Consider the following 54873-nt stretch of genomic DNA (forward strand, 5'->3'; position numbering starts at 1 on the left):
CCGCCCGGGACGCCGCGTTGCGCACGGCGTACGAGGGAATGCTGCAGATCCGCCGGTTGGTGAACGGTTCGGGCGACGCGTCGGTTCCCGCCCCTTGGGAGGTGCGCCGCATGCCGCGGGCGGTGGCTCTGGCCCTGGAGGCGGCGGGCATCGCGGCGTCGGCGGTGGACGAGCGGGGGCGTCGGATCCGCACGGGCTACCGGGTGGCGGCCGGCGCCGAGGCCGGGCGGGTGGAGGTGACCTGGCCGGGCCCGGCCGGCGGCGGGGCGGCGGAGGAGGAGCAGGAGCGGCTGGCGGCGTGCGCGGCGGTGCTGGAGGCGCTCGGGTGGGTGTGCCTGCTGTACCGGGGGCCTCGCCGGCGCCGCTTCCTGGAGGTGGAGCCGCCGCGCCGGACCTGACGGAGCGGTTCGGTCGCGGTCGGAACGGGCCGGGTCGGGTCGGGTCGGGTCGGGTCGGGTCGAAGCGGGCCCGGTCGGAACGGGCACGGCAGGAACGGGCCCGGCCGGACGGGAGTGCGCGCCGGCGCGGGTTCACCCGTACATGTTCGCCAGCGCGGCGGCCGTCTCGGCGAGGGCACGGCGCAGTTCGGGCGGGCCGAGGACCTCGACCTCGGTCCCGAGGCCCAGCAGGTCGCCGGCCGCGACGGAGGTGGTCTCGACGGTCAGGTCCACCCGGATCCAGCCGTCCGCGTCGGCTTCCTCCCCCGCCGCCTCGGCGGCGGCGAGGGCCCGCGTCCCCGCCGCCCCGAACCGCATGGTCAACAGGGACCGGCCGCGCGGCGAGACGCGCAGCCGGGCGATCCGCGGGTTCAGCGCCGCCTGGAGGCGGCCGGAGGACTCGGCCCAGTGGGCGGCGAGCACGAAGTCGTCGGGCCGCTCGAAGGTGTCGGCGAGGACGTCCACGGCGAGGAACCGGCCCACGCGGTAGGTCCGCAGGGCTTCACCGGACCGTGCGACGAGGTACCAGATGCCGCCCTTGAGGACGAGGCCGAGCGGATGCAGTTCCCGCCGGACCGGGCCGGCCGGTCGGCGGTAGTGGGCGTGCAGGACGTTCTGGTCCCACACGGCCCGGGCGATGCGCCCGAGGTGCGGGACGGGGTCCGCGTCGCGGAACCAGGCCGGGGCGTCGAGGTGGAATCGGGCCCGGATCCGCTCGGCGCGGGCGGCGAGTTCGACGGGCAGCGCGGCCCGCAGCTTGAGCTGCGCGGCGGCCAGGTCGGCGCCGAGGCCCAGTTCCTCGGCGGGTCCCGGGGCGCCGGCGAGGAAGAGCGAGCCGGCCTGGGCATCGGTGAGCCCGGTCAACCGGGTGCGGTAGCCGTCCATCAGCCGGTATCCGCCCGCCGGCCCCCGGTCGGCGTGCACGGGCACTCCGGAGGCGCCGAGGGCCTCGACGTCCCGGTAGACGGTGCGGACCGAGACCTCCAGTTCCGCGGCGAGTTCGGGCGCGGTCATCCGACCGCGGTTCTGGAGCAGGAGCAGCAGTGACAGCAGGCGATCGGCGCGCATGGCCCCATTGTCTCGGCATACCTGACAGAGGGTGTCAGGTATGCCGTCGATGCTGCTCACATGTCGGGCGGAGGCCCCGCCCGACCACAGAGAGCAGGGAGCACCCGCATGCCCACGTCCACGACCGGCACCTTCACCTTCACCGACTGGAAGGAACTCCCGATCGGCGCGGCCGACGCGACGCCGCGCCTGGCCCACGCCACCGTCACCAACGCCTTCTCGGGTGGGGTCGAGGCCGCCGCGACGACCTGCGACTACACGGTGGCGTACATGTCGGCGACGACGGGGGGCTTCGCCGGCATGGAGCTGGTGGAGGGCAGGGTGGACGGGCGCGCGGGCACGTTCGTACTGGAGGAGCGCGGCACCTTCGATGCCGACGGCACCACGCGCTGCTCGTTCTCGGTGGTCCCGGGCAGTGCCACGGGAGAGTTGGCGGGCCTCTCGGGTTCGGGTTCCTTCACCGCCCGCCACGGCGAGCCCTCCGTCGCGTACGCGTTCACGTACGACCTGGGCTAGGCCGTCTCGGCTCGGGGCCGCCACGCGAAGGGGCGCGGACCGATCGGTCCGCGCCCCTCCTCGGGTCCGTTAGCGGATCACGGGGCGCCGAAGGTCAGCGTCAGGCGCGGTGTCCCTTCGCCCGCGGCGGCCTCCGAGGACCACAGCCACAACGCGTCCGTGCCCGCGCTCGTCAGGGCCAGGCCGTAGGAGCCGCCCAGGGCTCCCGCGACGCCGGTCGTGTCCAACGCGGTGCTGTGCACCGCCGAGCCGTCCGGGATGCCCGCGAAGCTGCCGAGCGCCGGGGTGCCGAGGGCGGGGCGGTTGGTGTACGTGGTCCCGGCCTCGGTCCACGCGCCGGTGATCGGGACCACCGAGACGGTGTCGGTGGTGCCGGCTCCGCTCATGGTGCTGGTCTTGATGCCGAGCGTGGCCGACTTGAGCACGGTGCCCGCGGGTGCGGCGGGCAGGTTGAAGCGCAGGTAGCTCGCGTAGAGGGCGGTGCCGCGCACGGCGAGGGAGCCGGAGGTGCCGTAGTTGGTGCCCGGGGCGCCCGCGTTGGCGTAGGTGTCCTCGGCTGCCGTGACCTCGACGACGGAATCGGCGGGCGCGGTGGCGAGGGTGTGGTGGTTCTGTACCTGCGCCGCGCTGAGCACGGTCGGGTAGACGGCGCTCTCGTCGAGTTGACCGGCCCAGAAGTCGCTCGTGGGGCGGTCCGGCCAACCGTTGAGGTTGTCCGCGCCGACGTGCCAGAAGCCGGTGTAGTTCTCGTGGGTGGTGACGTTGAGGGTTCCCCTCTGGACGCCGTCCACGTACAGGGTCATGCCGCCGGGGCCCTGGGTGGCGACGACGTGGTGCCACTGGTTGTCGTTGTAGCCGCCCGGGGTCGTGATGGTGCGGGTGGCCCCGGTGTAGACGCCGTAGACGAGCCGGCCGTCATTGGTCATGTAGATGTGCTTGTCGTACTGACTGCTGTTGCGGTCCTGGTTGTTCCCGAAGCCGAGGAGCTTGCCGCCGCGGGTGGTGTTCGTCTTGAACCAGGTTTCGATCGAGTAGCTGCCGCCGATGCTCTGCCGCTTGTCGCCGTACACCTGTTGGTTGGTTCCGTTGAATCCGATGGCCGTGCTCGCGCCGGTGACCGCGCCGGGCGTCTGGCGCAGGGCGGGGCCGTTCAGGTGATTGCCGCTCTGGTTCCCTCCGTCGGAGGAGTCCGCGACGAACGGCGCGGCCGATTCGTCGTAGCGCCAGTACTGCTGGGCGCCGTCGGTGCGGACCGCGTTCGGGTACGCGTCGACGGACGTCGGCACCGTCACGGTCGAGGTCCCCGACAGGGCGCTGGTGTTGCCCGCGGCGTCGGTCGCCGTCACCCGGTAGGTGTACGTCTGGCCGGGCGAGACCGTGGTGTCCGTCCAGGAGGCCTGCGGGCGCCGGAAGAACAGCGAGTCCGCGGTGACGGTGCCGATCGGACCGGCCGCGCCGTTCCGGTAGATCTTGTAGGTCAGGGCGCTGTCGTCGAGGTCGAGGCTGGTGCGCCAGCGCACCTGGACCTCGCCCGGCTTGAAACTGACGGCGCTCGCGACGGGGACGGTGGGCGCCCCGGTGTCCCCGGTGGAGGAGAACCGTGTCAGGCTCTGCTGCGCGGCCCCGTTGACGGTGGTGAACTCACCGCCGACCCACAGGTACGGGGAACCGCCCTTCGAGCCGATCGTCATCACCCGTGGGCCGATGCCCTCGCCGATGCCGTCGTTGGTGTCGGGGGCCCAGCCCAGCTTGCCCACGCTCGCCGTCGGTTGGGCGAGGAGGTGGTGCCGCTGGCCGTCGGGGAACTCCCCGACGCTGGAGCAGTCGTGCGCGTGGGAGGCGCTGTACAGGACGCTCTGGTAGGGCAGCACGGCCTGCGTGGCGCCGAGGCAGGTGTCGCGCCACCGCTGGTTCAGATTGCTCAGGTCGAGGGCGATGCGACCGTCGAAGACGCCGCCGCCCGTGCCCTCGTTGGCGGTGTAGAAGCCGGTGGCGTCGGTGGCGATGTCCTTGACGACCGAGTTGTTCTCGATGAAGCCCGGGTAGGACTTGGTGAGCGCGCCGCTCGTGGCGTCGACGACCGCGAGGGCGTGGCTGTTCGTGCCGTTGACGGTGAAGAAGTCCCCGCCGAGGAGCACGTTCTCCCCGTCGGGGGTCACCTCGACGGCGCGGCCCGGATCGTCCGCGTTCGCGGTGAAGGGGCGCAGTGCGCCGTCGGCCGCGGCCACGGCGGCGAACCGTTGGCGCGGCTGTCCCGCGACGGTGAGGAAGTCGCCGCCGGCGTAGACGGTGTCGCCGGTGACGGCGAGGGCGCGCACGGTGGCGGCGAAGGCCGGACGGAAGGAGGTCTTGACCGTGCAGGTGGCCACGTCGATGGCGGCGACGCTGGAGACCGGTGTGCCGTTGACGGCTCCGAAGTAGCCGCCCGCGTAGAGGGTCTTCTTGTCCGGGGAGAGGGTGAGCGCGCGGACGGTCGCGGTGCCGCCGCCGACGGTGAAGTCCAGCTCACAGGAGGTCGGGGCGCCGGTCGCGGCGTCGAGCGCCACGAAGTTCACCGCCGACTGCTCGCTGCCGCCGCCGCCCGAGGGGGGACGTACGGTCGAGAAGGTGCCGCCGACGAAGACCTGACCGCCGGTCTCGGCGAGGGCCCAGACGACGCCGTTGGGCTGCCAGGTCGACAGCGCGTCGGCGGTGAAGGCCACGGGTGGGGTGACGGCCGCGGCCTGTGGGACGAGGCCGAGGCCGATGGCCGTGCCGGTGCCGGCCAGGGACAAGGCGAGAGCGATCGCCGTCCCGCTGGATCTACGCATGAACCCCCCAGTTCGGTGTGCGGTGTGGCCGAAAACAGCCTTTGAGTCGTCCTCGGCCGGGCGTATGGGCGCACCCTAGGGCGATTCACCGGGCCGGTCATCACACTTGACTTATTTGATGCCACATTGGCCCGAGGAGCCCTCGGACGGCGGCCGGCCGGATTCCGCGCCCCGGAGGAATCCGGTGTGCGGGTCGGCGGCCCGCCGTGCGACCGTCCCCGCAGGTCACAGGTGTGCCTTCGGCGAGCTCACTGCGCTCTCCCCATCTCGAACGGGGGCACGCCCGGCTCGGAGCCGAGACCGTGGAGCACCATGGGCGCATGAACAGACGTACGGGCAAACGCCTCTCCCGGCTGCTGGTCGAGGCCGCCGGGTACGGCTCGACGGCTCGGGTGGAGGCGCTGATCGACGCGGGGGCAGATCCCGACGGCAGGGACACGGACGGCACCACCGCCCTGTACGTCGCCTCGGTCCAAGGGAACCCGGACAGCGTCCGGGCGCTGCTCGACGCCGGCGCCGACCCGAACGCGCACAGCGGTGGCCCCACGGACGGCACGCCCCTGTGCGCGGCGGCGTGCTGGGGACATGTGGAGACGGTGCGCGCACTGCTCGCCGGCGGCGCCGATCCGGGACTGCGCGAGGACGACGGAGCGGGGCTCTCCCCACTGGAGTGGGCGGTGCGCGAGGAGCACGAGGACGTCACCCGTCTGCTGCGGGAGGCGCTGCCGACGGCGGTCGACGGCACGTGATCGACACGGGCGGCCCGTCGCCGGAGCGCCGTGACGGATCGGCGGCCGACGCGGCCGGGCCCCGGCCGCGTCGGACCTATCCGGCCAGGGGGCGGCAGAGCAGGGCCGCAGGGCCCTGGCGGGCGGCGGCGCGGGTGGTGAAGGCGATGCCCGCCGCGTACTCGGTCGACAGGCACTGGCCCTTGAGGTGACCGAGGGCGTAGTCGCCACCCGGGTCGCCCGGAGGCCGGGCGTCGCCCCGGTCGAACCAGAGCGTACGGCCGGCCCCGGCCGGGAGGGCCGTACGGGCGGGGGCGCACAGGCCGGCCGAGACCCGGGATCCGCGCAGCGCGTACCCGATGAGGAACTGCCCGTTCGGGCACTGGAGCTTCGTGTACCCGGAAGCCCAGTCACCGCCGGGCGGGACGTACCGTTCGTCCCGGACGACGGTGTGGCCGCCCGTCGCGGCCCGCAGGTCGGACGTGGCGCACAGGCCCCGGCCCCCGGTGTGGCTCAGGCCGGCGATCCGGGAACCGTCGGGGCACACGCCCTTGCGCGCCCCGACGTCCCAGTCACCGGCGGCCCGGGTGAGCAGCGAGGCGTTGTGGTCCCTGTGGTCGGTGGTGAGTTGGTACCAGGCGGGGGTGGCGGGAACCGGTCCCGTGCGCCCCGGGGCGCCGAGGAGTGCGGACCAGGGGCCGGTGCGCCAGTCGCCCGCGTCGAGCACTCCGCCGCGTCGGCCCGTGTGGTCGTAGCGGAGCACCGCCCAACTGTCACCGCCCGGGGCGCCTTGGGCCGTGGTGCTCCAGCCGACCAACGGCCAGTACGCGAAGTCCGCGTCGGTGGCGGTCAGGTGGGAGGTGAGGTTCTCGAACCAGGCGCGCGGTGCGGCGCCGCTCTCGTCGGCGCCGATGCCGAACTCGCTGATCCAGACGGGGGCGGTGAAGTGCTTCCCCGTTTCGGCGGAGACGAAGAACGCCTGGTCGTACAGGGTCCGTTCCAGCTCGGCGCGGGTCATGTCCTGGTAGCGGGGGTCGTGGGTCTCCCCCATTCCGGTGGCGCCGCTGTGGTGTGGGCCGGTGTATCCGTAGAAGTGGGCGGAGTAGACCAGCTTCCCGGACACGGCGAGGGTGTGCGAGAGGGTACGGGCGGGGGTCAGGGTCGGACGGCCGTGCGGGAGGCCGTCGAGGGGGATGCCGGTCCAGTTGATGCCCTCGATGACGATGAGCAGGTCCGGGTTGGCCTCGGTGAGGATGCGGTCGGCGGCCTCCTGGGCGGCTGCGTGCCAGTCGTGGCCGTCCCCCAGGCCCCAGTTGGGGTCGTCGAGGACGTCGCGGCGCACCTCGTTGTAGAGGTCGGCGCCGACCACGCGCGGGTTGTCGCGGTAGCGGCGGGCGATGAACACCCAGTCGTCGGCCCACCGGGCGGTGGAGCGGCCGCTGTTCCAGCGTTCGTTGCCGTCGAGACCACAGCACCAACGCGTCGAGCCGGTGTGGTTGTTGAGGATGACGGCGAAGCCGGCGTCGGTGAGCGCGGCCACCACGGCGTCGTACACCTGGAGCGGGGTGCGGCCGCGCAGGGCCGGATTGGCGGCGACGGCGGTGTCCGGGACGGGGGCGGTCTCGTGGAGCATCTCGTTGGAGAAGGGGAGCCGGATGCTGTTGAGGCCGAGGGCCCGGAAGTCGGCGGTGAGGGTGGTCAGGGGCACCCGGTCGAGCCCGAGCGGGATGCCGTGGGAGTCCTGGCCGCTGTGGTGGGTGGCGGGATCGTCGCGATCCCCGGAGCCGGTCCAGGAGCCCTGGGCTCCGTCCCAGTTCCCGGAGCGCAGGCGGAAGCGGTTGCCTTCGGCGTCGACGATGTACCGGCCGCGCGTGGAGAGCGGCGCGGTCCACGTGCCAGCCTCCGCCGCCGCGCCGGCCGCCGGTGCGGGTCGGGTGGCGTGCGCCGGTGCGGGTCGGGTGGCGTGCGCCGGCGGGGCGGCGACCGCGAGCAGGAGCAAGCCGGGGACCAGGTGACGAGCCACCCGTAAAAGGCTGTTCATGTCGCTCCCGCCGGATCGGCCGCCCGGGACCGGGCGGTTGACGCGGTCAAGTTACCCGTGGGTCGCGACGGGGGGAAGTCGTTCGGCGGGAGCGGCCGCGCCGTGCCGGTCCGCCGCGCCGGCGGGTGGGTGCGCAGGCGCCCGGAGGGCGGGCGGGAGGCAGTACGCTCGGTCGCCGGTTCGTTTCGTTCGGTCATGTCCGGTTCCTGTCAACCGACGGCACCCGGCGCCACTCGTTTACGCACCCACACCCCCGCGAAACCGCCCCGCGTCGGGCCCGGCGCCTCTACCGTGCCCTCAGGGGTTGGGCACGACACCGAAGGGTGGGGCGCGGATGGACGACGAAGAAGACATGCGACTGGCGAGGATGACCCCGGAGATCTCCCGCCGCACCCTCGCGATGCTGCGCGGGCTCGCCGGGCTGGAGCCACCGGAACAGGTGCCGGAGGACGCCATGCTCGTCGCGGACGCGATCCTCGCCGAGCACGGCACGGACGGCTTACGGGTGCTGGTGATGACCCTCGCCGCCTGGGCGACGGCGCAGATCGAGAACGTCGCGGAGCTGAGCGAGCGCAGCCACGAGGCGGTGCTGGACGCGATGGAGCTGGCCTGCCTGGAAGCCAATGCCGAGGAGTGAGTCGCGGCCGGGCACGGCGATCGGCACGGCGACGAGAGCCGCCGGAATGGTTTCTTCCGCCACGGATCGGCCGAGGCTGTGAACAGCGCGCCGATCCCGGCGGCGCACGACGAGAGGAGATCGCGGTCACCCTCGGTGATCGTCCTGCGACGGATCGCCCGCCGGGCCCCGGCCGGGCTCACCGGGCCCCGATCCGCCGCGCGTGACGGTCACACCCTGGATCGGCGGAAGTCGGCGACACTGGGGGGAGCAGGAGCCTAGTGGGGGGTCGTGATCGGAGGCCGTCGTGAGCACACCTTCCCCCATCCGGATCGCCGCCGTCCTGTCCACCGAGCACCGTGGGCGGCTGATGTCGCACGCCCGCGAGGTCAATTTCCCCGAGAACGCGCGGATCTTCGACGAGGGCACCCGGGCGGACTCCTTCTGGATCGTGCGCTCCGGCACGGTGACGCTGGAGATCCCCGTACCCGGCCGCAGGCCCACACCCGTCCAGAGCCTCGGTCCCGGTGAGTTGGTCGGTTGGTCCTGGCTGTTCCCCCCGTACACATGGCAGCTCAGCGCCGAGGCGATGACCCCGGTAAGGGCGTACGAGTTCGACGGGACGACCATCCGCATGCTGATGGACGCCGATCCCGCGTTCGGGTCCTCGGTCGGGCACTGGGTCGGGCGGGTCCTCGCCATCCGGTTGCAACAGACCCGCACCCGGCTCATCGACCTGTACGCCCCGCGCACGGGCGCCACGCGCTGAGGTGACGGGACCGGGCGGCCGGGGGCGGGTGATACACCTGGCCGACCTCGTGTTCGAGGACGGTCACCCGGTCGTGCACGGCAACCGGGTGCGGTGACGGGCGGCCCGAACCCCTCGCACGGGCGTCAGCCCGTGTCGGCGCCGGCGCTCGACGGCGGGGCAGGGGCGGGTCCGAGGGTGGCGCCGGCCTTCCTTCAGGCCTCGTTCCGCGTGTTTCAGGGTTGTTTCAGGGGTGTCTTCGGCCGATTCGGCGGTTCGCTCCCCCACAGGTCAACACCTCGACATCGCTGCGGACTGCACTCATGCGATCACGATCAGTGACGTGAAACAGCGGTACGAACGGGCGTTCATGTTCGACATGGGCAAGACTCACGTCCGCTATCCGAAGCAACCACCCGAGGAGTGTTCGAAATGCGGTCCATCACCAGGAATCTGGGACTGGCCACCGGCGCCATGGCGCTCACCGCCCTCACCGCGCTGGTCGGCTCAGGAGCCGCCGACGCCGCACCCGCCGGCACGCAGAGCATGTACGCGCCCTCCGCGCTCGTGGTCAGCGTGACGGCCGGCGCGGACGCCGACCGGGGTACGGTGCTGCGCGCGGTGACGCTGGTGTGCGCGCCGCGGCCGAGCGGTACGCACCCGGACCCGGTCGCCGCCTGCGCCGAGTTACGCGCGAACGGGCGGGCGCTGGACGCACTCGCCAAACCCCGCGCGGACGCCGCGTGCACCAGGGAGTGGAACCCGATGACGGTCACCGCCGACGGGGTCTGGGAGGGGCGCCGGCTCAGTTACACGTACACGTTCGGCAATCCGTGCGGTCTGCGCAACAGCACGGGCGTCCTGTTCGGCATCTGAGCCCCGGTGCCCGGTCCGGGCGGCGTCGTGCGACCGCCGCCCGGGCTCACAGGGGGCTCCGGCCGTCCATGTTGAAGGCGTGTCCGGGACGGAACAGCCGCTTCGCGAAGAAGTGGCCGTGCTCGGCGGCCGTCCTGAACCACGGTTCGGCCTCGGGGAGTCCGTCCCGGAGGCTCTGCGGACCCGCGCGGACCAGGCGAACTCCCCTTCGCCGTCAGCCGAGTTCGAGACTCGCGACACCGTACAGTCCCGGCAGGTCGACCGTGGGCGCCGACCCCGTGTACATCCGGGCGGCCTCGAAGGTCGGGACCAGTCCCAGTGCGGCCACCAGGGCGGTGGCCGTCGGGTTCGCGTCGGGCACGTCCACGGCGATCTCCCCGCCGGGGGCGTGCTCGGCGAGCCGCCGCAGCAGGGCGGCGGCCACTTCGGGCGTGGCCGCGTAGAGGGGTCCCACGCGGGAGGCCCCGCTGCACGGCCGGACCACGCCGAGCCCCTCGATCCGACCGTCCCGGACGGCGGCGAGGGCCGTGCGGCCCGGCAGCCCCGTCCACGCGGACAGGAAGGCGTCGCGCGGTTCGGGGAAGAACCTCCGGTCGTAGGCGGCGAGTCGGGAGAAGGGAAGGGTGGCGGCGTCCACGACGCGCACCCCGCCGTCGTCCCCGGCCCGCGGCGCGCCCTCGTGGCGGACGTTGTTCCAGGCCGGACGGAAGCCGGACCTGCGGTAGTTGTCCTGCTGCTCGACGACTCCGTCCAACCCGACGAGGCGGCCGTCGAGTCGGCTCATCGCGGCGTTCCACAGCCGGATGCCGTAGCCCCGGCCGCGTAGGTGTGGGCGGGCGATGTAGAAGCCGATGAAGCCGAAGCCCGTGCCGTAGCGCACGGCGGAGACGCAGGCCACCGGTTCGCCGTCGAGCCGGCCGACGAGGAAGCCGTCGGGATCGGCGACCGCGAAGGCGAAGCGGTCGGTGTCACCCGGATTCCAGCCCTCCTCGTCGGCCCAGGCGCGGATCATTTCCATGTCGGCGGCGCTCGCGCCGCCGATCTCGAATCCCGTCATGCCCGGTGTTGTACCAGACGCGCGTACGGGGGTCAGCCCGCGCAGATCACGTCGTCGACCCGGATCGGCTGGGAGTCGAGTCGTACGTACGCGGTGAAGGTGTCGGTGTGCTCGGAGCCCCAGCCGGTGGTGACGGTCGCCCAGCCGACCCCGGCGGAAGCGGCGACCGTGACCGGTCCGACACCGATGTTGCGGGGCTGCCCCTGCGCGCAGAGCAGCACGTCGCTCTCGGGGTTGTCCCGCTGCTTGTCCTTCAGCACCTGCGAGACGCGATGCTCCCGGCCGTACCGGGAGGGGCCGTGCTTGCCGTAGAAGACGGTGAGGAAGCGGCTGATCTCGGCGGCCGAGTGCCGGTGCGGACCGGCGACGGCGGGGCCGGGGGCCGGGGCCGACGCGGGGACGGGGGCGGGGGCGGCGAGGGCCGGGGCCGGCAGCGCGAGCAGGGAGAGCAGGAGGGCGCCGGCGAGGCGGGGGGTGAGCGTCATGTCCGGCTTTGTAGCCGCCCGTCCGTACCCATGCGGAGGGACGCGGCCGGGCCTCACCCCAGTGGGGGCCGGATTCGGCCGAGAACCGCCCCTTTCGGCCGCAGGCGGGCCGACGCCCCGGTCGGGTGTGGAGGGTGGCCGGGCGGAATCCGGTCGCGTCGGGCGGTGGGCCGTACGTAGGGTCGCGGCATGGGGAAATCACTCGTCGCCGTGTTCAGCGGGGCAGGAATGTCCACCGATTCCGGGATTCCGGACTACCGGGGACCGCAGGGTCTGTGGCGGCGGGAGCCCGACGCGGAGAAGCTCGTGACCTACTCGTCCTACATGACCGATCCGGAGATCCGACGTCGCTCCTGGCTGATGCGCGCCGAGATCGGGGCGCTCGACGCGCGCCCCAACGCCGCGCACCTGGCCGTGGCGGCCTTGGAGCGCGGTGGTACGCCGGTGCGGGTCGTCACCCAGAACGTGGACGGACTGCACCAGCTCGCCGGGATGCCGGAGCGCAAGGTGTTCGAGCTGCACGGAACGGCACGGTCGGTGGTGTGCACCGGGTGCCGGGCCCGTTCCTCCATGGAGGAGGCGCTGGCCCGGGTCGCCGCGGGAGACCCGGATCCCGCCTGTCCGCTCTGCGGCGGGATCCTGAAGTCGGCCACGGTGATGTTCGGCCAGCGGCTGGACCCCGAGGTGTTGGGGCAGGCGATGGCCGTGGCGAAGGGGTGCGACGTGTTCATCGCGGTCGGCTCGACGCTTCAGGTGCAGCCCGCCGCCTCGCTGGCCGGGATGGCCGCGGAGGCGGGGGCCCGCCTGATCATCGTGAACGCGCAGGAGACGCCGTACGACTCGCTCGCCGACGAGGTGATCCGCGAACCGATCGGGACCGCCCTGCCGGCGCTCCTGGCGCGGATCGCCACGTAGTCCGCTTGCTCCCGCTACCCGGCGTCGGCCGCCCGCCGCATCTCCGCGACGTCGAGCTTCTTCATCCCGAGCATGGCGGCGACGGCCCGGGCGGCGCGGCCCGGGTCCGGGTCGCTGATCAGGTCGATGGCCTCGGTGGGGGTGACCTGCCAGGACACGCCGAACTTGTCCTTGACCCACCCGCAGGCCGACTCCTGTCCGCCGTCCCTGGTCAGGGCCTCGTAGTAGTAGTCCGCCTCCGCCTCGTCGGCGCAGGGGATCTGGAAGGAGATGGCCTCGGTGAAGGGGAACTGGGGGCCGCCGTTGAGGCCGATGAACCGCTGGCCGTTGATTTCGAACTCGACCACCATCACCTCGCCGGCCGGCCCGGGGCCGGCCTCGGTGTAGCGGCCGATCCGACCGATCCGGCCGTCCTTGAAGACGGACAGGTAGAAGTCGGCGGCCTCTTCGGCCCGGCCGTCGAACCACAGGCACGTGGTGAACGGGTTGCTGGTCATGACTGCCTCCAGAGTCGTGCGGTGAGGGACACGGTCCCGCACATACAGACCGACCTCGCGCCCGAAACTCATCGGTGGGCGCAGGACGGGTTCGCATCGCTCCGGATCTCACCCCTGCGGACCAGGCGCCGCCGGGGCGGACAGCAGCACATGGCGCCGTCCGCCGCCGCGCCGTCGCGGTCTGCCCGAGGACCGTCAGATCTCCAGATCGGCTTCGATCTTCTTCAGTTGGTGCCGAGCCATGGCGAGGTTCGCCCGCCCCCTGTCGAGCGCGAGATAGAGGAAGAATCCGCTGGACCCCCTCGCCTTCATGAGTCGGATCAGGTGGTACTGCCCGCCGAGGGTGATGAGGATGTCCTCGATCTCGTCCTGGAGTCCGAGCATCTCCATCGTGCGCACCTTGGCGCGCACCACGTCGGTGTTGCCCGCCGCGGCGACGGCCAGGTCGAGGTCCTTGCCCCCGCCGATGGTGCCGAGCGCCATGCCGCTGCCGTAGTCGACCAGCGCCGCTCCGATCGCGCCGTCGATGACGGTGGTGGCTTCCTTGAGGGCGGTTTCCACAGTGGCCATGAGAGGTTCCTCTTTCTTCGGTGACTGTCCGGGGTTCTGCTGTTCGTGTCAGTGGTCGGTGGGGGTGTGCGGCTCAGGTCGACGGAGCCTGGGTGGGCATCGGCGGCGCCACCGGGCCTCGTCGACCGAGGCTGTGCTCGATGAGCTCGGTGATGCGCAGGCTGGAGCGGCGGGCCTCCAGGTGGAGCCGGCCGACGTTGACGCGCGGTTCGGCGATCAGCGTGAGGACGGCCGCCTCGCCCGCCGCGTAGGTGGCGATGTAGCCGGACTCGCCGCGCACCAGCAGTTCACGGAAGCCGCCCTGGCCGGTGCTGTCGCTCAGTCGCCGGGCGACACCGAGTGCGGCCGCGGTCAGGGCCGCGACGGACTCGGCCTCGGTGGCGGCGCTGTCGTGGGCGAGCACAAGACCGTCCACGCTCGCCGCGAGGGCACCGGTGAGTTGGGGGAGGCGGGCCCTCAGCCGCCGGAGTTCGGCGAGTATCTCGGCCTCGGCCTCGGCGTTCACCATCGCCGTGCTCATGTCGGCCTTCCTCCTTTCGGGCTGTCTCCGCTCGGAGCGGTCGGTGCGCAGAACCGGTCGCAGCGGGAGCCTCACAGGCTTGCCTCCAGTGCGTCGCGTAACCGGCGGAGCAGGGCCACGTCCGGGGATTGGGCCTGGGTCATCCAGTCGGGCAGGGGTGTCTCGGCCATGGGTATCGGGGCCGGTGCGTGCGGGGTCTCCACGAGGCCGGCCGCCGCGAGTCTGCGAACGTCGAGCAGGGTGTGGAAGGCCGGTCGGCCGAGCACCCACGCGAGGTCGGCGGGGGTCCGTCTGCCGTCCGCCTGGTGGAGCAGGAGGCGTTGCCTGGCGGTGATCGTCTGTCCGGGCGCGGCCTGACGGGGTATCACGGGTGCGGTGTCCAGCAGCGGGTAGGGCCAGACGGCGTCCAGCAGTTCTCGGCGGCGGCGGGTCTCCCGCTCGACGGCGGCCGCGGGTACCGAGCGCACGGAACCGATCCAGTGGGTGGCGCCGCGGCGGAACCGGGACGGGCCGCTGCCCGGCGACAGTGCGAAGAACGCGGCGTCGAAGATCGCGGCGAGGTGGCATATCTCCAGCTCGCCGCCCGCCAGGCCGCCGCTGTCCACGAGGTAGCGGGCGACCTGGCGGCGGGCTCCGGCCTGGTTCACGGCGTCGTTCCAGCGCTCGGGGGCGAGGCCGCCACCGGTGGTGAGCAGTACGTCGAGTCCGGGGGTGGAGGGGCTCTCGGCGTGCACGACGCGGCCGTCCTCCAGGAACAGGGTGCCCCGGTCGCGGAGCAGGGCGCCGGTCGCGCGTTCGGCGGCGAGGCGGGTCAACAGGGGAGACACTTCCACAGGGTTGGCGGGCAGGGTCGGGGCGTTCATCTGAGCACCAGCCCTTCGGCCAGTGCGCGGAGTCTGTGTCGGGCGAGGGCGAGGTTGCCGTCGGCGCGGTCGAGCCAGAGGTGCAGGAACACGCTGCTGTCGAAGCTCGTCTCGACGAAGCGCAGCACGTGGTAGCCGCTGCGGGTGGTGACGATCAGGTCCTCGACCGGCGGGCCGGCGAGGTCTGACTGGCCGGCTCCCCCGGTCTCGGGGGCGAAGGATTCGTACTCGGCTGCCGCCCGGGCCAGTTCGGCGGTCTCGGCGGCGGTGGTCTCGTGGTCTCCGACCGGCGAATCCCCTGCGGTGCCGAGGGCCAGTCCACTGCTCCAGTCCACGAGGGAGGCCCCCCGTGCACCAGGCAGGGCCATGGCTTCGAGCAGACATTCGTCGATCCCGGGCACGCGGGCTCCCCTCCCGGCCAGACGTGCTGGGTGCACGGTCGTACGGCGCGACAGGAGGGAACTTACTCAAGTTCCACACGGCGAAAGGGGGTTCTGGCATTTTCCGCTGGAACATGCGCGATAGCTCGTGACAGCCTGGCCGGAACGCGTCGCATTTTGATCAAGAAGCGAACAGGAGAGCGTCAATACCTCGCACGACGCCATCCTCGCACCGCCCCCACGCCCCGGTCAGTCCGTCGGCCGAGCCGGGAGCAGACGCTTCACCATCGCCTCCGGGAGGTCGTCGACCGGGTACGGGTCCAACGGACTCGGAACCGTCAGGTCGTCCACGATCAGGCCCGGCATCGCGAAGTACAGCACTCCCGATTCCGGCGCATGGTCGGATTCCCGGGGCGGGTACGGGAACTGGCGGACACGGCGGGCTCCGGGCCCTCCCCACCGGCCCCTCCCCCGTGTCACCCTGCCGGTCATGGAGCGGATCATCGAGGAGATACGCGAGGACCTGGACCGCCGGATCGCCGTGGCGGCGGACCGGCTCGCCGACCGCACGCTGACCGAGGACCCCGCGTACGCCGCCCTGCTGGGGCGGACCGAATTGCGCGAACGGATCCACCATCACCTTCGTCAGGCCGTCGACGGCCTGGTCCGCGGCTCCCGAGGCCTCCCGGTGGACCTCTCCGACGCCCGGGCCATCGGCGCCCTGCGGGCCGAACAGGGACTGCCGCTCGCCTCCTTGCTCCGCGTCCACCGGCGCGGCGGCCGGCTGCTGTGGCAGACCCTCGGCGAGGCGGTGGCCGCGCACGACCGGGCCGCGCTGCCCCGACTGTTGCCGGGCGCGGCCGCGCTGTGGGACGTACTGGAGCAGATGGCGGACGCCGCGTCGGACGCGTACCGCCTGGCCGAGTCCCCCCGCGCCGAGCGCGACCGGGAACTCAGGGCGTCCCTGCTGGACGCGCTGCTCGACGGCACCGGGGATGCCGCCGAGGCCGCGGCCCGGTTGGGGCTGCCCGCGCGGGGCCGGTTCGCGGTGATCGTGCTGGCGCCGCCCGGTCTCCCGGAGGTCGGCCCGGAGCCCGTCGCGCCGCGCGTGCTGTGGCGCAACCGTGCCGACGGGGAGACCGGCCTCGTGGAACTGGGCCACCGCCCACTGGAGTCCGTACGGGAGTTGCTCGCCCCCTCGGGCGTACGGGCCGGGGTCAGCCCCGTCGTGGAGGAGGTCACCGACCTGGCACGCGCCCGCCGGCTGGCGGTCCTCGCGCTGCGCGCCTCCCCCACCTCGGCCGGTCCGCTCGTCGCGCTGCTGGACGAGCGGCTCCCGGCGGCGCTGGTGGCGGGTCAGCCCGAACTCGCGGGCCGACTGCGGAAGGTGGTGCTGGGTCCGGTCCTGGCCCTGGCCCCGGAGGACCGCCGGGTGCTGCTGACCACCCTGGGCACCTGGCTGACCTGCCAGGGTTCGACCACGTACGCCGCCCAGCGGCTGTACTGCCACCGCAACACGGTCTCCAACCGGCTGCGCCGTCTGGAGCAGTTGACCGGCCGCTCGCTCTCCGACCCGGCTCATGTGGTGGAGCTGGCCCTGGCGCACGCGGCGGTGATCCGGCACGCCTCGGCGGAGAAGATCGTATTCCAGCCAAAGCCGCAGGAGCACCCCTCTGCACCCGAAGGACCCAACTGACCTTACCCACCGGGGATTTCCGCCCTGTAATGGAGGGTCGATTTTCAGCCGATCCGACCTCACGGCCTACCCGGCGGCCACCGGCCGTGTACAAGGCTCGGTCATGTTCCGACCCCCACGCACCACCGGGAGAGACCATGGCGCACACCCCCGCCGACCCCGCGTCCCACACCCCCGAAGCCGCCCGGACGGCCGCCGATCTGGCAGCCGCCCAGGAGCGCGAGACACGGCTCCGGGCGGCCCACGAGTTCTACGCGGCGGAACTGGAGCACGACCGGGTGGTCGCGCTCCGCGCCGAACTGGAGCTGCTGCGCGCCGCCGCGCCGCAGGCCTGAGTCAACGCCCGACCTCGGTGGGGCCGACCGGCTCGGCCGGCTTCGCCGACTCCAGCAAGTAGGGGACGTCGATCACCGCGACACCCGGCGTGAACAGCAACCGGGCCTTCAGCCGGAGCGCGTTCTGGTTGTGCAGGGGCTGCTCCCACCAGTGCCCCACCACGTACTCGGGAATGACCACCGAGAGCATGTCCGTCCCCTCCGCGGCCGCCAACTGCTGCACGTACTCCAGGACCGGCCCGACCACATCGCGGTACGGCGAGTGCAGCACCTTGAGCGCGACCCCCGGGTCGTGCCCGGCCCAGGCCTCGCGCAGCCGCCGCGCGTCCTGCGCGTCGGGCGCGACGCTGACCGCGGTGAGACTGTCGGGCCGCAGGGCCTGCGCGTAGCCGAGCGCCTTCAGTGTCGGGGCGTGCACGGAGGAGACCAGCACCACCACGTGGTGGCGGGAGGGCTTGCGCGGCCTGACACCGGGGGCGACGGCCACCTGCTCGGCGACGGTGTCGTAGTGGCGCCGGACCCCCCTCATGCCGACGAACAGCAGCGGCATGGCGATGACGACCAACCAGGCGCCGTGGGTGAACTTGGTGATGAGGACGATGACCAGCACCAGGGCGGTCATGGCCGCGCCGACCGCGTTGATGGCGAGCCGGCGGTGGATGTGCACCCGTTCTCCCCTGGCGGTGTCGGGCGAGTCGAGTTCGCGCCTCCAGTGCCGGACCATGCCTGACTGGGACAGGGTGAAGGAGACGAACACGCCGATGATGTAGAGCTGGATGAGGCGCGTCAGTTCGGCGTCGAAGGCGACGATCAGGGCGATGGCGGCCAGCGCGAGCAGCACGACGCCGTTGGAGTACACGAGCCGGTCGCCGCGGTTGAAGAGCTGGCGCGGCGCGTAACGGTCCTTGGCGAGGATCGAGGCGAGCATCGGGAATCCGTTGAAGGCGGTGTTCGCGGCGAGGATCAGCACCCCGGCGGTGACGGCCTGGAGCAGGTAGAAGAGGAAGTGCCAACTTCCGAAGGTGGCCCGGCCGATCTGCGCGAGCGCGGTCGAGGTGGGCGTCCCGGGGGCGAGGCCCAGTTCCGTCGGGTCGGCCGCGACGTGCACCTGGTACGTCATGGCGAGGAAGGTGATCCCGAGGAACATGGTCACGGACAGGACGCCCATGACCGCCAGCGTGTTCGCGGCATTGCGGCTCTTGGGCTTCCGGAAGGCGGGGACCCCGTTGCTGATGGCCTCGACGCCGGTCAGCGCCGTACAGCCGGAGGCGAAGGCGCGCATCACGAGCAAGACCAGGGCCAGGCCGGTGAACGTCTCGGTCTCGATGATGGGCAGGGAGGCGGACTCGGCGCGGATGGTGGCGCCGGTCGCGATCCGTACAGCGGCGACCGCGAACATCACGTAGATGACGAGCACGAAGCCATAGGTGGGGATGGCGAAGATCCGGCCCGATTCCCGCACGCCGCGCAGGTTCATCAGGGTCAGCAGCACCACGAAGCCGACCGACAGCACCACTTCGTGGTCGCTGAGCGAGGGGATGGCGGAGGTGATGGCGGCGACGCCGGAGACCACCGAGACGGCGACGGTCAGTACGTAGTCGACGAGGAGCGCGCTGGCGGCGGTCAGCGCCGCCGTCGGGCCGAGGTTCTCGGAGCTGACGATGTAGGCGCCCCCGCCGCCGGGATAGGCGTGGCAGGTCTGCCGGTAGGAGGCGACGACCACGATCATCAGGAACACGATGGCGGCTGCCGCGTACCAGGTGAGGTGGAGCAGCGTCACGCCGCCGAGGGCGAGGATCAGCAGGATCTCCTCGGTGGCGTACGCCACCGAGGAGAGCGGGTCGCTGCAGAAGATGGGCAGCGCGAGCCGCTTGGGAAGCAGGGTCTCGCCCAGGCGTGCGGTGTCGAGCGGTTCACCGACCAGCACGCGTTTCGCATTGATACGCCTCATTCAGGCATGATCGGTCAATCCTTGTCCGGTTCGCCCGCTCTGGGGGTTGTGTCGCCTGCCGTGCTCACATCTTCGCGGCCGCGCTGCGAATGGCCTCGCGGATGCGGAAGTAGGTTCCGCAGCGGCAGATGTTGGCGATGGCGTCGATGTCCTCGTCGGTGGGGTCGGCCGTCCGCCGCAGGAGCGCCACCGCGGCCATGATCTGGCCGGGTTGGCAGAAGCCGCACTGGGCGACATCGTGTTCGAGCCAGGCCTCCTGCACCGGGTGCAGGTCGTCCCCCTCCGCCAGACCCTCGATGGTGGTCACCGTCCTGCCGGCGCAGGCGGACACGGGCACCACGCACGGACGGATGTCCGTGCCGTCGAGGTGGCTGGTGCAGGCCTTGCAAACATCCACGCCACAGCCGTACTTGGGGCCGCGTACGCCCAGCATGTCGCGGAGCACCCACAGCAGGGGCAGATCGTCGGGCGCGTCGACGGTGACGCTCCGCCCGTTGACGGTGAAGGTGTGCGAGGGCACGGGCGGCGCTCCTGGGGTGGTGGCGAGAACGAGGGCGGGAGACGGAAACGGGTACGGGGGGCACGGCACTGGGCCGTCTCTTCCGGATCTTGCCTGACCCGCGCCGACCGGCAAGATCCGAAAGAGACGGCCTAGCGGGGGTACGGCGTGAAATCCACGTCGAAGTCGAGCGGGAAACTCCGTGGCTTCCTGCCGGTGGCCCGGGCCCAGGCGTTGGCGATCGCCCCGACGGCGGCGGGCACCCCGAGTTCGCCGGCGCCGCCCGGTTCGGTGCCGGTCGCCGGGAACACGAAGACCCGTACGTCCTTCGGGGTGTCGCGCTGCCTCGCCCAGTGGAACTGGCTGTAACTGCCCTCCAGGGGAAGCCCGTTGTCGAGGTGTAGTCCGGCGCGCAGGGTGGTGGAGAGGGCGTCGGTGAGACCGCCGATCATCTGGGCCTCCAGCCCGCGCGGGTTGACGGGCAGGCCCACGTCCACCGCGATGACGGCTTTGGTGACGCGGACGTGCTCCGGGTCGCGGGTGTCGATCTCGACCAGGCAGGCGGTGCGCGACTTGTACTCCTCGTGGAAGGCGATGCCCTGTGCGCACCCGGCCGGCATCGGTCGCCCCCACTCCCCCTCCCGCGCGGCCTTGTCGAGCACCGCCCGCTGGGCGTCGGTCTTCAGGAAGGCGCGGCGGAAGCCGTACGGGTCCTTCCCCGTTCGCGCGGCCAACTCGTCGACCACGATCTCCTCGGCGCCTCGTGTGTTGGCGGAGTACACCGAGCGCCACGAGCCGGTGGGGACTCCCGTCGGGACCTCGGTGAGCGTCTGGGTGGTGAGCCCGAAGTGGTACGGGGACTTGATCGTGGTGTGGAACAGGGTCTGGGCGAGGGTGGCGTTGCCGAGGCCGAGCGGCAGGTTCGCGGCGGTGGCGGTGATGATCTCGCCGAGGCCGTGCCGGAAGTCCGTCTCGGCGGCTGCCACCCGGTGCTCGAAGGTGAGCACCTCGCCGAGGGCGTGGGTGGCGCGGATCTTGTGGTGGGTGGCCGGTCGCATCCGACCGTGACGGGTGTCGTCCACCCGCGTCCACATCAGGCTCACCGGGCGGCGGCAGGCCTTGGACACCCGGGCGGCCTCCAGGGCGGCGTCGAAGAAGAGGCGCCGCCCGAAGGATCCGCCTGCCTGGACCACGTGCACGGTGACCTTGTCGAGGGGCAGTCCGAGTTCGGCGGCGATGGTCTGGCGGGCCACGATCGGGGACTTGAGCCCGGACCAGATCTCGGCCCGCCCGTCCCGTACGTCGGCCACCGCCGAGTTGGTCTCCATCGGGGCGTGGCCGACGAAGGCGAAGTCGAACTCGGCGTCCACGTACGGGGTGAGCAGCGGCGGTACCAGCAGCGGCGGGGTGGCGGCGCGGAGCTTCGTCCGTACCTGCGCGTCGGAGAGCCGGTCGGCGGGGCCGGGTCCCCATTCGACGCGCAGGGCGGCCTTGGCGTCGAGTGCTTGCCCGAAGGTCTCGGCGACGACGGCGACCCCGGTGGGGATCGTGACCACGTTCAGGACTCCGGGCATGGCCTGGACGTCGGCGAGGTTGGCGACGCCTCGGACGCTGCCGCCGAGGGTGGGTGGTCGGCGCACCACACAGGGTTTGGCGCCGGGCACGTCGAGGTCGAGGGTGTAGCGCAGGGCTCCGGTGACCATTGCGCGGGCGTCGACGCGGCTGGTCGGCCGGCCGACGAGGGTGTGCCGGGCCTGGGGTTTCGGGGTGGCACCGAGGACGACCAGGCCGGGCGCGGCGGCGGCAGCGGCGAGGCCGCCGTAGTCGGCGGTGCGCCCGTCGGGGGCTCGGACGACGCCGTTCGCCGTGGTCAGGGTGGCGGCGGAGAGCTTCCAGCGGGCGGCGGCAGCGGCGACGAGCCGGGCCCGGGCGGTGGCGGCGGTCTGCCGGACGGGCCCGTAGAGGGAGCGGATGGCGTTGGAGGAGCCGGTGAGCTGGTTGAACAGCAGTTCGGGCCGGGCGTCGTCCAGTTCCACCCGGACGTGGGCCGGTGGGGCGTCCAGTTCCTCGGCGACGAGCATGGCCACGGCGGTGGTGAGGCCTTGACCGACCTCTTCCCGGGGCAGTCGGAAGCGGATGGTGCCGTCCGCCTCGACGGCGAGGGCCAGCAGGGCGGACGTGGGTGCCCCGGCCAGGATGAACAGGTCGCCGAGGTCCACCAGGTCGGCGATGGCGGGCAGGCTCGGGATCACCGCGTGGGCGGGCTGCGGGGCGAGGGAGTCGACGCCGGCGCGAGTGACGAGGGCGAGAGTCGGCGCGGCGACGAGGTGGGTGAGGAACGAGCGCCGACTCCGTCCCGTGTCGCCGCGTTGCCCGGTGTCGCGGCGTTGCCCCGTGTCGCCGCGTTGCCCGGTGTCGCCGCGTTGCCCGGTGTCACGGCGTTGCCCGGTTTCGCCGCCCATACCACTCATGTCCCCGTGGCCCCTGTCCCGCGCGGCCCGCGCAACGGACCTCCCCCGACTCATTGCCGACACGTAGCGTAGCGATCACCGGGTGCGAGGGGAACCCGCTCCGGGGGCGGGCGGGCGCGCCGCACGCCGGCGGCGAGAGGTCCTTCGTTCGGGGGTACCTCGCGCGTCACGGCGAACGGGGGCCCTCGGGGACACAACGGCCTTGTTCGCTCGCACACTTCGGCCGCACGCTCGACCGGACTCTCCCCGGGGGCCGATTTCCGGCCGGGTCCCGCCACTCGGGCACGGCCCCTCCGACGCGGGTCCGCCCCAGGGACGCCGGAAGGGTTGACCGGATTCGTTCGCACAGCCTCGGCGCGTCCGGGAGGCCGCGAGCATATGCCCCGGGCAAGGCTCTAACAGATGTTGCCAAACCGCTTACGACCCCCCGCCGGCTGTGCCACAGTCGATGCCGGTCCTTCTTTCAGACCTGGCCGTGCCGCGCCTGTATCGGAGTCCTCATGCCGTCCCATCTCTACGCGGACCGTCCCGCGCAGCCTCCCGAGCCGGGACCGGTGGACGCCCTGATCTCACAGACCCGGCGACTGCGGGGCGAGGTGAACGCGGTGCGCCGCGACGCGGTCGCGGACGACGACGACGCGCGGGGCCGCTGGCAACGGGCGCTGTGCGACCTCGCCGTGCACCACCTCGACGACCTCGGCCGGCACCTCGGCCAACTCAAGGAAGGGTTGCCGCCCGCACCCGAGGAGCTCGTCGAGCTCCCGCGAGGGGCGCCCGACACCCTGCCCGAGGAACCGCCGACCCGGGTCGGGAGCGCCGAGTGGAACCTGCTCACCGACGCGGTGACCTGGTCCGAGGAACTCTTCCAGATCTTCGGCCGGTCCCCCGAGGCGGGACCGTTGCCCCTCGACGAACTGGGGTCGACCCTGTTCTCCGAGGACCAGCCGGCCCTGACCGCGATGGTCACCGACTGCCTGGTGGACGGCAAACCGATCGACGGCGAGTTCCGCATCGTCCGGGCCGACGGCCGTGTCCGGACGTTGCACATGAGGGGCGAGCCGGTACTCGACTCCGACGGCTGCACGGCCTCCATGTGGGCCGTGCTGCGGGACGTGAGTGAACTGCGCCGAAGCCAGCGCGCGGTGCGCGAGTCGCACGACTCGCTGCAACGCCGCCGGGACATCGCGCAGACCGAGCACCGGCTGGCGGTCGAGCTGCAGGAAGCCGTGCTCCCCCCGTGGCGCGGCTCCCTGCGGTTCCCGCACGACAGCACCGGCGCGCTGGACGTCGCCGCGCGCCACCTGCCCTCCACGACCGGCGCGCCGATCGGCGGGGATTGGTATGACGCACTCGAACTACCCGACGGCCGTTCGCTGTTGACGGTCGGCGGCCTCACGGGACACGGGGTGGCCGCCACCTCCGGGATGGCGATGCTCCTCGGCGCTCTGCGCGGGATGGCGATGGCCGGGATCGAGCCGGGCCCCCTGATGGGCTGGCTCAACCAGCTCCTGGACACCTCCGCGCAACCGGCGCTCGGCTCGGCCGTCTGCTGCCGCTACGATCCCGCCCGCCGACTGCTGTCCTGGGCCCAGGCCGGACACCCCGCCCCCCTGCTGTTCCGTCGCGGCCGCGGGCGCTCCCTGCGACCGCCGGAGGGCGTGCTGCTGGGGGCGCCCCCCGGCGCCGTGTACGGGCAGGCCGAGGAACGACTGGAGGCCGGCGACGTACTCGTCCTGCGCACGGACGGGCTGACCCCGAGCGGCTTCGGGCTCGCCGAAGCGGACGGTACCGAGCGGCTGTTGGCGCTCGCGCCGGAGCTCGCCACGGCCCGGTCGGCGCAGGAGTGCCTGCGGGTGGTCACCGAGGAGTTCGGCGAGCACGAGCGCGACGGCGACGCCGGCGTGCTGGTCGCCCGGGTCGGAGCGTAGGGGCGTCCGGACAGGGCCTCCTTCGTTTCCTTCAGGGCCGCGCCCCGGGCGCGGCCCTTCCCGTGTGCCCGCGGCAGTGGGTGCGGCCTCGTACGCCGGCCCCGACGCCTGCGGCGCGGACCTCACACCGGCCTTGGTGCCACGGGGCTGTTCGGCAGGGCCGACTCGATCTCCTGGCGCAGGTCCTCGATGCGCGCGTACCCGGCGTACTGGCCGGTGAGGCGGTACATCTCGCGCAGTCGGTCCCATGTCCGGTGCGAGGAGGTCTCGTTCATCGAGACCAGGGCCAGGCGGGCGTAGCGGTCGGCCTGTTCCGGGTCGTCGGCGATGAAGCAGGCCGAGGCCATGGAGATGTAGTCGAAGATCTGAGACCGCTGGTGCCCCTGCGCACGCAGCCGCAGCGCCTCGTGGGCGTGCCGCTGGGCGATCGGCGCGGCCGAGGGGTCGTGGTCGGCGAGGGTGCGGAAGGCCAGGGCCTGCATGCCGTGCAGATCGGCCTCGTCGAAGTGCTGCATCCAGGACGGAGGCGGCACGTCGCCCTTGTCGGAGACGAACAGGTCCTCGGCCTCGCCCAGGGTGCGCCGCATGGCCTGCCCCTTGCCCATGGCGGCCTGGGCCCAGGCCTCGATGGTGTGGAGCATGGCGCGCGTGCGCGGCAGGGTCTGCTCCCCGGAGCCGGACTGCGCCAGCTTCATCAGGTCGAGGGCCTCGTTCGGCCGACCGAGGTGGACCATCTGTCGGGCGGCCCGGGACAGGGCCTCGCCGGCGCGCGGCCGGTCGCCGCCCTCGCGCGCCGCGTGGGCGGCGATCACGAAGTACTTCTGCGCGGTGGGTTCGAGACCGACGTCGTGCGACATCCAGCCCGCCAGGACCGCCAGGTTGGCCGCCACCCCCCACAGTCTGCGCTGGAGGTGGTCGGGGTGGCGGTAGGCGAGCATGCCGCCCACCTCGTTGAGCTGGCCCACGACGGCCTTGCGCTGGAGTCCGCCACCCCTGGAGGCGTCCCAGGCGCGGAACACCTCGACGGAACGCTCCAGTGCCTCGATCTCCTGGGAACCGATGGGGGCGGCCTCGTAGCGGTCGTAGCCCGCCTGGTCGGCCTGGTAGGCGTTGTCTCCGAAACGCTGCGCGTCCTTGGCGGCGGGATCGGTGTGCAGCCATTCGTACATGGCGTTGCTGAGGGCTGTTCCTGCGGTGAGCGCGACTCCCGCGCCCATCAGGCCGCGACGGTTGAGCATGAGGTCCATTCCCGTGAATTCGGTGAGGACCGCGGCTGTGCGTTCGGGCGCCCAGGGCACTCCGTCGGGGTTCTCCTGCGCCCCGTCGGGCTGCCGTTTGGAGGTGCGCCGCTGCCGTACGAACCCGAGGTCCTCAATGGTCACGACACGACCGAGCCGCTCGGTGAACAGTGCTGCCAGTACCGTGGGCACCGGTTCGCGCGGGGTCTCCCCCATGTCGATCCAGCGCCGCACCCGCGAGGTGTCGGTGGCCAGTTGGTGGTGACCCATGGCCGCCGCCTGCCGATTGACCATCCTCGCCAGTTCGCCCTTCGACCAGCCGGCCAGGCCGAACAGGTCGTTCAGACGGGTGTTTGGACCTTTGCTCACGTCAAGCCCCCAGGTTCTCGGCTGAGTTGACAGTAGCCCCCCGTCAGATGCCCAGCGACTATTCGCCAGGCTTCGCCAGGGCACGCAAGATGGTCCGCCACCCACGCTCGGGTGTCAGGTAGGAATGCGCCTCCCCGACCCGGTCACCGACGGAACTCCCCAGGGTGAAGCACGGGATCCGGCGGGGCGGCGTACGCAACTCGTCGGCGCACGAAGGGAACTGTAAACGCCATGTACGCAGCAACGACCTCCGTGTCCGCACCGGTCCGGCCGCACCGTACGCTCCCGGCCGGTGGCGGCCCCTACCTCGAACCCGGCCGCCCGGCCAACCTGCCCCAGGGCGCCCTTCGGACCCGGCGGATGCCGGGCACCGGGACCCAGCCGCCGAGCGGGAGAATCGACCTCTCGGGGCCGCAGGGGGCGCAGTTGCGCACCGCGCTCGCCTCGGTGCAACGGATCTGTCCGGAGTTCGCACCCGTGCAGGTGCTGCGTCGCAGCGGTCGCTCGGTCCTCCTCGTGGGCACCACCGGGCGGATGACGGCCGTCGCGAAGGTGTTACTGGACCATTCGCCCGAATGGCGCGAGCGGTACCGGCACGAAATAGCTGCGTACCGGACGTTCGTCCGCAACCGTCCGCCGGTCCGGGTGCCCCGCCTGATCGCCGCCGACCCGGAGAACTGCGTACTCGTCGTGGAGCGGATGGCGGGCCGGGTCGCCGCGCTCCAGCGGCACCCGGTGGAGGCCCCGCCGCGGGCCGACGTCCGGGCGGCCCTCGGGGCGGTGTGCCGGGTGAACCAGTGGCGTCCGGCGCCCGAACTGTTCGGACACCCGATGGACTACGCCCGGCGGATCACCCGTGATCACGAGCTGGGGTTGCTGACCGACCGGGACTTCGGGGACCTGCAGAAGCTGCTGCACGGCCTGAAGCTCGCCGGCACCCCGTGGCAGTTCAACCACGGTGACGCCCTGCTGTCCAACCTGCTGCTGTCCCCCGCCGGTCCGGTGCTCCTCGACTGGGAACACGCGGGCTGGTACCTGCCGGGCTACGACCTGGCGACCCTGTGGAGCGTGCTGGGCGACGCCCCGGCCGCCCGCGGTCAGATCAGCCGGCTGGCGCAGCAGCAGGGTCCCGCGGCGCGGGACGCCTTCCTGGTCAACCTGATGCTGGTGTTGACGCGGGAGATCCGGATGTCCGAGACGGCGGTGCAGCGCTCGATGTCGGCGCCCGCCCCCGCCCAGTCGACGCCGGCGGGCTCCCTGTCCTCGGGCGAGGAGCAGCGCCTGCTGCTGCGACGGTTGCACGACGACTGCGGGATGGCCCGCAGGGCGGTGCGCGCGGCGGTCGGCACGCGCTGACGCGGACGGTCGCGCAGGGAGGTCCCACGGCGGTCACCGCCGTGGGACCTCCGCGCGTCCGGGGTCGGTGGCGGATCGCCCCGGGGAAGGTGGCGGGTCCTGCGGGAAGCGGCGGCGGGTCGTGCGGGAAGCGGCGGCGGATCGTGCGGGAAGCGGCGGCGCCGGATGCCTTGACTTCACATGATCCCCCGAAGACCTTTTCTGACTCGGCATCAGACATGCCGGACACGCCCGCTTCCCCGACCCGCTGGAGCCTGCCATGTCCGCGAGCCCCGATCCCGCACGCCCCGCCCTGCCCTCCCGCCGGACCGTCCTCGCCGGGACCGGAGCCGGCGTACTCGCCGCCACCGTGCTGCCGGGGGCCGTCGCCCGGGCCGCCGACGGCGATCCGCTCGGCGAGTACGACGTCGTCGTGGTCGGCTCCGGCGCTTCCGGAATGACCGCCGCGCTCACCGCCGCCGGGCGGGGTCTGAGCGTACTGGTGGTCGAGAAGGCCCCCACCTTCGGCGGGTCGGCCGCCCGGTCGGGCGCGGGCATCTGGTTGCCGAACAACTCGGTGATCCTGGGCGCCGGTGTGCCCGACACTCCGGCGAAGGCCGCCACGTACCTCTCGGCGGTGGTGGGGCCCGAGGTGCCGGCGGACCGACAGCGGGCCTTCCTCGCCAACGGCCCCCGGATGCTGGACTTCGTCATGGCGAACAGCCCGTTGAGGTTCCGTTTCATGGACGGCTACAGCGACTACTACCCGAACCTGCCCGGCGGGCTGCCCAACGGCCGCTCCATCGAGCCCGACCAGATCGACGGCAACGTCCTCGGCGCCGAACTGGCCCGCCTGAACCCGGCGTACATGCCGGTGCCGGCCGGGATGGTCGTCTTCAGCCAGGACTACAAGTGGCTCAACCTCGCGGCCGTCAGCGCCAAGGGCCTGGCGGTGTCCGCGGAGTGCCTGGCGCGCGGCACGAAGGCCGCGCTGCGCGGGGAGAAGCCGCTGACCATGGGCCAGGCCCTCGCGGCCGGGCTGCGGGCCGGCCTCCAACGGGCGGGGGTCCCGGTGTGGTTGAACAGCCCCCTGGTGGACCTGGTCCAGGAGGGCGGGGCCGTCACCGGCGTGGTGGTGGAGAAGGAGGGCGTACGGGGTACCGTGCGGGCGCGCAAGGGCGTGATCATCGGCTCGGGCGGCTTCGAGCACAACGCGCAGATGCGGGCCCAGTACCAGCAACAGCCCATCGGCACCCAGTGGTCGGTCGGTGCGAAGGAGAACACCGGCGACGGGATCCGCGCGGGGCAGCGCGCCGGCGCGGCGCTGGGGTTGATGGAGGACGCCTGGTGGGGGCCGTCGATCCCGTTGCCCGGTGAGCCGTACTTCTGTCTGGCCGAACGGACCCTGCCGGGCGGGCTGATCGTCAACGGGAACGGCTCGCGGTTCGTCAACGAGGCGGCGCCCTACAGCGACGTGGTGCACGTGATGTACGAGAAGGATCGGGGAGCGGTCGGCTCGCACATACCGGCCTGGCTGATCGTGGATCAGAACTACCGCAACAAGTACCTGTTCAAGGACATCCTGCCGACCTTCGTCTTCCCCGACTCCTGGTACCAGTCGGGCGCGGCGAAGAAGGCGTGGACCTGGGACGCGCTGGCCCACCAGATCGGGGTGCCCGCCGGTGCGCTGCGCTCGACCCTCAACCGCTTCAACGCGCAGGCGTGGAGCGGGAACGACGCCGACTTCCATCGGGGTGACACGGCGTACGACCACTACTACACGGACCCGAACGTCCAGCCGAACTCGTGCCTGGCGCCGATCTGGGCGCCGCCCTTCCACGCCTTCAAGATCGTGCCGGGCGACCTGGGGACGAAGGGCGGCATCGTCACCGACGCCCGGGCGCGGGCCCTGCGGGCCGACGGTTCGGTGATCCGGGGCCTGTGGGCGGCGGGCAACGCGAGCGCGGCGGTGATGGGGCACAGCTACGCGGGGGCCGGATCGACGATCGGCCCCGCGATGACGTTCGGGTACGTGGCGGCGAACGACATCGCGGACGCCTGAGGCAGGGCACGGGGCCGCCTGCCCGCTGCCGGCCGGGCCGGGGCGCCGCGGCGGGCGGCCGGAGGTCAGCCCTGCTGGAAGAGCTCGGCCGGGAGCGGCTTCAGGAGGGCGTAGAGGTCGTCGGTGATCGGGCGGTCCCAGCTGGCGATGGTGACCAGCACGTTGTCACTGCGGTCGAACTGCACGCAGGAGATGCGGGACTCCGACAGCTTGACCTTGCGCACGATGAGGAGGTTGTCGCCCTGCATGACGGGGCAGTCCTCGACTCCGGTGACCTCGACGTCCTCGTCGTTCTCCAGGGCGTCGAGGAGCTGGGCCACCTCGAAGGGGACCTGCTTGTCGGCGAGGTCCCGGGCGGGCGAGCCCTCGGGAAGATTGCCGATGATCATCGCGGGGCCGCGACCGCCGAACAGGTCGTAGCGCAGGAAGACGCCCTGGCAGCTGCCGTCGGGGGCGGGGAGCAGCCCGGCCCCGAGGTTGCCCGGCCAGTCCCCCGGGTCCATGGCCAGGACGTCGAAGTCCGGGCCGGCGGGTGTGGCGGCGCGGTGGCGGCGGAGGAAGGACATGCCGCCATGGTACGTGGCCGGGACCCTTTTCCGGCCCCGGGCCCCCTCATCCGACCCGGCCCCGCGCCCGCCGCGCGGAGCGTCCCGAGCCGTCGCCCCGTCCGACGGCCTCCCCCGTTCCTTCCGCTTCACCCGTGCGGGACCGGTCGCTCCCTTGATCGACGTCACCGGCGCGCGGTGTCCGTCGTGCGCCCTCCGGTCGCGTGCGACCCGACTTCGGGCGTTGACCGGTATGGATCTTGCGATTTCAACGACTTACCCTTGTCGGCGACGTGCACATCGACGATCGGCCGCTGGTCCGAGGAAGGGCAGGCAGATGGCCGAGTCCGTTCCGTCTCCCGCCGTGACACCCGCTCAGACGCCCGCGCGCACCGGAGGCCGGCCGCCGGGGCGGCGTCACGGACCGGTATCCATCCGTCGTGTGGGGGAGGCCCTCGCCCCGGCCCGGGGGACACTGCTTCTCGGAACCGTCGGCGCGTCGTCGTCCGCGGTGTTCGAGGAGTCCACAGGGGAGGGGGGAGCATGAGCGTGGCCCGGTCCATGCGCAAGCTGTGCAACGCGCTGACCACGTCGCTCGACGTGGGGTCGACCGCTGAACCGCACGCCCTCTTCCGTGCGCTGTGCGACGCGATGAGCGCGTTGCGCGGCGGGCGACCGATCCTGCTGCGTTTCGAACGGTTCCCGTCGGAGCTCACCACGTCGGGGCTGTGGCTGAACATGGAGGACTACGACATCGTCGTGGTGGAGAAGCACACGACGCCGGACCACCAGCTCGTCATCCTGGGGCACGAGCTGTGGCACATGCGGGCCGGACACGGGAGCGTGCCCGGTCTCGGTCCCGCCGCGGCCGCCAGGTCGCTGCCGGGCAGCCCCGACCTGACGTACGCCACCGTCGCGGCGCGTTCCCACTACGAGGACGCGGACGAGATGGAGGCCGAGACGTTCGGGCTGCTGCTCGGGGACCGCTGCCGGGGGTGGCTGGCCCCCTCGGCCTCGGACACCGCCCCCGGCGCCGCCTGGCGCGACGATGTCGCCGGTCGCATCGGCAACACCCTCGGTGGCCGCGGACCGATCGGGTTCCGGTGACGTCCGACGCCTTCTACATCCCGTACCTGATCCCGGCGGCGATCCTCACCCTCGCCTTCGCGATCCGGCTGCCGGTCATGATCCGCTTCTGGCGGATCGATCCCAACGTGCGCAACGTCGGCGGCCTGCTCGTGCTGGGTTCCGGGGTGTTCTACTTCGGCCGGCCGGAAACCCTGGCGACGATGAACCGTGTCTCGGGGATCAGCAACTTCGCGGCCCCGGTCGTCTACACGGTGCTCACGCTCTTCTGCGCCTCGTGCCTGGTCATGGTGATCCATTGGCGGGGCGGCGATCCGCTGCGGGTCCGGCGGACCACGCGCGTCATCGGCCTCGTCTACTGCGCGGCCGTCGCCGGGCTGTGGGGCACCTTCGCCCTCGCGGACGTGCCGGTCGAGCGGTTGCGGGACCTGGACACGTACTACGCCACCACGCCCTGGATGCGCGAGCACATCCTCCTCTACCTGCTCGCCCACACCGTGGCCTGCGTGATCACGGCCTCGGTGACCTGGACCTGGCTGCGGCAGGTCTCGGGGTGGCTGCGCGCGGGGCTGCTGCTCCTGGTCGTCGGGTTCCTGCTGAACGTCTGCTACGACACCGTGAAGCTGACGGCGGTGATCGCCCGCTGGACGGGCCACGACCTGGACTGGCTCAGCACCTACGTGGCGCCGCCCGTCGCCTCGGTGTGCGCGGTGTTCGTCGCGGCGGGCTTCGTCCTGCCGCACGCCGGCGAGGCGCTCCAGCGGCTCTGGCAGGACTTCCGGCAGTACCGCTCCCTGGGCGCCTTCGCGGACGAACTGGCCGTCATCGACGGCAGCGGCCTGAGACTTCCCCGGCGCTCCTCGCTGAGCCGGCGGCTCGTCCAGCGCCGGACCCGGATCAACGACGGACTGCTCAAGCTCCAGCCCTACCTGGATCCCGAGGTGCGGCGCACGGCCTTCCAGGAGGCCGTCGCCCGGCGCGAGAGCCCGGCGCGGGCCGCCGCGACCGCCGAGGCCGTGGCCGTGGTCGCCGCGATCCACCGTCTCTCGAACGCGGGTGCGGGGCGGTCCGGCGGGTCGCGGGCGCCGGCTGCTCCCGAGGGCGACGCGACCGAGGTCCCGAACCTGGTGGCGGTCTCCCGGGCACTGCGCCGCTCCCCCGCCGTCGCGGCCTTCCGCGCCCGCGAGGTGTCGTACGGAGAGCCGGCGCGGGTCGGTCGGGCCGGCGACTCCGGCCTCGGCTAGGCCGTCCCTTTCGGATCTTGCCGGGCGGCGCGGGTCAGGCAGGATCCGGAAGAGACGGCCCAGTGCCGTGGCCGGAGAGGATTGCCGGGTCGCGGTGTCCGGTGCGGGCCGGCCGGCCGGCCGCTCAGCGGGTGGCGCTGTCGTACGCCTCCAGTGCCTCCGGCAGTCCGGGGCGATCCGTGCCGAGCTTGCGGTACGCGGCGGACAGCTCCCAGGGCGACGGGGCCGGGTGCCCGGCGACCACGGTCCGGGCCGCCTTCAGTTCCTCCTCGGTCGGCGCGGTCTGCCAGGCCGTTTCCCGCGGCACGGGGCCGCCCAGTGCGAGCAGGGTCCGCGTCGCGGTCCGTTCCAGGCCGTCGGCCCCGCATTCCCGGGCCGTGGCCACCGCTCGCGCGAGCGTGTCCGCGTCCCCGGTGTGGGTGCCCAGGGCGGCCAGCGCGCGGGCCAGCTCGTATCCGGCCGGGGACGCGGACAGGACGGACACCGCCTCGGTGAGCGGCCCGGTGCGGTCGGCGGGCTCCGCGACCTCGGCCGCCACCCGCAGGGCCTGGCCGATGCCGGAGGGGGCGCCGAAGGCGCGGGCCCGCCGGACCGCGTCGGCGGCGAGGGTGCGCGCCCTGGTCGGGTCCTCGGCCGCGACCGCCTTGGCGAGGAGGAGCTGCCACGGGCACCAGGACGGGTTCTGGATGCCGCGCGGGGTCAACCGCCGGTCGACGGACTCCAGTTCGGCGACGGCCTCCCGGGTGTCACCGCGGGCCAGCAGGAGTTCGGCGTACACGGTCTGGGAGTCCGGGAAGACGACGGCCGCCGGGAAGGGCTCGGCGTACTCGTGTTCGCACGCCAGCTTCCAGGCCTCGTCGACCCGCCCGCGGGCGAGCAGGGTCGTGACGAGGATGGCGATGGCGTACCAGTGCACGGGCGTGCGCCGCCCGACGCGTTCGGCGAGCCGCAGTCCGGCGCGGGCCAGTTCCTCCGCCTCCACCAGCCGTCCGCGCCGGTACCGGATGTACGCGCGCAGGCTGTACGCGAAGGACAGGTGGGCGCCGCGCCAGCCCTGGCGCTCGAACTCGGCGGTGCCGGCTTCGAACAGCTCCTCCGCGCGCCAGGGCCGGTCGGCGTACATGTGGACCATGGCGGTGAGGACGGGAACCTCGAAGCCCCGGTCCTCGTGGGCCCAGCTGAAGTGGGTGGTCAGGGCCCGGCCGGCGTGGTGCAGGACCACGTCCACCGGTTCGCCGCGCAGGCAGGCGTCCCAGGCGCGCAGGCCGATGACGTACCGCTCGGTGAGGTCGCGGCCGGTGAGCCGGTCGGCGAGCTTGGTCAGTCGGCGGGAGCGGGCCGGCGAGTCGGGTTCGGCGGCGTTGAACGCGTCCCACATGAACTGCTCGGACTGCAGGCGCAGTCGGGCCCGTACATCGTGGGTGTACGGGATCTCCCGGGCGAGGGAGTCGGAGGCCTCGGCGAGCCGGTCGCTGTGCGAGAGCACCTGGGCGAGCCGGATGACGATGCCCTGGCGCAGGGCGGGGTCGTCGAAGGGCTCGGCGAGGGCCGCGCGCAGGTGGTTGACGGTGTTGGCGGGCTCGGTGAGCAGGGAGGCGCAGCCGAGTTCGTAGAGGACGGCGGCGCGTTCGTCGAAGTCCGGGGGTTCGCGCAGGGCGCGGGCGAGTTGGCGGCGCGCGGCCTCGGGGGCGCCGGCGCGGAGGTTCTCGCCGGCGGCCTCGCGCAGGGTGCGCACCACCCAGGGGTCGCCTTCGGGGTGGGTCTCCAGCAGGTGGCGGGCGGCGGCGGACGGGCCGAGGCCGGCGTCCACGACGGCGGCCGCGGCCTTGCCGTGCAGGGCGACCCGCAGGGCGTCCGGGATGGCCCGGTAGATGCCGGTGGCGATCAGCGGGTGGACGAACTCCAGTCCGGTGAAGGGCTCTTCGCCGCCGACGGGATCGGCGGCGCCCGACAGGATGCGGGCGTCCCGCAGTCGTCCGGTGGCGTCGACGGCCTCCTCGGTGCCGAGGCCGGCGACGCGGGCGGCGATGTCCTGGGGGATCGCGGTGCCGAGGACGGCGCAGGCCCAGGCGAAGCGGACGGTGGAGGGACCCAGGCTCTGCAGGCGGGCGACGAGCCCGCTGCCGCGCTGCGCGGCGGCCAGGTCGGCCAGCAGCGGGGCGCTGGCCTCGACGGGGTCGAGGCCCTTGTCCCGGACCCTGGCGGTGAGCTCGACGGCCTCGAAGGGGTTGCCGGTGGTGACGGCCCAGGCCTCGCGGCAGAAGGCGTCGTCCGCGTGGTCGCCGACGGTCTCGCGGATCAGGGTGGAGACGGCGCCGGCGCTGAGCGGGGCGAGGGAGAGCGGGCGTTGTCCGGCCCGGCCGGGCAGTGTACGGAAGGCTTCGGCGTGGGCGGGGAGTTCGTCGGGCCGGTAGGCGACGACGAGCAGCAGGGGAAGGTGTTCGGCGCGCGGGGCGAAGGCGGCGAGCCAGCCGAGGGACTCGGGGTCGGCCCAGTGGGCGTCGTCGAGGACGAGGACGACGGGGGCGCGCTGGACGGTGAGGTGGGTGAGGACCCAGTCGAGGCCGTCGCGCAGTCCCTGGGGGTCGGGCGGGGCGCCCTGTTCGGGGGCGCACAGGCCGAGGGCCGGGCCGACGATGGCGTACCAACTGCCGAGGGACTCGCGCAGTTCGGCTTCGGTGTGGCCGGCCAGCCGGGGCTGTATGAGCTGGCGGGCGACGTGGAAGGGCTGGCTCTGCTCCTGCTCGCCGCCGCGGGCGGCCAGCAGGGTGCAGGAGCGGGCGTGGGCGCGGCGGCGGACCTCGGTGAGCAGGGTGGTCTTGCCGAGGCCCGCCGGGCCGGAGAAGGCGAGCAGGGCACCGGTCGCCCCGCGGCCGTCCGTGCCCGGTGCGGTGAGCTGCTCCAGGGCCTCTTCCACGGTGGCGAGTTCCGCTTCGCGTTCGAACATCGTGCGCCGTGTACGGGTCCGGCGGTCCGTCATGACTGGTACCCCCCAGGCCTGTTCGGGGCATCAGAGTACGCCCGCGCGCACGCGGTGACAGGTCGATGGTCGGGAAAGATCGGAAACTTTTCCGACCCTCCGGGAGGCGCCCGTTCAGTGCGCCGAACGGACCGCCAGCCCTTCCAGTACGGCGACCGCCTCGGCGGCGCGCTCGGCGGCCACGAACAGGTGGTCGTGGTGGTATCCGGCGATGACGTTGCAGCTGAGGCCGTGTGCGGCGAGTTCGGCGGCGAACGCTCCGGTGAGACCGACCGCGTCGAGGGCGGAGTGCACGCGCAGGGTGATCCATCCGGCGGTGTAGTCGTAGGCGAGTCCGGCCGCGTCGGCGTCCTCTCGGCGCAGGACGAGGGTGAGGCCCTCGGGTTCCAGGACGGTCGCGACGGGGGTGATCCCGTCGGGCGCGGTCGGGCCCGGGACCGTACAGAAGACGTAGGTCCCCTCGTTGAGCTCCGGTCGCATGCCGCTCAGCAGTTTCCGCAGGTCGCTCTCTCCACTCATGGACCCACCCTACCTATCATCCCCATATGACCGATTCGGCGCCCCCGGCGGAGAACGAGCAGAGCGAGCGTCACGCCTCCTGGCTGGAGCTGTTCTTCGACCTCACGGCGGTCGCCGGCGTGGCACAGCTGGCGCATCTGCTGCACGGCGGTCCCGCGTGGGCCGATCTGGGGCTGTACGCGGTGATGTTCCTGGCGTTCTGGACGGGCTGGATGCTGTTCACGGTCTACGGGAACGTCACGCGCGACGAGGTCCGGGTGTGGAGGGTGCTGGCCGGCATGTTCGGGCTGGCCGTGATGGCCGCCGCCGTTCACGGGGTGCGGGAGGGGGAACAGGCCGCCGCGTTCGCGCTCGCCTACATCCTCGTGCGATCGCTGGCCGGGAAGGCCTGGGAACGGCGCCGGGAGTACGTGGCGGACCTGCCGATCACCCGCCTGGGGTTGGGGCTGACGCCGTGGGTGGTGTCGATGTGGTTCGACGGCACCGCCCGGTACGCGCTGTGGGCGCTCGGGTTGGCCATCGACCTGGTGGTGATGTTCGCGGTGTCCACGAAGGCCCCGGCGGGCCGGGCGGGGGACGCGGACGAGGACGTCTCGGTGTGGACGGGGCACCGGCCGCCGCGGAAGCTGCGGGCCGCGTACACCGACGCACCGCATCTCGGGGAACGGCTGGGCCTGTTCGTGCTGATCGTGCTGGGCGAGGGGATCGCGCAGACGGTGTCCGAGGCCTCGGAGGTGGAGTGGGACTCCGCGCTGTACGCGGTGGGGACCGGCGCCTTCCTGCTGCTGATCCTGTTGTGGTCGCTGTCGCTGAGGCACGGCTCGGACGGGGTCCCGCTGCTGGCCCCCGGCGTCGTGCCCGTACGGCTCGCGTTGCCGCTGCACTGCTTCGTGGCGGGGTCGGTGGCGGCGCTGGCGGCGGCCCTGGGCGACTCGGTCGCGTACACCGACACGGCCGTGCCGGAACGGGTGCGGTGGTTGATGTGCGGGAGCCTCGCCGTGTACCTCGTCATCGCGGGTGCGGCGGTGGCCTGCTCGGGACGGAGCGCGCCGTGGGCGCTGCTGTTGACGGGCCCGCCGCTGGCCCTGGTCCTGGCGGTGGGCCTCATGGCCCGGGAGGCCAGGGCCGGGCATCTGGTGTGGCTGCTGGTGCTCGCGCTGTGGTGGCCCCTGGTGTGGCGGCTGCGTCGACCGTCCCCGGTCTCCTCGTAGGGCCGCGTCGGGGGGCGGCGGCTCCGCCCCCCGACGGCGGCGCCTACGTCAGGTCGAACTCGCCGCCCCGCGCGTCCAGGACGAACGTGCGCCACTCGTCCGGCGCGAAGATCAGCGACGGGCTGTCGGGCCTGCGACTGTTGCGCATCGCGATGAACCCCTCCACGAAGGCGATCTGAACGTCACCCGCCCCCCGGCTGCTCGACCGCCAGTCCGCCCCGCTGAGATCGAGGTCGGGCTTGTCCCAGCCTGCGAGGGGCTGCGAAGTCATGCTCTCGGCCACGTGCGTGCTCCTCCCGGTACGTCGTCCGAGGGCAAGATTAACCACGCCGGCGGGTGTCGCACAGGCCGCGACGGGTCACCGGGGGCCGGCCCGGCGCCCCGCCCGGGCATCGGATTCCGTTCAGCCGGTCGGCTGTTCGGCCCCGACCAGCCACATCGCGAAGAACTGCGCCCCGCCGCCGTAGGCGTGCCCCATCGCCCGCCGGGCGTCCGCGACCTGGTGCTCGCCGGCCTGGCCGCGGACCTGGAGCGCCGCCTCCGCGAAGCGGATCATGCCTGAGGCGCCGATCGGGTTGGTGGACAGGACACCGCCCGACGGGTTGACGGGCAGGTCCCCGTCGAGTTCGGTCACCCCGGCCTCGGTGAGTTTCCAGCCCTCGCCCTCGGCCGCGAAGCCCAGGTTCTCCAACCACATCGGCTCGTACCAGGAGAACGGCACGTACATCTCCACCGCGTCGATCTCCCGTCGGGGGTCGGAGATGCCCGCCTGCCGGTAGACGTCGGCCGCGCAGTCCTTGCCGGCCTGCGGGGACACGAAGTCCTTGCCGGCGAACAGTGTCGGCTCGCTGCGCATGGCGCCGCCGTGCACCCACGCCGGCGGCCTCGGCGACCGCGCGGCCCCCTCCCGGTCGGTGAGGATCATCGCGCAGGCCCCGTCCGAGGAGGGGCAGGTCTCGGAGTAGCGGATCGGGTCCCACAGCATGGGCGAGGCCTGGACCTTCTCCAGGGTGATGTCGCTCTCGTGCAGGTGTGCGTACGGGTTCTTCAGGGCGTTGCGCCGGTCCTTGTAGGCGACGAGCGAGCCCACCGTGTCGGGAGCTCCGGTGCGCCGCATGTACGCGCGCACGTGCGGCGCGAAGAACCCGCCGGCTCCCGCCAGCAGCGGCTGTTGGAAGGGCACGGGGAGGGAGAGCCCCCACATGGCGTTGGACTCGGACTGCTTCTCGAACGCGAGGGTCAGGACGGTCCGGTGGACGCGGGCCGCCACCAGGTTCATGGCGACCAGGGCGGTGGAGCCGCCCACCGAGCCGGCCGTGTGGACGCGCAGCATGGGTTTGCCGACCGCGCCGAGGGCGTCCGCCAGGTACAACTCCGGCATCATCACGCCCTCGAAGAAGTCGGGGGCCTTGCCGATGACCACGGCGTCGATGTCCGCCCAGGTCAACTCGGCGTCTTCCAGGGCGCGTACCGCCGCCTCCCGGACGAGTCCGGCGATGGACACGTCGTGTCGGGCGGCGACGTGCTTGGTCTGGCCGATGCCGACGACGGCCACGGGCTCCTTGCTCATGTTCGGTCCCCTTCCAGGACGGCGACCAGGTTCTGCTGGAGGCAGGGACCGGAGGTGGCGTGGGCGACGGCCCGGTCGGACTCGCCGCGGTGGATGCGGGCGGCGGCCTCGCCGATGCGGATCAGGCCGGCGGCCATGACCGGGTGGGCTGCGAGCGCCCCGCCGGACGGGTTGACGCTCACCTCGTCGCCGAGCCGGAGCGCCTTGCGGAGCACCACCTCCTGGGAGGAGAACGGCGCGTGCAGTTCGGCGGTGTCCACCGGCCCCTCGAAGACCCCGGCCCGCTCGGCGGCGATCCGGGTGGACACGGAGTCGGTGAGGTCGCGCAGCCCCAGGCCGTGTGCCTCGATGCGGTGGTCGATGCCCGTGATCCAGGCGGGCCGCTCGCACAGCCCCCGGGCCACGTCCCCGGCGGCGAGGATGACGGCGGCCGCGCCGTCGCTGACAGGGGGGCAGTCCCCGGTGCGCAGCGGGGCGACCTGGTACTCGCCCTGGGGTACGGGGCCCCTGAGTTGGGCGTGCGGGTTGGTCTCGGCGGAGGTCCGGCTGCGGGCTCCGATGGCGGCGAGGGCGTGCTCGTCGGTCTCGCCCGCGTCGATCAGCGCCCGGGCCTGGAGGGCGGCCAGGGCCACGGAGTCGGGCCAGAGCGGGGCGAGGTAGTAGGGGTCGAGCTGTCGGGTCATGACGTCGCGCACCGATCCCGGCGAGGACTTCCCGTACGCGTAGACGAGCGCGGTGTCGGCCTCCCCCGTCTGGATCTTGACCCAGGCCTCGTAGAGGGCCCAGGCGCCGTCCATCTCCACGTGCGACTCGGAGATCGGCGGCCAGGCGCCGACCCCGTCGAGGGTCATGGTGAAGGAGAAGGCCCTGCCCGCCAGGTAGTCGCTGGAGCCGGAGCAGGTGAAGCCGATCTCGCCGGTCTTCAGTCCGGTCCGGGCCAGCACCCGGTGCAGGACCGGCATGACCATCTCGACTTCGCTCAGCTCGTCGGTGTCGCGCCGGTGGTCGCTCTGTGCGAAGGCGACGACGGCCACGTCGCGCGCGTGCCTGCTCGTCCTGGCCATCAGATGAGCTCCTTGTACACGTCGTAGTCCGCGTCGGGTTCGCCAGTGGGGCGGTAGTGGTCGGGGTGGCGACCGCCCTCGGTCCACACGGGTTCCACGCGCAGGCCCATGCGGACCTGGTCGTAGGGGATGCCGCCGATCCGCCCGTGGAGGGCCAGGTCCGCGCCGTCGAGGGCGATGTGGGCGTAGACGTAGGGGACTTCGATGTCGAGGTTGCGCGCCTTGATGTTGACGATGCAGTACGTGGTGACCGTTCCGGCGGGGCCGACCTCGACCCGGTCGGTGGTGGCCACTCCGCAGGTCGGGCAGGCGCCGCGCGGGGGCACGTACACCTTGTGGCAGGAGGGGCAGCGCTCGCCGACGGTCCGCCGCTCGGAGAGGGCGTTGATGTAGGCGGTCTGGGCGCGTCCGGGGCTGTACGTGTAGTCCAGGCGGGCCTCGGCGACGATGCCGGTAACCGCGTCCGTGAAGACACCGTCGTGCGGAGCGGCCCGAGGGGAGGCCTGAGGGGCGTCGGTGGGGTCGGCGGGGGTGTCGTCCGGTTCGAAGCAGGCGATGTCGGTGATGGCCCCGACGCGGTCCGTCGCCCAGCGGATCCGGACCCGCATGCCGGTGGCCACCGACTCGGGTCCGGGGGCGTCGAGGGCGTGCAGGATCGCGGTGTCGGCGCCGTCGAGGCGGACGAGGACCCAGGCGAAGGGGGTGGCGAGGGGCTGTTGCGGGCGCGGTTCGCCGTTCCAGGCCCAGGTGGTGACGGTCCCGGTCGCGGACACCTCGACCAGGTCGCGGATCTCGTCGGCGGTGACGGGGTCGTATTCGACGGGCGGGACCATCACCTTGCCGTCGGACGTCGTGACGCCGAGGACGACGCGTTCGCGCAGGCCCGTGAGGAAGGCGCTCTGAACGGGCCCGAGGGAGCGGGTGAAGGGGAACTCGACGACGAGGGGTGCGCGCAGCACCTCGGGGGGGGACGCGGCTGCTGTCATGGAGGGGTCTCCGGTTTCTCCGGGGCGGTGGGGGACGGTGGACGTGTCGGCGTCCGGGGCGTGAGGGGTCAGCCGCGTCGGCGTCCGGCGCGTGAGGGGTCAGCCGCGCTTGTAGACCGGAGGCCGCTTCTCGGCGAAGGCCCGGGCCCCTTCCTTCGCGTCGGCCGTGTCGAAGATGGGCCAACCGCGGGCGAGTTCGGCGGCCAGTCCTTCCGTCTCGGTGAGTTCGGCGCTCTCGTGGACGGAGGCCTTGACGGCCTCGACGGCCAGCGGGCCGCAGGCGTTGATCCGCTCGGCGATCTCCAGGGCCGCGTCCAGCGCCGTGCCGTCGGGCACCACCCGCCCGATGAGCCCGATCCGCGCGGCCTCCTCGGCCGGGTACGGCCGTCCGGTGAGCAGCATCTCCAGCGCGTGGGTGCGGGGGATCTGCCGGGGCAGCCGCACGGTCGAGCCGCCGATCGGGAAGAGGCCGCGTTTGACCTCGAACAACCCGAAGGTGGCCCCCGCGCCGGCGACCCGGATGTCGGTGCCTTGAAGGATCTCGGTGCCGCCGGCCACGCAGTACCCCTCGACCGCCGCGATCACCGGTTTGCGCGGTCGGTGGTGGCGGAGCATGGCCTTCCAGTGCAGGTCGGGGTCGGCCTTCAGGCGGTCCCGGTACTGATCGCCCGCCATGCCCTTCCCGGCCAGCGCCTTCAGGTCCATGCCCGCGCAGAAGTCGCCGCCCGCGCCCGTCAGGACCACGGAGCGGATCGCGTCGTCGGCGTCCGCCTCCAGCCAGCCGTCGTACAGGCCCACCAACAGCGGCAGCGAGAGCGCGTTCTTCGCTTCCGGTCTGTTCATGGTGAGCACCAGCGTGGCTCCGCGGCGTTCCACGGTCAGGTGTTCGGTTCCACCCATTGCCGTCCTCCCGTCTCAAGACCTAGAACAGGTTGCAGGAGGGGCGAGTGCAGTTCAATAGTTTTCTGACACACAGTCAGTTTTCTTGTCCCGCGCCCTTCCCAGTTGGCATGGGCGGCGCTCTAATGACCGCCGAGCAGCCCACCCATGGGATCTTTCGGGTCAGGAGGAACGGTGGAGTACAACCTTGCCGACCTGTTCGAGTCGGTCGTGGACGTGGTCCCGGACCGCGAGGCCCTGGTGTACGTGGACCACCCCGGGACCGGCGCCGAGCACCGCCTGACGTACGCGGAGTTGGACGCCGCGGCGAACCGCGTCGCGCACCACCTGCTCGACAGCGGGCTGCGGGCCGGCGAGCACCTGGGGCTGCACCTCTACAACGGGGTCGAGTACCTCCAGACCGTACTGGCCTGTCTCAAGGCCCGACTGGTTCCGGTGAACGTCAACTACCGGTACGTGGAGGAGGAACTGGTCTACCTCTACAACGACGCCGACCTCGCCGCGCTCGTCTTCGAGGGCGAGTTCACCGAGCGGGTGGCTGCCGCGCTGCCGCAGACGACGAGGCTCCGGCACCTGATCCGGGTCGGCACGGCACCCGAGGGGGCGCCCGAACCCTCGCTCGCCCCGGTCCCGTTCGAGGACGCGGCGGCGGCCGGCTCCCCCGAACGCGGCTTCCCGCCGCGCTCCCCCGACGACCTGTTCATCATCTACACCGGCGGCACGACCGGGATGCCCAAGGGCGTCATGTGGCGGGCCGAGGACCTCTTCTTCGCGGGGCTGTTCGGCGGGGAGCCGTCCGGCGAACCGGTGAAGCGGCCGGAGGAACTCGCCGAGCGGGTGGCCGCGCGCGGCGCCGGGCTCACCTTCTTCCCCGCTCCCCCGCTGATGCACGGCACGTCCACGTTGACCTCGTTCATCGCCTTCAACTACGGGCAGCGGGTGGTGATCCACCGCAAGTACGCGCCCGAGGAGGTGCTGCGGACCATCGAGAAGGAGAAGGTCTCCAGCGTCTCCCTGGTGGGTGACGCGATGCTGCGGCCTCTCATCGACGCCCTGAACGGGCCGCTGCGGGGCACCGATCTGTCGTCCCTCTTCAGCGTCTCCTCTTCGGGCGCGATCATGTCGGAGACCGTGCGGGCCGAGTTCCAGCGGCTCGTGCCGCACGTCATGCTGTTGAACAACTTCGGCTCCTCCGAGTCCGGGTCGAACGGGAAGGCCACGAGCGACTCCGGCCCGGAGAACGGCTTCCGTCTGGAGGTCAACGACCGTACGCGGGTGGTGGATCCGGTGACGCACGAACCGGTGCCGGTGGGCGAGCCGGGGCGGCTGGCGCAGCGGGGGCACGTTCCGCTCGGGTACTACAACGACCCCGCCAAGACCGCGGAGACCTTCTTCCGCAAGGGCGAGGAGCGGTGGGTGTTGCTCGGTGACATGGCCACCGTGGACGAGCGGGGCATCGTCACGGTGCTCGGTCGCGGTTCGCAGTGCATCAACACCGGTGGGGAGAAGGTGTATCCGGAGGAGGTCGAGCAGGCGCTCAAGTCACACCCGGACGTGTACGACGCCCTGGTCGCCGGTGTGGCGGACCCGAGGTGGGGCAGTCACGTGGCGGCGGTGGTCCAGGTCCGCGAGGGGGCGGGCGAGCCGACGCTGGACGAGATACAGAACCACTGCCGCACCAGGCTGGCGGGGTACAAGATCCCGCGGCAACTGGTCATCGCCCCCGCGATCCAGCGCTCGCCCAGCGGCAAGGCGGACTACCGCTGGGCGAAGACGGTGGCCACCGAGGCGGACGCCGCGGACGCGACGCCCTGACGCCCGTCGGCCGGGCGGTTCCCCATCGGCCGGGCGGATCGCGCCGGCCCGGGCGGATGCCCCGGCCGGCGGGGCGCGGGCCGACGGTCACGCCACCGGGTGGCCCTCGCCGTCGGTGCGGTCGGACTGGGTGGAGAACCTCGACAGGAACACGTCGTACTGCCCGTCGTCGCGGCGGGTCATCGTCGCACCGTCCTGCCAGGTCCCGTTCTCGGCCCACCACTGGCTGCCGTACGGGTCGCCCTGGTTCTGATGGACGTTGTGCACGCCGAGGCCGCCGTGGGAGAAGGGCTCCCCGAAGACGAGGATCGCCCTGCCCGGCACGAGGATCGACTCCAGTGCCCGCGACGCTTCCAGATGGTCGCCGGCGACCCACGGGCGCGGCGGGCTCAGCCGGTCCAGGATCGCCCGGAGCCAGGCGATCCCGCATCCGGTCCGAGGGCGCAGCGCGGGGTGGCGCAGGTAGTCGACGGCGCCCGAACCCGAGGTGCGGGCGAGGTGGTGGAAGCCGGGCGGCAGTCCGGACGCGGGATCGACCACCGAGGCGGCGAGGGTGATCACCTTCCATCGGACGCCGGTGGCGGAATCCTTGCTGTCCACGTCGATCGCGCACCGGTGGCGACCCTCGGGGGCGTCGACCTCCAGATTGACGTGGTACCAACGCCCCTGGGTGTCGGGCTCGTCGCGGAAATGGCGATGGAGCGTTCCGGACAACACTCCGTAGTCTTCGAGCGGCATGCCGCCAGTGAACCACCCCGCGCACCACGGGGTGGGCCCCGGTGGCCCGTTCGGTGGTCGCGCGTCCGCCGGTGACGACTGGGCGCGGCCGGTTCCCGGGCGGCGCGGCGACGACCCGGCTCAGGCGGTCGCGGCCCGGCCCGCGTCCGCCTCGCGGTGCATGCCGGTGCACAGGGCCCAGATGACGAGGAGGTTGACGGCGATCAGCACGAGGGCCCACAAGGGGTAGTACGGCAGCCACAGGAAGTTGGCCACCACGCCGAGACTGGCGATGGCGACGCCGAAGTAGCGTGCCCACAGGGCGCCGCCGATCACGGCGCAGCCGGCGATCACGAGGGCCACGCCCAGGATGATGTGGACCCAGCCCCAGCCGGTCCCGCTGAATTCGTAGACGTAGTGGCGGGTGACGACGAACAGGTCGTCATTGACCACGGCGGCGATCCCTTCGAGGACCGCCATCACCCCGCCGACGATCATCAGGGCTGCCGCCACAAGGGTGGTACCGGAGGCGGGCGCGTGCGTGGGGCTCGTGTGCACGTGCCCCGCCCGGTGTCCGACGGGGTCACTGGCCATCTCGATCTCCCTGGGTCGCGGCGTCGGGCCTGGGGTGCAGGCCGGCGAGAACCTCTGCTTCAGCGTGGCACGGCGGCTCGGCGTCGGCACTCCGGCCCGCGTCGGTGCGGTGGGCGGGAGCCGGTGCGGTGGGCGGGAGCCGGGGGCGCTCAAGGGCGTGGTGTCACCCTGCGCAGTCACCCTGCGGTGTCATCCTGCGCTGTCGCCCGCCGAGGGAAAACAGGCGATCACTCGTTCGAGTCATTGATTTAACCGCCGGGGGCCTGGCACTCTACCGAATGATCGGTCGGTTGGCAGGCGATGAGGTGACGGCATGAGGGCGTACGCGGACATCCATGACGAGAGCGAGCGGTTGAGCGGCGACGAGCTGGCCGCTCTCCAGTTGAGGCGGCTGCGCGCGACCCTGCGCCGCGCCTATGAGAACGTGCCCCACTACCGGCAGGCGTTCGACAAGGCCGGTCTGCATCCGGACGACTGCCGGTCCCTGGCCGACCTCGCCCACTTCCCGTTCACCACCAAGTCCGATCTGCGCGACCAGTACCCCTTCGGGATGTTCGCCGTGCCCCGCTCCGAGGTGCGGCGCGTCCACGCCTCCAGCGGGACCACCGGACGCCCCACGGTCGTCGGCTACACCGAGGGGGACCTGTCCACCTGGGCCGACGTGGTGGCCCGGTCCATCCGCGCGGCGGGCGGTCGCCCCGGTCAGATCGTGCACGTCGCCTACGGCTACGGCCTCTTCACCGGCGGGCTCGGCGCGCACTACGGCGCGGAGCGGCTCGGTTGTACGGTCGTGCCCGCCTCGGGCGGCATGACCGACCGCCAGGTGCGGCTGATCCAGGACTTCCGGCCGGAGGTCATCATGGTGACCCCGTCCTACATGCTCACCCTGCTGGACGAGATGGAACGCCAGGGCATCGACCCCCGTTCCACCTCGCTCCGTACGGGGATCTTCGGTGCGGAGCCGTGGACGGAGGGGATGCGGCGGGAGATCGAGGAACGGCTGGACATGGACGCCGTGGACATCTACGGCCTGTCCGAGGTGATGGGACCGGGCGTGGCCCAGGAGTTCGCGTCGACCAAGGACGGCCTGCACATCTGGGAGGACCACTTCCTCCCGGAGGTGGTCGACCCGTTGACCGGGGCGGTGCTGCCGGACGGGGAGCCGGGCGAGTTGGTGTTCACCTCGCTCACCAAGGAGGCCATGCCGATCATCCGGTACCGGACCCGGGACCTGACGCGGCTGTTGCCGGGGACGGCCCGGCCCGCCTTCCGCCGGATGGAGAAGGTCACCGGCCGCAGCGACGACATGATCATCCTGCGGGGGGTGAACCTCTACCCCACCGCGGTGGAGGAGATCCTGCTGCGCGTCCCGGGCCTGGCCCCGCACTTCCAGCTTCGGCTGACCGACGAGGGCCGCCTGGACACCCTGACCGTACGGGTGGAGGCCCGGCGGGGCGTCGATCGCGACCGCCGCGAGGAAGCGGCCGCCGAGGTGGTCCGCGCCGTCAAGGAGGGCATCGGGGTGTCCGTGCGCGTGGAGGTGGTGGACCCGGAGACCCTGGAACGCTCGGTGGGCAAGATCAAGCGGGTACGGGACCTGCGCGCCAGACCCTAGTGCCGTGACCGGGACGGCTCCGCACGGGGCGCCGGGACGGCTCCGCACGCGTCCGCCCGGTCCCGTCAGCCGCGTGGATGCCGGAAACCACCCCTTCGAGCCCACTTGCGCGTACGCGCGGGAGGGCCCAGGGTGCTCCCGGGTAGGCCAGTGTGCGTGACCCTGAAGCCCCGGCTGCTGCACGACCGCTTCCAGGCCTCCCTCGCCGGGCTGGCCTGGAGCCGGGGTCGTGAGATGGAGCTGATGCACCGGGCGATGGGCTTCGCCGCCCTCGGGTTCCTCACCCTGGTGCCGCTGCTGGTGGTCGTCGCGGCCGCCGCCCCCGGCAGTGGATACGGCTTCGGCCGCTGGCTGGGCCAGGCCCTCGGCGTGACGGCTTCCTCGCGGGCCCGGGTCGAGGTCCTGTTCGGATCCGCGGATCTGGCGCTGGAACGGACGACGGCCTTCGGGCTCGCCGCGCTCGCCGTGTTCGGCCTGACCTTCGGCTCGGCCGTGCAGACCGGCTACGAGAAGGTGTGGGACCTGCCCACGGCCCGTTGGCACACCATGTGGCGGCACGTGGTGTGGCTCGCCCTGCTGGTCTGCTACCTCGCGATGCTCGTCGGGATCCCCTCACCGCCACACGACGTGATCGGCAGTGTGGTCGGCACGATCACCGACCTGGTGGGCACCGTGCTGTTCTTCTGGTCCTCCCAGCGACTCCTGCTGGGCGGGCGCGTCCGCTGGCGCGCCCTGCTCCCGGGAGCGGTGGCCACCAGCATCGGCCTGCTCGGGCTCCGGGTCTTCTCGCAACTGGTGTTCTCCCCGCTGATCGCCTCGAACGCGGTGACGTACGGCCCCTTCGGCACACTGCTGGTCGTCCAGTCCTGGCTGGTCGGGGTCGGCTTCGTGGTCTACGGCGGCGCCCTCGTCGGCCGCCTGCTCCACGAACGCCTCACCCTCCGCCGGCTCCACCGCTCGGGCCTTCCGCCGGAGTAGGGGGTGTCCGCGCCGCGTCCCCCTCCGGCGTCGTGCGCGGCTCACCCTCCCCGGGGCGTACCCGGCGGGCCCGCACGAAGCGCAGCAGGCGCGTGACGCCGTAGCCGAGCAGCCACGGCAGGACGGTGATGCCCCCGATGTACACGAGCAGGTAGCCGAGGAAGTCGTCCCAGTGCTCCGGCGGCTCCTTGGCACCATCCGCCCGGAGTGTCCACTCCCACCGACTCAGCGGGAACGTCATGAAGACCGCCGAGGTCAGGACGGGGATCAGCGGGATCAGCACCGACCACAGTCGAGGCCGCCAACCGGGCGCGCGGGCGCACCACACCCCCAGCCAGAGCATGGCGAACGGCCCGAACGGCACCCACAGCACCACCGGGTACAGCAGCAGCACCCACCACTCGTCCGAGTAACCGAACATCATCGGCGTCGCCCCCTGGTGTCGCCGGCCCCGCGGGGTCCTGTCCCCCCGTCACCCGCCGGCGTGAACCTACCGCCGCGGGGTCCTGTACGGCACCCTTTTATCGCGTGCGGTGCGCCGGCGCCGGGCTTCCCGTCCGCCGCTCCGCCGCTCCGGCGCTCCGGCCCGCCACACGCCGCACGCCACCCGTCAGACGCCCTGGCCGCCGAAGCGGTCCCGGAGTTCGCGCTTGAGGATCTTTCCGCTGGCATTGCGGGGCAGCGCGTCCACGAAGAGCACCCGCTTGGGGGCCTTGAAGTGGGCGAGCCTGTCGCGGGCGTACGCCATCAGCTCCGCCTCCGCGACCTCCCCGCGCGGCACCACCACCGCCGTGACCGCCTCGATCCACCGTTCGTCGGGCAGGCCGACGACGGCCGCCTCCGCCACCCCGGGGTGGGTGTACAGGACGTCCTCCACCTGGCGGGAGGCGACCAGCACCCCGCCCGAGTTGATGACGTCCTTCACTCGGTCGACGACGGTGAAGTAGCCCTCCGCGTCCCGTACGGCGAGGTCCCCGGAGCGGAACCAGCCGTCCCGGAAGGCCTTCTCGGTCGCCTCGGGGTCGTTCCAGTAGCCGAGGCACAACTGCGGCGAGCGGTAGACCACCTCGCCCGCGACCCCGTCCGCGACGTCGGCTCCGTCCTCGTCGACGACCTTCGCCTCGACGTGGCGCACCGGCCGCCCGCACGAGTCCATCCGGCCCTCGTGTTCGGCCGGCCCCAGCACCGTGGCCAGCGGGCCGATCTCGCTCTGCCCGAAGCAGTTGTAGAACGCGAGCCCCGGCAGTCGCGCCCGCAGCCGTTCGAGAACGGGCACCGGCATGATCGAGGCCCCGTAGTAGGCCTTGCGCAGCGCGCCCAGGTCCCGCCGTTCGAACCCGGGGTGGTTGGCCAGCCCGATCCACACCGTCGGCGGCGCGAAGAGGCTGTCCGCCCGGCCCGCTTCCACCAGGTCGAGGATGTCTCCCGCGACCGGCGCGTCGAGGACGGTGTTCTCCGCGCCCACCGCCAGGTAGGGCAGCAGGAAGACGTGCGTCTGCGCCGAGTGGTAGAGGGGCAGCGCGTGCACGGGCCGGTCCGTCTCGGCCAGGTCCAGGGCGGCGATGGCGCTCTCGTACTCGTGCGCCAGTGCGCGGTGGGTCATCATCGCGCCCTTGGGCAGGGCGGTGGTCCCGGAGGTGTAGAGCAGTTGCACCACGGCGTCCGCGATCCGGTCCGGGGCGAAGGGCAGCGGCTCGTCCAACTCCGTGAGGAAGGAGGCCGGGGCGTCGCGCAGGGCGCGCACGGCGTGTCCGGCGGGGATCCGGCCGGCGAGGTCCGGGTCGGCGAGCACGAGCGCGCTCGCGCAGTTCCCCAGGATGTGCGCGAGGTCCTCGCCGGTGAGGTTCTGGTTGACGGGGACGTGCGTGAGCCCGGCGCGTGCGCAGGCGAGGAAGGCGATGAGGTAGGCATCGGAGTTGTGGGCGTAGGTCGCGACCCGGTCGCCGGCGGACAGCGCGTACCGGTCGCGCAGGACGGCGGCGCCGGTGGTGACGGCCGCGTCGAGTTCCGCGTACGTCCAGGTCCGTTCGCGGTAGCGCAGCGCCACCCGGTCGGGGACCCGCAGGGCGCTGTCGCGGAGCAGCCCGTCGACCGTGTTCTCTCGGACCGCTCGCCCCGACCCCCCGGCCGTCACGGCATCCCCGGCGGTCGAGGCGTCCCCCGGCGTCACGGCTCCGTCCGGCCTCATGGCTCCGTCCGGCCTCATGGCTCCCTGTGGCGTCATGGCGCGATCCTTCCCCCTCCCCCACCCGAGGTCAACAACCGGGATACCCGATGGGACGTTGACGGATCGTCGGGTGGCCCGCATGAGTGTGGGGGCACGCGAGCACCGCCTGTGCCACGGACAATCGCGCCCCTGCGCAGGCCGCTTGGGAGGTACGTTGCGCATCCGCACCCGTCCCTTGCGTCGTCCCTTACCTCGTCGCGTCGCCCTCGTCGGCACCGCCCTGCTCACCGCCGCGGCAGCGTTGCCCCAGGCCTCGGCCGACGCCGAGCGCGTTCCGTCCGGCGGCGGTCTGTCCGCCGTCATCCGCTACACCGAGAACGGCATCCCCCACTTCCTGGCCCGGGACGACGCGCGCCTCGGTTTCGGTACCGGCTGGGCTCAGGCGGCCGACCAGGTCTGCGTACTCGCGGGCGGGTTCCTGATGCTGTCCGCGGGCCCGGTCATCGCGCCCAGGTCGAGGACCGCACCCGGTACACCGCAGGGGCCGGCCACGACCACGAGCGGTCGGAGGGTGCTGACCCGCACCACCAGCCCGCCGGCGCCGCTCCGGCCATCCGCCTCCGTGAGGTCGGCGTAGGCGCCCGCCACGCCCGGCTCGGGCTCGGCTAGTGCTGTGGCGGGAAAGGTTTGCCGGGGCGCGGTGTCCAGTGCGGTACATCGCAAGGCGGAGGAGCGCCGCTCGTATTGGACGTACTCGGGCGGTCCGACAACGCAGCGAGGTGCCGTGCCGGGCGCCGTGACACGGTGAACCTTTCCGGCCACAGCACCAGGCAGTCTCGTTTGGATCACCGTGCGGACCAGATGAAGATGCCTGCGACGTGCAGTCCGGCCCGGTAGATGGTCGCGGTCTTCTCGTAGCGTGTGGCGATGCCGCGCCACTGTTTGAGACGGTTGATGCATCGCTCGACTGTGTTGCGTTGCCTGTAGGCGTCGCGGTCGAATGCGGGTGGCCTGCCGCCCTGGCTGCCGCGCCGAAGGCGGTGGCCCTGCTGGTCCGCTGGGATGGGGATTACCGCCCGGATACCGCGCCTGCGCAGGTGCCTACGGATTGCGCGCGATGAGTACGCCTTGTCGGCAAGGACCATGTCTGGACTGGTGCGGGGCCGCCCACGTTGGCGCGGGACGCGTAGTTGGTCCATGACGTCAGTGAAGGCGGGTGCGTCGCCTGCCTGTCCTGCGGTGAGGACGAAGGTCAGGGACCGGCAGTTACCGTCGGCAGCCAAATGGATCTTTGTCGTCAGTCCGCCGCGAGACCGGCCGATGGCGTGGTCGTCTGGTTCGCTGATCGGTGCCCCCTTTTGCGGGCTCCGGCTGCGTGCTGGTGTGCACGAACGATCGTGGAGTCCACCGAGACGGCCCAGTTGAGGTTGTCGTCGGCGTCGGCCTGGGCAATCAGCGCGGTGAACACCCGCTCCCAGGTGCCGTCAATGGCCCACATCCGCTGTCGGTTGTGGACGCCTCGCCAGTTGCCGTGCTTCTCCGGCAAGTGAACCCACTGCGTTCCGGTCTGGAACTTGAAGGCGATCGCGTCGATCACCTGCCGGTGATCCCGCCAGCGGCCGCCCCGCTTCGGTGTCCGGTCCGGGAGTAAGGGCTCGATCCGCGCTCACTGCGCGTCAGTCAACGGCATACCCGGGCCAACGATCAGATGATCGGAGAGTGGCGGACTAGTCGCCGGAGAAGGCAATGCGCAGCTCTCTGTTCGAGCGGCAACGCAGGCCCCAGGCCAGTAGCGTCGAGACGGCCTGGCTCTCGGCGCCTCGCAGCCGAGCAAGATCCGAACCTTCAAGCTCCCGCACCATGTGGTCCACTGCCTCACCGTGCAGCAGGGTCTCCCCGTAAGGATCGACGTCAGCCAGGGTGGGCAGCCGGTGTCGGCCCAACGTTTCCAGGGCCGCCCAGAGCTCACCATCGACGACTATCCGCTCAAGTGCCCCTGCTGCGGGACGCGGTCCTGCCTTCCGTCCGGTCCGAGCGGTTGAGACCCCGCGCCGCAGCTCGATGACGAGCGTCATCACACCCCCTCGTTGCCCCTCGGACCATCAATCTTACCGAGCAACAGCTCACCTTCATGATCCAAACAAGACTGCCTAGGTGGGCGAAGCACCAGTGGAGCGCGGACGGCAGCCCGGCGGCGGCCAGGACGTCGTCCAGGCGAGCCCATGCGGCGGCCCGCCTCCACGTGAGGTCGAACCCGGCCGACGGGACGAGGGCCGCCTCCGCGCGGTCCGGGCCCGGCAGGAGCATCGTGCCTTCTCACAGCCGGGCGGCCCAGGCGTCGAGCGGCTCCCGGTAGAAGAGGGCGTCGACCCCGGGGTGCTCGGTCAACTCCAGCACGAACAGGGCCGGCAGCGCCGGGTCCCCCTCCGCGCCGGCGAGGGTCTCGGCGAGTTACTCGGCATGCGGGTAGGCGGTGTCACGGATCAGCTCCGGCCCCAGCACCGCCGGCCCGGCATGGACCACGAGCCGTCCCCGGCCCGGCTCGGCGGCAGCGAGAGCGGCGCGCGCCTCCTCGACCCGCCCCGACGGGCCCTCGGAGAGCGCGCTGACGATCGCGATGTCGTACCGGTGGGTGGGCGAGGAGATCACACACATCGGCCCCGGTCGAACCGGGACCTGCCGCAGACCCGGCAGGTTCGCAACGCGTTCCACCGCAAGCTCCTGCAGCCGCTGCTGCACCGGATCCGCCCACGGGCGTGCGGCCTCCACCTCACCAGGGCCGATCCCGCACGCGAACTCCCCCGGCTCCCGGTCCTCGTACACCTCCGGCCAACTGGGCGCGAGCACGGTCGAGTCACCGGGTTGCCAGTCGATGGTGGTGATGTCGCGTTCGGGGGCGAGTTCGCCGCCCCGGTCGACCGTGCGCGGACCTGGGCCGACGCTGATGGCCTCGTGCACCCGGTTGGCGAGGGCCACCACCTCGACGACCCCGATCTCGGCCCGGTCCAGAGCGGAGAGGAGGGTGCCGCGTGCGGTCCAGTGGAAGGCGTGGGGCGAGGTTGACGAGCTGGAGCGCTCAGATGTCGCCGAAAGCCCAGAACAGCCCGACCTCGGTCTCGGACACCACGACCAGGCCGCAGTCCTCCCCGTAGTAGGTCATCGGCCTCCAGCCGATGGATTCACCCCCGAAGTCCAGTGTGGCGACGTGCCCGACAGAGCTGACGTTGGTGTGGCAGGTGAACGTGTCCCCGTAGCGGGCGAGGATGGTGCGGGCCATGTCCCTCAGCTCGTCGAAGCTCTCGGTGAACCGTTCGAGGTTCCGTAGGGTGCAGCCGTCGCCGGTGAGTGCGAGGAGGAGGTTCTCGGCGCTCGCACGGTCGATCTCGTGCAGCCGTTCCCCGATGTCGGCCGGGGTGAGCGGGCGGGCCGGGTCGTCCCTGAAGGACGGGCGGCAGAACGGGACGGCGGGGTGTTCCGGGGAGCGCTCGTTCGCGGTGTCGTCGAGCCCGGCCCAGCCGCGCGGATCGGGGGCGGCGCGTTCCATGACGGCGAGCACGTCGGCCCGCCAGTCCTCGTGCCTGCGCGGACCGGTGGCGATGATCGCGAACCCGTCCTCGTACAGGTGCTGTATCGCCGCTTCCCACGACGCCTGGTCGATGGACATCTTCGAAGGGCCTTTCTCATTTGCCGGGCATGGACGTCATGACGGTGAACGGAGGATTGCGGCTGCTGTCGTACTTGATCCTCGTGTCGATGCCCGTCACAACCTCCGCCTTGGCCTGCATGCCGCCCTGCTCGAATCCGGACAGCGGATCGGCAGGGTTGGTCGGCTGCTTGCTCACGCTGCGGCCGCTGGTCTCACCGGGGGGCGCCGTCCCCACGAAGGACTTCACCGCGCCGAGCCGTTGACATCGTCCCAGACCGCGCTGTTCTCGCGGGAGCGGTGGGTGAAGGCGCGGTACTGCGAGCGGGACATCCTCACCTCGCCGGGGCTGAAGGTGGTGTGGCCGCGCGAGCGGCGCTGACGCCCGGAGATCCGCGCGAGCGGCGCTGACGCCCGGAGGTCCACGCGAGCGGCGCTGACGCCCGGAGGTCCGCGCGGGCCCCGGGACGGTGTGTCCGTCCCGGGGGCCGTGGCACGTGCGGACGGGTCAGGGGCTGACCGCGAGGAACAGGTACGCGGCGAGCAGCACGATGTGGACGCCGCCCTGGAGCAGGGTTGCCCGGCCGGGGACGATGGTGAGGGCGCTCACCACCACGGTGAGGGCGAGCAGCACCATGTGGATCGGGCCGAGGCCGAGCAGCAGTGGCCCGGAGAGCCAGATCGTGGCCAGCGCGATGGCCGGGATGGTCAGGCCGATGCTGGCGATGGCGGAGCCGTAGGCGAGGTTGAGGCTGGTCTGTACGCGGTCGCGGCGGGCGGCGCGGACGGCGGCCAGGGTCTCGGGGGCCAGCACCAGCAGGGCGATGATCACACCGACGACGGCGTTGGGCAGTCCGGCGTCGGCGACCCCGCGCTCGATGGTCGGGGAGACGGCCTTGGCGTCGCCGACCACGGCGACGAGGGCGACGAGGAGCAGACCGAGGCTGATGAGCGCGGCGCGCGAGGTGGGCGGGGCCGCGTGCTCGTCCTCCTCGCCCGCGGCGGCGGCCGCCGCGGCCTCGGCCGCCTCCGCCCGGCGTCGCTTGGTGTCCACGGGCAGGAAGTAGTCGCGGTGACGGACCGTCTGGACGGCGACGAACAGACCGTAGAGGGCGAGCGAGGCACAGGCCGCGAAGGTCAGCTGGGCGGTGGAGAACTCCGGCCCCGGCTTCGAGGTGGTGAAGGTGGGCAGCACGAGGCTGAGGGTGGCGAGGGTCGCGACGGTGGCGAGGGCAGCGCCGGAGCCCTCGGCGTTGAAGACGGCGACGCGGTTGCGCAGGGCTCCGACGAGGAGGGACAGGCCGACGATGCCGTTACAGGTGATCATGACGGCCGCGAAGACGGTGTCCCGGGCCAGGGAGGCGGTCTTGGGGCCGCCGTCGGCCATCAGCGTGACGATCAGCGCCACTTCGATGACGGTGACGGCGACGGCGAGGACCAGGGAGCCGAACGGTTCGCCGACCCGGTGGGCCACGACCTCGGCGTGGTGGACCGCCGCGAGCACGGCGCCGCCGAGGCAGAGGGAGACGAGCACCACCGCGAGTGCGGGCAGATCGCGTCCCCAACTGAAGACGAGGGCGATCAGGGCCACCACGGGGACCACGACGGTCCAGTCGGTCAGGGGCGATCTGTGCGTTGCCGTACTCATATCAGCCAAGTTGCCAGAAGTGTCCGCCCGGTGCGGCCCAACCCCCGCTCTCAGGGCCTTGACGTGGCCTTTCTCACGAAGTCCCCGGGCGTGGCGAGCAGCCGTGAGACCGCCCCGGGGCGCCGGCGTCCCCCACCTCGGGGCGAGGCCCGCCGGGACCCCCAGGGGTCCCGGCGGACGTCCGGGCCGGTTCGCTTCGGGTCACATCGCGTCACATCGCGCGCGCGTGGCCCTCCCAGTACGGGTCGCGCAGCCGGCGCTTGTACAGCTTGCCGTTGGGGTCGCGCGGCATGGTCTCGATGAAGTCCACGCTCTTGGGGCGCTTGTAGCCGGCCAGTCGTCGCTCGCAGTGGCGGAGGATCTCGGCGGCGAGCGCGTCACCCGCCTCGAAGCCCTCGGCGGTTTCGATGACGGCCTTGACCTCCTCGCCCCAGTCCGCGTGCGGGATGCCGAAGGCGGCGGCGTCCGCGACGGCGGGGTGCGAGAGCAGGGCGGACTCGATCTCGGCCGGATAGATGTTGACGCCACCCGAGATGATCATGTCGATCTTGCGGTCGCGGAGGAAGAGGTAGCCCTCCTC

53 protein-coding genes and 1 pseudogene (2 of these 54 running past the window's edge) are annotated in these 54873 nt (G+C 72.3%); 19 read left to right on the forward strand and 35 right to left on the reverse strand.

Annotated features, from left to right (window positions below; all coding sequences use genetic code 11):
- On the forward strand, positions 1-398 hold the 3' portion of the coding sequence (locus tag ACFYW3_RS14130; RefSeq protein ID WP_351754623.1) for a hypothetical protein. 97 nt of this gene lie to the left of the window's left edge; the window shows 398 of its 495 coding nt (coding positions 98-495); the start codon falls outside the window, past its left edge; the stop codon is at positions 396-398.
- A 132-nt stretch (positions 399-530) separates the two neighbouring features.
- On the opposite strand, the gene ACFYW3_RS14135 is transcribed toward ACFYW3_RS14130, so the two are convergent.
- Positions 531-1505 carry a helix-turn-helix transcriptional regulator gene (locus tag ACFYW3_RS14135; RefSeq protein WP_389386385.1) on the reverse strand — a complete coding sequence of 325 codons (975 nt, stop codon included), beginning with the start codon at positions 1503-1505 and terminating at the stop codon, positions 531-533.
- Positions 1506-1613: 108 nt separating this feature from the next.
- Here ACFYW3_RS14135 and ACFYW3_RS14140 point away from each other — a divergent pair, with 108 nt between their 5' ends.
- Positions 1614-2021, forward strand: a complete 408-nt coding sequence (locus ACFYW3_RS14140; RefSeq protein ID WP_389386386.1) for a DUF3224 domain-containing protein — start codon at positions 1614-1616, stop codon at positions 2019-2021.
- Between the two features lie 77 nt (positions 2022-2098).
- Here the strand turns inward: ACFYW3_RS14140 and ACFYW3_RS14145 are convergent, their stop codons facing one another.
- Complete coding sequence (locus tag ACFYW3_RS14145) at positions 2099-4831, reverse strand: DNRLRE domain-containing protein (protein WP_389386387.1); 2733 nt, start codon at positions 4829-4831, stop codon at positions 2099-2101.
- Between the two features lie 320 nt (positions 4832-5151).
- On the opposite strand from ACFYW3_RS14145, the gene ACFYW3_RS14150 reads away from it, so the two are divergent.
- Positions 5152-5580 (forward strand): ankyrin repeat domain-containing protein, encoded by a 429-nt coding sequence (locus ACFYW3_RS14150; protein ID WP_389386388.1) that lies wholly within the window; start codon positions 5152-5154, stop codon positions 5578-5580.
- Positions 5581-5656: 76 nt separating this feature from the next.
- On the opposite strand, the gene ACFYW3_RS14155 is transcribed toward ACFYW3_RS14150, so the two are convergent.
- Positions 5657-7600, reverse strand: a complete 1944-nt coding sequence (locus tag ACFYW3_RS14155; protein ID WP_389386389.1) for a cellulase family glycosylhydrolase — start codon at positions 7598-7600, stop codon at positions 5657-5659.
- 334 nt (positions 7601-7934) lie between these two features.
- Between ACFYW3_RS14155 and ACFYW3_RS14160 the strand changes: the two genes are divergently transcribed.
- From ACFYW3_RS14160 to ACFYW3_RS14170, 3 genes are all read left to right on the forward strand, one after another.
- Positions 7935-8237, forward strand: a complete 303-nt coding sequence (locus ACFYW3_RS14160; RefSeq protein ID WP_053682076.1) for a hypothetical protein — start codon at positions 7935-7937, stop codon at positions 8235-8237.
- A gap of 286 nt (positions 8238-8523) precedes the next feature.
- On the forward strand, positions 8524-8985 hold the full coding sequence (locus ACFYW3_RS14165; RefSeq protein ID WP_351754639.1) for a cyclic nucleotide-binding domain-containing protein: 462 nt from the start codon (positions 8524-8526) through the stop codon (positions 8983-8985).
- A 411-nt stretch (positions 8986-9396) separates the two neighbouring features.
- Entirely contained in the window at positions 9397-9840 is a 444-nt protein-coding gene (locus tag ACFYW3_RS14170) for a subtilase-type protease inhibitor (protein ID WP_351754642.1), read from the forward strand.
- 214 nt (positions 9841-10054) lie between these two features.
- On the opposite strand, the gene ACFYW3_RS14175 is transcribed toward ACFYW3_RS14170, so the two are convergent.
- Both ACFYW3_RS14175 and ACFYW3_RS14180 read right to left on the reverse strand, forming a co-directional pair.
- Entirely contained in the window at positions 10055-10897 is an 843-nt protein-coding gene (locus tag ACFYW3_RS14175; protein ID WP_389386390.1) for a GNAT family N-acetyltransferase, read from the reverse strand.
- A 32-nt stretch (positions 10898-10929) separates the two neighbouring features.
- Positions 10930-11382 (reverse strand): hypothetical protein, encoded by a 453-nt coding sequence (locus tag ACFYW3_RS14180; RefSeq protein WP_351754648.1) that lies wholly within the window; start codon positions 11380-11382, stop codon positions 10930-10932.
- Between the two features lie 189 nt (positions 11383-11571).
- On the opposite strand from ACFYW3_RS14180, the gene ACFYW3_RS14185 reads away from it, so the two are divergent.
- Positions 11572-12297, forward strand: coding sequence for an NAD-dependent deacetylase (locus tag ACFYW3_RS14185; RefSeq protein ID WP_389386391.1), 726 nt, complete (start codon positions 11572-11574; stop codon positions 12295-12297).
- A 14-nt stretch (positions 12298-12311) separates the two neighbouring features.
- On the opposite strand, the gene ACFYW3_RS14190 is transcribed toward ACFYW3_RS14185, so the two are convergent.
- From ACFYW3_RS14190 to ACFYW3_RS14215, 6 genes are all read right to left on the reverse strand, one after another.
- Positions 12312-12794: a VOC family protein gene (locus ACFYW3_RS14190; RefSeq protein WP_351754653.1), complete on the reverse strand. Its 483-nt coding sequence runs from the start codon at positions 12792-12794 to the stop codon at positions 12312-12314.
- A gap of 195 nt (positions 12795-12989) precedes the next feature.
- Complete coding sequence (locus ACFYW3_RS14195; RefSeq protein ID WP_351373383.1) at positions 12990-13364, reverse strand: hypothetical protein; 375 nt, start codon at positions 13362-13364, stop codon at positions 12990-12992.
- 73 nt (positions 13365-13437) lie between these two features.
- Complete coding sequence (locus ACFYW3_RS14200) at positions 13438-13884, reverse strand: roadblock/LC7 domain-containing protein (protein WP_323181926.1); 447 nt, start codon at positions 13882-13884, stop codon at positions 13438-13440.
- Between the two features lie 71 nt (positions 13885-13955).
- A complete protein-coding gene (locus tag ACFYW3_RS14205) occupies positions 13956-14747 on the reverse strand; it encodes a transcriptional regulator (protein WP_351373379.1) in 792 nt (263 codons plus the stop codon).
- The gene (locus ACFYW3_RS14210) at positions 14744-15148 is read right to left on the reverse strand and encodes a hypothetical protein (RefSeq protein ID WP_053682064.1); all 405 of its coding nucleotides are present in this window, start codon (positions 15146-15148) and stop codon (positions 14744-14746) included. Before ACFYW3_RS14210 ends, ACFYW3_RS14205 begins: the two co-directional genes overlap by 4 nt.
- 228 nt (positions 15149-15376) lie before the next feature.
- Positions 15377-15508, reverse strand: a complete 132-nt coding sequence (locus ACFYW3_RS14215) for a hypothetical protein (protein WP_351754656.1) — start codon at positions 15506-15508, stop codon at positions 15377-15379.
- Positions 15509-15617: 109 nt separating this feature from the next.
- On the opposite strand from ACFYW3_RS14215, the gene ACFYW3_RS14220 reads away from it, so the two are divergent.
- Together ACFYW3_RS14220 and ACFYW3_RS14225 are read left to right on the forward strand one after the other, a co-directional pair.
- Positions 15618-16823 (forward strand): helix-turn-helix domain-containing protein, encoded by a 1206-nt coding sequence (locus ACFYW3_RS14220; protein WP_389386392.1) that lies wholly within the window; start codon positions 15618-15620, stop codon positions 16821-16823.
- Positions 16824-16960: 137 nt separating this feature from the next.
- Positions 16961-17158, forward strand: coding sequence for a hypothetical protein (locus tag ACFYW3_RS14225; protein ID WP_351754662.1), 198 nt, complete (start codon positions 16961-16963; stop codon positions 17156-17158).
- 1 nt (position 17159) lies between these two features.
- Here the strand turns inward: ACFYW3_RS14225 and ACFYW3_RS14230 are convergent, their stop codons facing one another.
- From ACFYW3_RS14230 to ACFYW3_RS14240, 3 genes are all read right to left on the reverse strand, one after another.
- Entirely contained in the window at positions 17160-19109 is a 1950-nt protein-coding gene (locus ACFYW3_RS14230) for an APC family permease (RefSeq protein WP_389386393.1), read from the reverse strand.
- Between the two features lie 64 nt (positions 19110-19173).
- Positions 19174-19629 carry a (2Fe-2S)-binding protein gene (locus ACFYW3_RS14235; protein WP_351754667.1) on the reverse strand — a complete coding sequence of 152 codons (456 nt, stop codon included), beginning with the start codon at positions 19627-19629 and terminating at the stop codon, positions 19174-19176.
- 131 nt (positions 19630-19760) lie between these two features.
- Complete coding sequence (locus ACFYW3_RS14240) at positions 19761-22079, reverse strand: molybdopterin cofactor-binding domain-containing protein (RefSeq protein WP_389386394.1); 2319 nt, start codon at positions 22077-22079, stop codon at positions 19761-19763.
- 500 nt (positions 22080-22579) lie between these two features.
- Here ACFYW3_RS14240 and ACFYW3_RS14245 point away from each other — a divergent pair, with 500 nt between their 5' ends.
- On the forward strand, positions 22580-24007 hold the full coding sequence (locus ACFYW3_RS14245; RefSeq protein ID WP_389386395.1) for a PP2C family protein-serine/threonine phosphatase: 1428 nt from the start codon (positions 22580-22582) through the stop codon (positions 24005-24007).
- A 122-nt stretch (positions 24008-24129) separates the two neighbouring features.
- On the opposite strand, the gene ACFYW3_RS14250 is transcribed toward ACFYW3_RS14245, so the two are convergent.
- Positions 24130-25614: a hypothetical protein gene (locus ACFYW3_RS14250; RefSeq protein WP_389386396.1), complete on the reverse strand. Its 1485-nt coding sequence runs from the start codon at positions 25612-25614 to the stop codon at positions 24130-24132.
- 231 nt (positions 25615-25845) lie between these two features.
- Here ACFYW3_RS14250 and ACFYW3_RS14255 point away from each other — a divergent pair, with 231 nt between their 5' ends.
- Together ACFYW3_RS14255 and kstD are read left to right on the forward strand one after the other, a co-directional pair.
- On the forward strand, positions 25846-26970 hold the full coding sequence (locus ACFYW3_RS14255; RefSeq protein ID WP_389386397.1) for an aminoglycoside phosphotransferase family protein: 1125 nt from the start codon (positions 25846-25848) through the stop codon (positions 26968-26970).
- A gap of 259 nt (positions 26971-27229) precedes the next feature.
- Positions 27230-29011 carry a 3-oxosteroid 1-dehydrogenase gene (kstD, locus tag ACFYW3_RS14260; protein WP_389386398.1) on the forward strand — a complete coding sequence of 594 codons (1782 nt, stop codon included), beginning with the start codon at positions 27230-27232 and terminating at the stop codon, positions 29009-29011.
- A 65-nt stretch (positions 29012-29076) separates the two neighbouring features.
- Here the strand turns inward: kstD and ACFYW3_RS14265 are convergent, their stop codons facing one another.
- A complete protein-coding gene (locus ACFYW3_RS14265; protein ID WP_053682053.1) occupies positions 29077-29577 on the reverse strand; it encodes a hypothetical protein in 501 nt (166 codons plus the stop codon).
- A 522-nt stretch (positions 29578-30099) separates the two neighbouring features.
- Between ACFYW3_RS14265 and ACFYW3_RS14270 the strand changes: the two genes are divergently transcribed.
- Positions 30100-30663 carry a toxin-antitoxin system, toxin component gene (locus ACFYW3_RS14270; protein ID WP_351754680.1) on the forward strand — a complete coding sequence of 188 codons (564 nt, stop codon included), beginning with the start codon at positions 30100-30102 and terminating at the stop codon, positions 30661-30663.
- Positions 30660-31886 (forward strand): DUF6545 domain-containing protein, encoded by a 1227-nt coding sequence (locus ACFYW3_RS14275; protein WP_389386399.1) that lies wholly within the window; start codon positions 30660-30662, stop codon positions 31884-31886. Before ACFYW3_RS14270 ends, ACFYW3_RS14275 begins: the two co-directional genes overlap by 4 nt.
- A gap of 124 nt (positions 31887-32010) precedes the next feature.
- Here ACFYW3_RS14275 and ACFYW3_RS14280 read toward each other — a convergent pair whose 3' ends face one another.
- Both ACFYW3_RS14280 and ACFYW3_RS14285 read right to left on the reverse strand, forming a co-directional pair.
- The gene (locus tag ACFYW3_RS14280; RefSeq protein WP_389386400.1) at positions 32011-34833 is read right to left on the reverse strand and encodes an ATP-binding protein; all 2823 of its coding nucleotides are present in this window, start codon (positions 34831-34833) and stop codon (positions 32011-32013) included.
- A 147-nt stretch (positions 34834-34980) separates the two neighbouring features.
- Complete coding sequence (locus ACFYW3_RS14285) at positions 34981-35385, reverse strand: ACT domain-containing protein (RefSeq protein ID WP_053682050.1); 405 nt, start codon at positions 35383-35385, stop codon at positions 34981-34983.
- 26 nt (positions 35386-35411) lie between these two features.
- Between ACFYW3_RS14285 and ACFYW3_RS14290 the strand changes: the two genes are divergently transcribed.
- Positions 35412-36596 carry a low temperature requirement protein A gene (locus tag ACFYW3_RS14290; protein WP_351754688.1) on the forward strand — a complete coding sequence of 395 codons (1185 nt, stop codon included), beginning with the start codon at positions 35412-35414 and terminating at the stop codon, positions 36594-36596.
- Positions 36597-36639: 43 nt separating this feature from the next.
- Here the strand turns inward: ACFYW3_RS14290 and ACFYW3_RS14295 are convergent, their stop codons facing one another.
- The 5 genes from ACFYW3_RS14295 to ACFYW3_RS14315 form a co-directional block, all read right to left on the reverse strand.
- Positions 36640-36867, reverse strand: coding sequence for a DUF397 domain-containing protein (locus tag ACFYW3_RS14295; RefSeq protein ID WP_389386589.1), 228 nt, complete (start codon positions 36865-36867; stop codon positions 36640-36642).
- A gap of 132 nt (positions 36868-36999) precedes the next feature.
- The gene (locus ACFYW3_RS14300) at positions 37000-38166 is read right to left on the reverse strand and encodes a thiolase domain-containing protein (RefSeq protein WP_351754694.1); all 1167 of its coding nucleotides are present in this window, start codon (positions 38164-38166) and stop codon (positions 37000-37002) included.
- On the reverse strand, positions 38163-39230 hold the full coding sequence (locus ACFYW3_RS14305; RefSeq protein WP_351754697.1) for a thiolase domain-containing protein: 1068 nt from the start codon (positions 39228-39230) through the stop codon (positions 38163-38165). The genes ACFYW3_RS14300 and ACFYW3_RS14305 overlap by 4 nt, the downstream gene beginning before the upstream one ends.
- Positions 39230-40216, reverse strand: a complete 987-nt coding sequence (locus ACFYW3_RS14310; protein ID WP_389386401.1) for a Zn-ribbon domain-containing OB-fold protein — start codon at positions 40214-40216, stop codon at positions 39230-39232. Before ACFYW3_RS14310 ends, ACFYW3_RS14305 begins: the two co-directional genes overlap by 1 nt.
- Positions 40217-40315: 99 nt before the next feature.
- Positions 40316-41116 (reverse strand): crotonase/enoyl-CoA hydratase family protein, encoded by an 801-nt coding sequence (locus tag ACFYW3_RS14315; protein WP_389386402.1) that lies wholly within the window; start codon positions 41114-41116, stop codon positions 40316-40318.
- A gap of 174 nt (positions 41117-41290) precedes the next feature.
- Between ACFYW3_RS14315 and ACFYW3_RS14320 the strand changes: the two genes are divergently transcribed.
- A complete protein-coding gene (locus ACFYW3_RS14320; protein WP_389386403.1) occupies positions 41291-42931 on the forward strand; it encodes an acyl-CoA synthetase in 1641 nt (546 codons plus the stop codon).
- 87 nt (positions 42932-43018) lie between these two features.
- On the opposite strand, the gene ACFYW3_RS14325 is transcribed toward ACFYW3_RS14320, so the two are convergent.
- Both ACFYW3_RS14325 and ACFYW3_RS14330 read right to left on the reverse strand, forming a co-directional pair.
- Complete coding sequence (locus tag ACFYW3_RS14325; protein ID WP_389386404.1) at positions 43019-43669, reverse strand: DUF2278 family protein; 651 nt, start codon at positions 43667-43669, stop codon at positions 43019-43021.
- A gap of 120 nt (positions 43670-43789) precedes the next feature.
- Positions 43790-44242: a hypothetical protein gene (locus ACFYW3_RS14330; protein ID WP_389386405.1), complete on the reverse strand. Its 453-nt coding sequence runs from the start codon at positions 44240-44242 to the stop codon at positions 43790-43792.
- Positions 44243-44555: 313 nt separating this feature from the next.
- Here ACFYW3_RS14330 and paaK point away from each other — a divergent pair, with 313 nt between their 5' ends.
- Both paaK and ACFYW3_RS14340 read left to right on the forward strand, forming a co-directional pair.
- The gene (gene paaK, locus ACFYW3_RS14335) at positions 44556-45857 is read left to right on the forward strand and encodes a phenylacetate--CoA ligase PaaK (protein ID WP_351754711.1); all 1302 of its coding nucleotides are present in this window, start codon (positions 44556-44558) and stop codon (positions 45855-45857) included.
- A gap of 156 nt (positions 45858-46013) precedes the next feature.
- Positions 46014-46835, forward strand: coding sequence for a YhjD/YihY/BrkB family envelope integrity protein (locus ACFYW3_RS14340; protein ID WP_351754714.1), 822 nt, complete (start codon positions 46014-46016; stop codon positions 46833-46835).
- On the opposite strand, the gene ACFYW3_RS14345 is transcribed toward ACFYW3_RS14340, so the two are convergent.
- On the reverse strand, positions 46792-47259 hold the full coding sequence (locus tag ACFYW3_RS14345; protein WP_389386406.1) for a hypothetical protein: 468 nt from the start codon (positions 47257-47259) through the stop codon (positions 46792-46794). The genes ACFYW3_RS14340 and ACFYW3_RS14345 overlap by 44 nt on opposite strands.
- Positions 47260-47445: 186 nt before the next feature.
- The gene (locus tag ACFYW3_RS14350) at positions 47446-49059 is read right to left on the reverse strand and encodes a fatty acyl-CoA synthetase (protein WP_351754718.1); all 1614 of its coding nucleotides are present in this window, start codon (positions 49057-49059) and stop codon (positions 47446-47448) included.
- Positions 49060-49216: 157 nt separating this feature from the next.
- Here ACFYW3_RS14350 and ACFYW3_RS14355 point away from each other — a divergent pair, with 157 nt between their 5' ends.
- Entirely contained in the window at positions 49217-49639 is a 423-nt protein-coding gene (locus ACFYW3_RS14355; protein WP_389386407.1) for a penicillin acylase family protein, read from the forward strand.
- A gap of 208 nt (positions 49640-49847) precedes the next feature.
- Here the strand turns inward: ACFYW3_RS14355 and ACFYW3_RS14360 are convergent.
- The 8 genes and pseudogenes from ACFYW3_RS14360 to ACFYW3_RS14395 all read right to left on the reverse strand — a co-directional run.
- A pseudogene (locus tag ACFYW3_RS14360) lies at positions 49848-50662 on the reverse strand (IS5 family transposase).
- 67 nt (positions 50663-50729) lie between these two features.
- Positions 50730-51077 carry a hypothetical protein gene (locus ACFYW3_RS14365; protein ID WP_389386408.1) on the reverse strand — a complete coding sequence of 116 codons (348 nt, stop codon included), beginning with the start codon at positions 51075-51077 and terminating at the stop codon, positions 50730-50732.
- A gap of 376 nt (positions 51078-51453) precedes the next feature.
- Positions 51454-51978 carry a hypothetical protein gene (locus ACFYW3_RS14370; protein WP_389386409.1) on the reverse strand — a complete coding sequence of 175 codons (525 nt, stop codon included), beginning with the start codon at positions 51976-51978 and terminating at the stop codon, positions 51454-51456.
- A 100-nt stretch (positions 51979-52078) separates the two neighbouring features.
- Positions 52079-52666, reverse strand: coding sequence for a hypothetical protein (locus ACFYW3_RS14375; protein ID WP_389386410.1), 588 nt, complete (start codon positions 52664-52666; stop codon positions 52079-52081).
- A gap of 16 nt (positions 52667-52682) precedes the next feature.
- Positions 52683-52844 (reverse strand): hypothetical protein, encoded by a 162-nt coding sequence (locus ACFYW3_RS14380; RefSeq protein ID WP_389386411.1) that lies wholly within the window; start codon positions 52842-52844, stop codon positions 52683-52685.
- A gap of 47 nt (positions 52845-52891) precedes the next feature.
- Positions 52892-53071 carry a hypothetical protein gene (locus ACFYW3_RS14385; RefSeq protein ID WP_389386412.1) on the reverse strand — a complete coding sequence of 60 codons (180 nt, stop codon included), beginning with the start codon at positions 53069-53071 and terminating at the stop codon, positions 52892-52894.
- A gap of 82 nt (positions 53072-53153) precedes the next feature.
- On the reverse strand, positions 53154-54293 hold the full coding sequence (locus ACFYW3_RS14390; protein WP_351754730.1) for an ionic transporter y4hA: 1140 nt from the start codon (positions 54291-54293) through the stop codon (positions 53154-53156).
- 211 nt (positions 54294-54504) lie between these two features.
- On the reverse strand, positions 54505-54873 hold the 3' portion of the coding sequence (locus tag ACFYW3_RS14395; RefSeq protein WP_389386413.1) for an acyl-CoA synthetase. Its footprint extends 1188 nt past the window's final position; 369 of the gene's 1557 nt are visible here — the last part of the coding sequence; the start codon falls outside the window, past its right edge — the gene reads right to left on this strand; its stop codon occupies positions 54505-54507.

This window comes from Streptomyces sp. NPDC002602, assembly GCF_042889445.1.
Lineage (GTDB): Bacteria > Actinomycetota > Actinomycetes > Streptomycetales > Streptomycetaceae > Streptomyces.

What these genes read in the sequence shown, in the direction of transcription:
- ACFYW3_RS14135 (WP_389386385.1), bottom strand. Translation starts at nt 1,505, where the DNA reads ATGCGCGCCGATCGCCTGCTGTCACTGCTGCTCCTGCTCCAGAACCGC.
- ACFYW3_RS14145 (WP_389386387.1), bottom strand. Translation starts at nt 4,831, where the DNA reads ATGCGTAGATCCAGCGGGACGGCGATCGCTCTCGCCTTGTCCCTGGCC.
- ACFYW3_RS14190 (WP_351754653.1), bottom strand. Translation starts at nt 12,794, where the DNA reads ATGACCAGCAACCCGTTCACCACGTGCCTGTGGTTCGACGGCCGGGCC.
- ACFYW3_RS14270 (WP_351754680.1), top strand. Translation starts at nt 30,100, where the DNA reads ATGAGCGTGGCCCGGTCCATGCGCAAGCTGTGCAACGCGCTGACCACG.
- ACFYW3_RS14170 (WP_351754642.1), top strand. Translation starts at nt 9,397, where the DNA reads ATGCGGTCCATCACCAGGAATCTGGGACTGGCCACCGGCGCCATGGCG.
- ACFYW3_RS14150 (WP_389386388.1), top strand. Translation starts at nt 5,152, where the DNA reads ATGAACAGACGTACGGGCAAACGCCTCTCCCGGCTGCTGGTCGAGGCC.
- ACFYW3_RS14200 (WP_323181926.1), bottom strand. Translation starts at nt 13,884, where the DNA reads ATGAGCACGGCGATGGTGAACGCCGAGGCCGAGGCCGAGATACTCGCC.
- ACFYW3_RS14195 (WP_351373383.1), bottom strand. Translation starts at nt 13,364, where the DNA reads ATGGCCACTGTGGAAACCGCCCTCAAGGAAGCCACCACCGTCATCGAC.
- ACFYW3_RS14365 (WP_389386408.1), bottom strand. Translation starts at nt 51,077, where the DNA reads ATGACGCTCGTCATCGAGCTGCGGCGCGGGGTCTCAACCGCTCGGACC.
- ACFYW3_RS14285 (WP_053682050.1), bottom strand. Translation starts at nt 35,385, where the DNA reads ATGAGTGGAGAGAGCGACCTGCGGAAACTGCTGAGCGGCATGCGACCG.
- ACFYW3_RS14305 (WP_351754697.1), bottom strand. Translation starts at nt 39,230, where the DNA reads ATGGCCAGGACGAGCAGGCACGCGCGCGACGTGGCCGTCGTCGCCTTC.
- paaK (WP_351754711.1), top strand. Translation starts at nt 44,556, where the DNA reads ATGAGGGCGTACGCGGACATCCATGACGAGAGCGAGCGGTTGAGCGGC.
- ACFYW3_RS14265 (WP_053682053.1), bottom strand. Translation starts at nt 29,577, where the DNA reads ATGTCCTTCCTCCGCCGCCACCGCGCCGCCACACCCGCCGGCCCGGAC.
- ACFYW3_RS14310 (WP_389386401.1), bottom strand. Translation starts at nt 40,216, where the DNA reads ATGACAGCAGCCGCGTCCCCCCCCGAGGTGCTGCGCGCACCCCTCGTC.
- ACFYW3_RS14330 (WP_389386405.1), bottom strand. Translation starts at nt 44,242, where the DNA reads ATGGCCAGTGACCCCGTCGGACACCGGGCGGGGCACGTGCACACGAGC.
- ACFYW3_RS14240 (WP_389386394.1), bottom strand. Translation starts at nt 22,079, where the DNA reads ATGAGTGGTATGGGCGGCGAAACCGGGCAACGCCGTGACACCGGGCAA.
- kstD (WP_389386398.1), top strand. Translation starts at nt 27,230, where the DNA reads ATGTCCGCGAGCCCCGATCCCGCACGCCCCGCCCTGCCCTCCCGCCGG.
- ACFYW3_RS14345 (WP_389386406.1), bottom strand. Translation starts at nt 47,259, where the DNA reads ATGATGTTCGGTTACTCGGACGAGTGGTGGGTGCTGCTGCTGTACCCG.
- ACFYW3_RS14280 (WP_389386400.1), bottom strand. Translation starts at nt 34,833, where the DNA reads ATGTTCGAACGCGAAGCGGAACTCGCCACCGTGGAAGAGGCCCTGGAG.
- ACFYW3_RS14180 (WP_351754648.1), bottom strand. Translation starts at nt 11,382, where the DNA reads ATGACGCTCACCCCCCGCCTCGCCGGCGCCCTCCTGCTCTCCCTGCTC.
- ACFYW3_RS14175 (WP_389386390.1), bottom strand. Translation starts at nt 10,897, where the DNA reads ATGACGGGATTCGAGATCGGCGGCGCGAGCGCCGCCGACATGGAAATG.
- ACFYW3_RS14160 (WP_053682076.1), top strand. Translation starts at nt 7,935, where the DNA reads ATGGACGACGAAGAAGACATGCGACTGGCGAGGATGACCCCGGAGATC.
- ACFYW3_RS14315 (WP_389386402.1), bottom strand. Translation starts at nt 41,116, where the DNA reads ATGGGTGGAACCGAACACCTGACCGTGGAACGCCGCGGAGCCACGCTG.
- ACFYW3_RS14350 (WP_351754718.1), bottom strand. Translation starts at nt 49,059, where the DNA reads ATGACGCCACAGGGAGCCATGAGGCCGGACGGAGCCATGAGGCCGGAC.
- ACFYW3_RS14220 (WP_389386392.1), top strand. Translation starts at nt 15,618, where the DNA reads ATGGAGCGGATCATCGAGGAGATACGCGAGGACCTGGACCGCCGGATC.
- ACFYW3_RS14140 (WP_389386386.1), top strand. Translation starts at nt 1,614, where the DNA reads ATGCCCACGTCCACGACCGGCACCTTCACCTTCACCGACTGGAAGGAA.
- ACFYW3_RS14375 (WP_389386410.1), bottom strand. Translation starts at nt 52,666, where the DNA reads ATGTCCATCGACCAGGCGTCGTGGGAAGCGGCGATACAGCACCTGTAC.
- ACFYW3_RS14290 (WP_351754688.1), top strand. Translation starts at nt 35,412, where the DNA reads ATGACCGATTCGGCGCCCCCGGCGGAGAACGAGCAGAGCGAGCGTCAC.
- ACFYW3_RS14300 (WP_351754694.1), bottom strand. Translation starts at nt 38,166, where the DNA reads ATGAGCAAGGAGCCCGTGGCCGTCGTCGGCATCGGCCAGACCAAGCAC.
- ACFYW3_RS14230 (WP_389386393.1), bottom strand. Translation starts at nt 19,109, where the DNA reads ATGAGGCGTATCAATGCGAAACGCGTGCTGGTCGGTGAACCGCTCGAC.
- ACFYW3_RS14185 (WP_389386391.1), top strand. Translation starts at nt 11,572, where the DNA reads ATGGGGAAATCACTCGTCGCCGTGTTCAGCGGGGCAGGAATGTCCACC.
- ACFYW3_RS14390 (WP_351754730.1), bottom strand. Translation starts at nt 54,293, where the DNA reads ATGAGTACGGCAACGCACAGATCGCCCCTGACCGACTGGACCGTCGTG.
- ACFYW3_RS14325 (WP_389386404.1), bottom strand. Translation starts at nt 43,669, where the DNA reads ATGCCGCTCGAAGACTACGGAGTGTTGTCCGGAACGCTCCATCGCCAT.
- ACFYW3_RS14225 (WP_351754662.1), top strand. Translation starts at nt 16,961, where the DNA reads ATGGCGCACACCCCCGCCGACCCCGCGTCCCACACCCCCGAAGCCGCC.
- ACFYW3_RS14295 (WP_389386589.1), bottom strand. Translation starts at nt 36,867, where the DNA reads ATGACTTCGCAGCCCCTCGCAGGCTGGGACAAGCCCGACCTCGATCTC.
- ACFYW3_RS14245 (WP_389386395.1), top strand. Translation starts at nt 22,580, where the DNA reads ATGCCGTCCCATCTCTACGCGGACCGTCCCGCGCAGCCTCCCGAGCCG.
- ACFYW3_RS14205 (WP_351373379.1), bottom strand. Translation starts at nt 14,747, where the DNA reads ATGAACGCCCCGACCCTGCCCGCCAACCCTGTGGAAGTGTCTCCCCTG.
- ACFYW3_RS14255 (WP_389386397.1), top strand. Translation starts at nt 25,846, where the DNA reads ATGTACGCAGCAACGACCTCCGTGTCCGCACCGGTCCGGCCGCACCGT.
- ACFYW3_RS14155 (WP_389386389.1), bottom strand. Translation starts at nt 7,600, where the DNA reads ATGAACAGCCTTTTACGGGTGGCTCGTCACCTGGTCCCCGGCTTGCTC.